At 40.6% G+C, this 57,671-nt stretch carries 43 protein-coding genes and 1 pseudogene (1 of these 44 cut by a window edge); 22 read left to right on the top strand and 22 right to left on the bottom strand.

Annotated elements, in window-relative coordinates:
* Nucleotides 1-48: 48 nt before the first annotated feature.
* A complete protein-coding gene (locus R7O13_RS04215; protein WP_005376060.1) occupies nt 49-1,380 on the bottom strand; it encodes an anaerobic C4-dicarboxylate transporter in 1,332 nt (443 codons plus the stop codon).
* A 419-nt stretch (nt 1,381-1,799) separates the two neighbouring features.
* Between R7O13_RS04215 and R7O13_RS04210 the strand changes: the two genes are divergently transcribed.
* A complete protein-coding gene (locus R7O13_RS04210; protein ID WP_042520969.1) occupies nt 1,800-2,537 on the top strand; it encodes a siderophore ferric iron reductase in 738 nt (245 codons plus the stop codon).
* 89 nt (nt 2,538-2,626) lie between these two features.
* Nucleotides 2,627-4,798, top strand: a complete 2,172-nt coding sequence (locus R7O13_RS04205; protein WP_239932445.1) for a TonB-dependent receptor — start codon at nt 2,627-2,629, stop codon at nt 4,796-4,798.
* A gap of 49 nt (nt 4,799-4,847) precedes the next feature.
* On the opposite strand, the gene R7O13_RS04200 is transcribed toward R7O13_RS04205, so the two are convergent.
* Entirely contained in the window at nt 4,848-5,039 is a 192-nt protein-coding gene (locus R7O13_RS04200) for a DUF2986 domain-containing protein (protein ID WP_005376066.1), read from the bottom strand.
* 136 nt (nt 5,040-5,175) lie between these two features.
* Here R7O13_RS04200 and R7O13_RS04195 point away from each other — a divergent pair, with 136 nt between their 5' ends.
* Complete coding sequence (locus tag R7O13_RS04195) at nt 5,176-5,685, top strand: GNAT family N-acetyltransferase (RefSeq protein ID WP_054865303.1); 510 nt, start codon at nt 5,176-5,178, stop codon at nt 5,683-5,685.
* 14 nt (nt 5,686-5,699) lie between these two features.
* Complete coding sequence (locus R7O13_RS04190; RefSeq protein ID WP_005387988.1) at nt 5,700-6,089, top strand: nitrous oxide-stimulated promoter family protein; 390 nt, start codon at nt 5,700-5,702, stop codon at nt 6,087-6,089.
* A gap of 49 nt (nt 6,090-6,138) precedes the next feature.
* Here R7O13_RS04190 and R7O13_RS04185 read toward each other — a convergent pair whose 3' ends face one another.
* Nucleotides 6,139-7,299, bottom strand: coding sequence for an MFS transporter (locus R7O13_RS04185; protein WP_239932446.1), 1,161 nt, complete (start codon nt 7,297-7,299; stop codon nt 6,139-6,141).
* 176 nt (nt 7,300-7,475) lie between these two features.
* Nucleotides 7,476-7,910: a thioredoxin TrxC gene (gene trxC, locus R7O13_RS04180; RefSeq protein ID WP_005376074.1), complete on the bottom strand. Its 435-nt coding sequence runs from the start codon at nt 7,908-7,910 to the stop codon at nt 7,476-7,478.
* Between the two features lie 162 nt (nt 7,911-8,072).
* On the opposite strand from trxC, the gene R7O13_RS04175 reads away from it, so the two are divergent.
* The gene (locus tag R7O13_RS04175) at nt 8,073-9,167 is read left to right on the top strand and encodes a ketoacyl-ACP synthase III (RefSeq protein WP_005387993.1); all 1,095 of its coding nucleotides are present in this window, start codon (nt 8,073-8,075) and stop codon (nt 9,165-9,167) included.
* Nucleotides 9,168-9,252: 85 nt separating this feature from the next.
* Here the strand turns inward: R7O13_RS04175 and R7O13_RS04170 are convergent, their stop codons facing one another.
* From R7O13_RS04170 to R7O13_RS04145, 6 genes are all read right to left on the bottom strand, one after another.
* Nucleotides 9,253-10,578, bottom strand: coding sequence for a DUF1501 domain-containing protein (locus R7O13_RS04170; RefSeq protein ID WP_206949017.1), 1,326 nt, complete (start codon nt 10,576-10,578; stop codon nt 9,253-9,255).
* A 9-nt stretch (nt 10,579-10,587) separates the two neighbouring features.
* Nucleotides 10,588-12,156: a DUF1800 domain-containing protein gene (locus R7O13_RS04165; protein WP_206949016.1), complete on the bottom strand. Its 1,569-nt coding sequence runs from the start codon at nt 12,154-12,156 to the stop codon at nt 10,588-10,590.
* A 407-nt stretch (nt 12,157-12,563) separates the two neighbouring features.
* A complete protein-coding gene (locus tag R7O13_RS04160; RefSeq protein WP_318303072.1) occupies nt 12,564-13,826 on the bottom strand; it encodes a hydroxymethylglutaryl-CoA reductase in 1,263 nt (420 codons plus the stop codon).
* A gap of 352 nt (nt 13,827-14,178) precedes the next feature.
* The gene (uhpT, locus tag R7O13_RS04155; RefSeq protein WP_318303071.1) at nt 14,179-15,774 is read right to left on the bottom strand and encodes a hexose-6-phosphate:phosphate antiporter; all 1,596 of its coding nucleotides are present in this window, start codon (nt 15,772-15,774) and stop codon (nt 14,179-14,181) included.
* A 405-nt stretch (nt 15,775-16,179) separates the two neighbouring features.
* Nucleotides 16,180-17,010, bottom strand: a complete 831-nt coding sequence (gene fdhD / locus R7O13_RS04150) for a formate dehydrogenase accessory sulfurtransferase FdhD (RefSeq protein WP_017447522.1) — start codon at nt 17,008-17,010, stop codon at nt 16,180-16,182.
* A gap of 53 nt (nt 17,011-17,063) precedes the next feature.
* Nucleotides 17,064-17,948, bottom strand: a complete 885-nt coding sequence (locus R7O13_RS04145) for a LysR family transcriptional regulator (protein ID WP_005460961.1) — start codon at nt 17,946-17,948, stop codon at nt 17,064-17,066.
* A 665-nt stretch (nt 17,949-18,613) separates the two neighbouring features.
* Between R7O13_RS04145 and R7O13_RS04140 the strand changes: the two genes are divergently transcribed.
* Entirely contained in the window at nt 18,614-20,938 is a 2,325-nt protein-coding gene (locus R7O13_RS04140) for an FdhF/YdeP family oxidoreductase (RefSeq protein WP_318303070.1), read from the top strand.
* Nucleotides 20,939-21,133: 195 nt separating this feature from the next.
* The gene (locus tag R7O13_RS04135; RefSeq protein ID WP_005376099.1) at nt 21,134-21,610 is read left to right on the top strand and encodes a DM13 domain-containing protein; all 477 of its coding nucleotides are present in this window, start codon (nt 21,134-21,136) and stop codon (nt 21,608-21,610) included.
* 198 nt (nt 21,611-21,808) lie between these two features.
* Here R7O13_RS04135 and R7O13_RS04130 read toward each other — a convergent pair whose 3' ends face one another.
* On the bottom strand, nt 21,809-22,258 hold the full coding sequence (locus R7O13_RS04130) for a YkgB family protein (protein WP_205461022.1): 450 nt from the start codon (nt 22,256-22,258) through the stop codon (nt 21,809-21,811).
* Between the two features lie 147 nt (nt 22,259-22,405).
* On the opposite strand from R7O13_RS04130, the gene R7O13_RS04125 reads away from it, so the two are divergent.
* Both R7O13_RS04125 and R7O13_RS04120 read left to right on the top strand, forming a co-directional pair.
* The gene (locus R7O13_RS04125) at nt 22,406-23,206 is read left to right on the top strand and encodes a PhzF family phenazine biosynthesis isomerase (protein WP_318303069.1); all 801 of its coding nucleotides are present in this window, start codon (nt 22,406-22,408) and stop codon (nt 23,204-23,206) included.
* 136 nt (nt 23,207-23,342) lie between these two features.
* A complete protein-coding gene (locus tag R7O13_RS04120) occupies nt 23,343-24,041 on the top strand; it encodes an aspartate/glutamate racemase family protein (protein WP_262665011.1) in 699 nt (232 codons plus the stop codon).
* 67 nt (nt 24,042-24,108) lie between these two features.
* On the opposite strand, the pseudogene R7O13_RS04115 reads toward R7O13_RS04120, so the two are convergent.
* A pseudogene (locus tag R7O13_RS04115) lies at nt 24,109-25,701 on the bottom strand (FAD-dependent oxidoreductase); the annotation flags it as partial.
* A 48-nt stretch (nt 25,702-25,749) separates the two neighbouring features.
* Between R7O13_RS04115 and R7O13_RS04110 the strand changes: the two are divergent.
* The 6 genes from R7O13_RS04110 to R7O13_RS04085 all read left to right on the top strand — a co-directional run bounded on the left by R7O13_RS04110 (nt 25,750) and on the right by R7O13_RS04085 (nt 32,113).
* Nucleotides 25,750-27,387 carry a recombinase family protein gene (locus tag R7O13_RS04110; RefSeq protein WP_318303066.1) on the top strand — a complete coding sequence of 546 codons (1,638 nt, stop codon included), beginning with the start codon at nt 25,750-25,752 and terminating at the stop codon, nt 27,385-27,387.
* Nucleotides 27,388-28,250: 863 nt separating this feature from the next.
* Entirely contained in the window at nt 28,251-28,796 is a 546-nt protein-coding gene (locus tag R7O13_RS04105; RefSeq protein ID WP_193281402.1) for a chromosome partitioning protein ParA, read from the top strand.
* Nucleotides 28,786-30,189 carry a relaxase/mobilization nuclease domain-containing protein gene (locus R7O13_RS04100; protein ID WP_193281401.1) on the top strand — a complete coding sequence of 468 codons (1,404 nt, stop codon included), beginning with the start codon at nt 28,786-28,788 and terminating at the stop codon, nt 30,187-30,189. Before R7O13_RS04105 ends, R7O13_RS04100 begins: the two co-directional genes overlap by 11 nt.
* A gap of 294 nt (nt 30,190-30,483) precedes the next feature.
* Nucleotides 30,484-31,242 (top strand): hypothetical protein, encoded by a 759-nt coding sequence (locus R7O13_RS04095; protein ID WP_193281400.1) that lies wholly within the window; start codon nt 30,484-30,486, stop codon nt 31,240-31,242.
* A 174-nt stretch (nt 31,243-31,416) separates the two neighbouring features.
* The gene (locus tag R7O13_RS04090; protein ID WP_025607111.1) at nt 31,417-31,611 is read left to right on the top strand and encodes a hypothetical protein; all 195 of its coding nucleotides are present in this window, start codon (nt 31,417-31,419) and stop codon (nt 31,609-31,611) included.
* Nucleotides 31,612-31,741: 130 nt separating this feature from the next.
* Nucleotides 31,742-32,113: a transcriptional regulator gene (locus tag R7O13_RS04085; protein ID WP_169614530.1), complete on the top strand. Its 372-nt coding sequence runs from the start codon at nt 31,742-31,744 to the stop codon at nt 32,111-32,113.
* A 1,467-nt stretch (nt 32,114-33,580) separates the two neighbouring features.
* On the opposite strand, the gene R7O13_RS04080 is transcribed toward R7O13_RS04085, so the two are convergent.
* From R7O13_RS04080 to R7O13_RS04045, 8 genes are all read right to left on the bottom strand, one after another.
* Nucleotides 33,581-34,459 (bottom strand): alpha/beta hydrolase, encoded by an 879-nt coding sequence (locus R7O13_RS04080; protein ID WP_318303063.1) that lies wholly within the window; start codon nt 34,457-34,459, stop codon nt 33,581-33,583.
* A 32-nt stretch (nt 34,460-34,491) separates the two neighbouring features.
* Entirely contained in the window at nt 34,492-36,435 is a 1,944-nt protein-coding gene (locus R7O13_RS04075) for a TonB-dependent receptor domain-containing protein (RefSeq protein ID WP_140360243.1), read from the bottom strand.
* Between the two features lie 151 nt (nt 36,436-36,586).
* Complete coding sequence (locus R7O13_RS04070; RefSeq protein ID WP_218955748.1) at nt 36,587-37,540, bottom strand: LysR family transcriptional regulator; 954 nt, start codon at nt 37,538-37,540, stop codon at nt 36,587-36,589.
* A 290-nt stretch (nt 37,541-37,830) separates the two neighbouring features.
* Nucleotides 37,831-39,534, bottom strand: coding sequence for a hypothetical protein (locus R7O13_RS04065; protein ID WP_140360244.1), 1,704 nt, complete (start codon nt 39,532-39,534; stop codon nt 37,831-37,833).
* Entirely contained in the window at nt 39,518-41,251 is a 1,734-nt protein-coding gene (locus R7O13_RS04060) for a hypothetical protein (RefSeq protein WP_005376130.1), read from the bottom strand. The genes R7O13_RS04065 and R7O13_RS04060 overlap by 17 nt, the downstream gene beginning before the upstream one ends.
* 225 nt (nt 41,252-41,476) lie before the next feature.
* Entirely contained in the window at nt 41,477-41,989 is a 513-nt protein-coding gene (locus R7O13_RS04055) for a hypothetical protein (protein WP_025605171.1), read from the bottom strand.
* On the bottom strand, nt 41,989-42,813 hold the full coding sequence (locus R7O13_RS04050; protein WP_005376134.1) for a hypothetical protein: 825 nt from the start codon (nt 42,811-42,813) through the stop codon (nt 41,989-41,991). The genes R7O13_RS04055 and R7O13_RS04050 overlap by 1 nt, the downstream gene beginning before the upstream one ends.
* 351 nt (nt 42,814-43,164) lie before the next feature.
* On the bottom strand, nt 43,165-43,797 hold the full coding sequence (locus tag R7O13_RS04045; protein WP_140360245.1) for a GGDEF domain-containing protein: 633 nt from the start codon (nt 43,795-43,797) through the stop codon (nt 43,165-43,167).
* Between the two features lie 335 nt (nt 43,798-44,132).
* Here R7O13_RS04045 and R7O13_RS04040 point away from each other — a divergent pair, with 335 nt between their 5' ends.
* The 6 genes from R7O13_RS04040 to R7O13_RS04015 all read left to right on the top strand — a co-directional run bounded on the left by R7O13_RS04040 (nt 44,133) and on the right by R7O13_RS04015 (nt 55,053).
* Nucleotides 44,133-45,098, top strand: a complete 966-nt coding sequence (locus R7O13_RS04040) for a helix-turn-helix transcriptional regulator (RefSeq protein WP_140360246.1) — start codon at nt 44,133-44,135, stop codon at nt 45,096-45,098.
* Between the two features lie 5 nt (nt 45,099-45,103).
* Nucleotides 45,104-46,726 carry a dynamin family protein gene (locus R7O13_RS04035; RefSeq protein ID WP_140360247.1) on the top strand — a complete coding sequence of 541 codons (1,623 nt, stop codon included), beginning with the start codon at nt 45,104-45,106 and terminating at the stop codon, nt 46,724-46,726.
* Nucleotides 46,727-46,737: 11 nt separating this feature from the next.
* Complete coding sequence (locus R7O13_RS04030; protein ID WP_140360248.1) at nt 46,738-50,361, top strand: patatin-like phospholipase family protein; 3,624 nt, start codon at nt 46,738-46,740, stop codon at nt 50,359-50,361.
* Between the two features lie 13 nt (nt 50,362-50,374).
* Nucleotides 50,375-51,610: a TerB family tellurite resistance protein gene (locus tag R7O13_RS04025; protein WP_318303058.1), complete on the top strand. Its 1,236-nt coding sequence runs from the start codon at nt 50,375-50,377 to the stop codon at nt 51,608-51,610.
* A 79-nt stretch (nt 51,611-51,689) separates the two neighbouring features.
* The gene (locus tag R7O13_RS04020; RefSeq protein WP_180208761.1) at nt 51,690-52,832 is read left to right on the top strand and encodes a TerB family tellurite resistance protein; all 1,143 of its coding nucleotides are present in this window, start codon (nt 51,690-51,692) and stop codon (nt 52,830-52,832) included.
* Between the two features lie 4 nt (nt 52,833-52,836).
* Nucleotides 52,837-55,053: a dynamin family protein gene (locus R7O13_RS04015; RefSeq protein ID WP_140360275.1), complete on the top strand. Its 2,217-nt coding sequence runs from the start codon at nt 52,837-52,839 to the stop codon at nt 55,051-55,053.
* Between the two features lie 85 nt (nt 55,054-55,138).
* Here R7O13_RS04015 and R7O13_RS04010 read toward each other — a convergent pair whose 3' ends face one another.
* A complete protein-coding gene (locus R7O13_RS04010; protein ID WP_140360276.1) occupies nt 55,139-55,792 on the bottom strand; it encodes a HEPN domain-containing protein in 654 nt (217 codons plus the stop codon).
* 392 nt (nt 55,793-56,184) lie between these two features.
* Nucleotides 56,185-56,760 carry a DUF2913 family protein gene (locus R7O13_RS04005; protein ID WP_140360277.1) on the bottom strand — a complete coding sequence of 192 codons (576 nt, stop codon included), beginning with the start codon at nt 56,758-56,760 and terminating at the stop codon, nt 56,185-56,187.
* Nucleotides 56,761-57,330: 570 nt separating this feature from the next.
* Between R7O13_RS04005 and R7O13_RS04000 the strand changes: the two genes are divergently transcribed.
* Nucleotides 57,331-57,671: the 5' portion of an ATP-binding protein gene (locus R7O13_RS04000; protein ID WP_140360278.1), read on the top strand. 82 nt of this gene lie beyond the right edge of the window; the window shows 341 of its 423 coding nt (coding positions 1-341); the start codon lies at nt 57,331-57,333; the stop codon falls past the right edge of the window.

Below are 57,671 nucleotides of genomic sequence, written 5' to 3'. Positions count from 1 at the left end.
TACGAAACGTACAATGACTCGCCTCTAATTTATCGTTGATTTGGCTAATTACGAAGGAATGATCATTTGCCCTAGCAAGTAACCCAAGCAACACGCACCAATCACGCCGATTAAGCCCACAGACATGAATGAGTGGTTGAAGTACCACTTACCAATCTTAGTTGTGCCCGAGGTATCGAAGTTCACAGTCGCGATATCTGAAGGGTAGTTTGGAATAAAGAAGTAGCCGTATACCGCTGGCATCAAGCCGATAAGCAGCGCAGGTTCCAAACCTAAGCCGAGACCAACAGGCAGCATCATGCGAGCCGTTGCAGCTTGAGAGTTCACCACAACCGACACAATGAATAACGCAAGCGCGAATGTCCAAGGATAGTTGGTTACCATCTCAACGATGCCAGATTTAAATTGAGGCATAGCGTACTGGAAGTAGGTATCTGACATCCATGCAATACCGAAGATAGCAATCGCCGCCACCATACCAGATTTAAATACCACCCCATTTGGTACGTCACGCGGGTCAGTTTTGGTCGCAAGCAAAATGATACCGCCGAAGCAGAGCATCATCATTTGAATCACAACTGCCATGCTGATTGGCTTCGAGCCATCTACGATGGTACGAATGTCTGGCCACATCGCGATAACGACGATAACCAAGATAGAAGCAATGAACAGCAATACAGAGTTACGAGCACTTGTTGGTAGTACTTCATCAAGAGACGTTGCAGTTGTGTTGAGGATTTTTTCTCTCCACACAGGATCTTTCAAACGCTCTTGGTATTCTTCATCGTCGTCTAGCTCTTTACCACGCTTTAGGCTGTAAAGTGACATCAACAACGTACCGAATAGCGTTGCAGGTACGGTAACGAGCAGAATTGAGAGCAGAGTGATCTCGTGTTGAATGTCGGAGAGTTGCGCCAAGTAGTAAACCACTGCTGCTGAAATTGGCGAGGCTGTGATTGCGATTTGAGAGGCGACAGAAGCGGCAGCCATAGGACGCTCTGGACGAATGCCATTTTTAAGCGCAACGTCGCCAATGATTGGCATGATAGAGTAAACCGCGTGACCTGTACCAAGTAGGAAGGTCATAAAGTAAGTCACGAACGGAGCAATAAGGGTGACGCGTTTTGGGTTCTTACGAAGCACACGCTCGGCAACTTGCAGCATGTATTTCAAACCGCCAGCGGCTTCAAGAATGGAAGCACATGTTACCACCGCTAAAATGATCAGCATAACGGTGACAGGAGGAGAGGTTGGCGGCATCTTAAAGATGAAGACTTCAATCACCAAGCCAATTCCGGATACGACCCCAAGGCCTATACCACCATAACGTGAGCCGATATACAGCATCACGAGCAAAAATAGAAACTCAAGATACAACATGTGGATTTCCTTATTCAAAACAGAGGGCTACATAGCCAAATTACCTCTTTGTATTGTCTCGATATTCAGAAAGAAAATACTTCATGTTGTTCACAATCCGCTGGATAAGAAACAGCAATATTCAATTATTGGCAATAACTCACGCTACACAGGGAAACTGTTAACACAGTTTTATCAGGGTGTTTTTATGCTGTGTATTTTTGCGATCATGTGAGCGTTAAATGCGAAGAGGTTTAAGAGTTTGTTGCTATTCATCGCATACGTAACCAGACCTTACAGCTTCACAGAACTCGGAAATACATTCATAACTAACCCTAAGAGTGCTTCTTTGTTATGAAAACACAAAGGATAATAGTTTGCATTGCGATTGGTGCTTGGGTATAAAGGTGTCAGAATGACTACACCAACAATAAGCCATCATGTCTGAGCAATTTTTCCCGCAACTGTTTCAAACTTCGAGTGAGATTACACCTTACCTACACGGTGATATCGGCGAGATAGGGCAAGAAGCTATCCATATCGAGAATGATATCAACCCGATCATCCAAGGCCTTTACCAGCAAATCTCGGAGGCTCATCCGGAAGCGGGAAAAGCATATTGGTTGACAAGAACGTGGGATTTACTTTGTTGGCAGCCAGTTTATGTCGCATTCATCTCTATTTACGGTTACCACACGTTGCCAAACATTCGCGAGATAGCGCAGCACCTCAAACCTTGTTTTGTTTCTGGGTACCGATTCGCCGACGAAGCGCATATACATGGCGAGCCAGAAGCGTTGATAAAAGAGGCGGGGCGTCAAATCCGAGAACTGTTCGACTTCTATCAACAAGAGATGAGTCAATGGACACGCATTCGTCCTGGCTTCACCCATCAATTGATGTCGGACGGAATCATGGCTTGTTTAATTCGTCTCCAACAGCGCTTTCCGCAAATGACTAACTCGACACTTCAGGAGCATGCGGTCTTGTGGCTAAGCGCAATGGGTTTGGATGTTGATAATAGCCGCTCACTTCATGAGACGGAATCTGATCAGCCGCTAAAGTTAGTAAGAAAAAGTTGTTGTTTAGTCTATAAGTGTGAAGGCAGAAAGCTTTGTGCAGATTGTCCTCGTTTAGAGGAAAATCGACAGCTTATGAGCAAGAAGGTTCTTAATTAACATTTATTTAACTTGTGTAACAGTGCTCGATTTGAGAGTGAGAATAAGTATCATTGCATGCTCTTGTTGACAACAAAAAGATAAATACAATGATGAAAAGGACGTTTTCTTTCAATCTCATCGTACTTGCGATGAGCAGTGGATACGCAGTTAGCTCAATAGCAGCAGAAGATCTTCAACAAACATCGACTCCGAGCGATGAGCAATTGGTTGTTGTAGGCAGTGTGATGCCGAAATCGATCTCCGATATTCCAGGAACGGTTTGGTTTGTTGGCCAAGAAGAGATTGCTCAGCAATATCGTGCGGGCAAGACACTGGGTGATATTCTTTCTGCAACCATCCCTTCTTTAGACGTCGGCACCGGTGGTCGAACTAACTATGGTCAGAACCTTCGCGGTAGAGCAATGTTGGTAATGATTGATGGTGTCTCGTTACAATCTTCTCGCCCGATTAGTCGTCAGTTAGACGCAATAGACCCATTCAACATCGAGCGAATTGAAGTACTATCTGGTGCAACCTCCATTTATGGTGCAGGCGCTACTGGTGGTGTTATTAACATTATCACCAAGAAAGCGTACTCGGATGACTTGTCGTTTGAATCCTACGTGAGTGGCACTACAGGCTTTAATAGCAGCGATGACTTTGATTACAAACTCGCTCAGTCTATCTCGGGTGGTAATGAGCGAATTACCGCTAGAGGTTCGGTTGTGTACACCGAGACACAAGGTGTATTTGACGCAAATGGCGACATTGTCACCCCAGACATTTCACAGGGCTCTTTGCAGTATAATTCAACGCTCGATGTTATGGGATCGACCGAGATTCAAATCTCCGATGCCAGCAAGTTAAACCTTGTCGCACAATACTATGACAGCCAGCAAGATTCGCCATACGGTTTGTACATTGTTAACAATAAATTTGTTGATGTACGAGAGGGGTTCGATTCCGACCGTGAACATGGTACAGAGCGAGTTCTCTTAAGTGCGAACTACGCTCACGACAGCGTATTCGGTCATCAACTGATAGGCGAGTTATCTTACCGTAGTGAAGACCAAACCTTTACTCCTTATTACCAAAGTGCCTCTCAACAAAAAACAGAAGTTTTTGCTGGGCGCTTAGCGTTAGCTAAAAGCTGGGAGTCATTCAAACTTGTTTATGGTGTCGATGCGTACTTAGACCGTTTTGAAAGTAACCAGGCTCTGTTCGATCCAACCATTGCGAACAGCTCTGGGAACTTAATTAATCGAACCTATGCCGAAGTGGGGCGTTACCCAGATGTTGATGTGGCGTCTTACGCAATGTTTGTCCAAGGGGATTACCAAATCAATCAAGATTGGTCAGTACAAGCAGGCTACCGCTACCAATACATGGACAATAAGATTGATGATTTTGTTGCCTATAGTATACAAAAGAAGATCGCATCGGGTAATGGTGTATCAGCGGATGCGGTACCAGGTGGCAGCACTGACTACTCTGTGAGCTTATTTAATTTGGGCACCATTTATCAGCTTAACGATGAATCTCAGCTTTGGGCGAACTTCTCTCAAGGTTTCGAACTCGCTGATCCTGCAAAGTACTACGGCCAAGGTAGCTACGATGCCGCGGATGCAAATGGTCACTACGCGTTGAACAATAGCATTAATGTATCTGACTCAAAAATGTCGGGCATCAAAACGGACAGCTATGAAATTGGTTACCGATTAGATACGGATACTGTCGCACTGCAAGCGGCGGGTTACTACTCGGTTTCGGATAACTCAATCAAGTATGACAAGAAGACGCTCCTAATCACCAATGTTGATGACGAGCAACGTGTATACGGTGCCGAAGCAAACATTAACTACTGGGTAAACCGTGATATTTTGTTAGGTGCATCAGGTCACTATGTGGTTTCTGAGCTGAAAACCAACGGTAAGTGGGAAGATCTAAGTGCGGGTAAAGCAAGTACATCAAAAGCGAACGCGTGGGCGGCTTACTATCAGGATGGCTATTCAGTACGTTTACAAAGCCAGACGATGTTTGATTACGAAGATGACGCAAACAATAAACTAGATGGATACACTACGTTTGATCTTCTTGGTAACGTAACACTACCTATCGGGCAGTTAGGTTTTGGTATTCAAAACCTATTTGACGAAGACTACACAACCGCTTGGGGACAACGTGCGCAGATTCTTTATGCAGCACACTACGATGCTGCAGCGTACGACTACAAAGGAAGAGGTCGCACATTCACACTGAACTACAGTGTCGAATACTAAAGCTAACTACCTCCGAATATCAAAAAAGCCGCTTGAAGCGGCTTTTCTTTTAGGCTTGATCTGTCTGCGCTGTGTCTACAACGTTTTCCGTGTGTTCTGAAGCTTGGTTTTGTTCTTCAGCTTCCATTTTCGCGCGTTCAGCTTTGGAGATATAACGTGGCTTATTGCTCTTATGTAGCTTAGCGTTATGCTTCTTCTGCTTCGCTTTCAAGATCTGATTGATTTTCTTCTTGCGGTTCATGGTGGTGGTCCTTTAATTTAGCGAGGCAGGATAGTTACTTTTTTATCAAGTTACAACTAAATAAGCGCCGGTATCGGTCGCAAAATTCAAGTACGTTCCTATGTCCAATCATCTATCGCGTTTTAATGGAGCCCAAATGAAAACACTGTACACCGAACGTTTGATACTGCGTCTTGTGAGTGTAGATGATGCACCATTTATACTAGAACTTTATAACCACCCAGACTTCTACCGTTTTGTCGGAGACAAACAAATTCGTACCGAATATGAAGCGGCGCGTTACATAAAAGAAAACATGCTACGCATGCAACAAATTAAAGGCGTGAGTTTACTCGTTGTAGAGAAGAAAGAAGATGGGCAACCCATCGGGATTTGTGGGTTGGTTAAACGTGACACATTACAACACTATGATCTCGGATATGGATTTTTACCTTCCGCTTATGGCTTCGGCTACGGAACGGAGTCTGCAACCGCAGTGCTGGAATACGCTAGAGAGGAAATGAAACTCGATAATTTGGTTGCCATCACCAATAATGACAATATTCGTAGTATAAGTTTGCTCAAAAAACTGGGCTTTGAGTTTGAACGAGTTGAGCAGCAATATGATAATGGCCGCACGTTAGAACTTTACACAATGATGTTGTGATTTTTGGATAGCGCATGAGCGATATTTTACTTGGCAAACTCGCCACTGAATTTAAGACAGTAAAAGCCATGGTAGAGGTTTACTGTCATGACCATCATGGAACAAAACGTGACTTATGCTCAGAATGTCGTGAGCTGCTTGAATACGCAGAAGTGCGCCTCGACCGCTGTCCTTATGGAGAGAATAAACCGACGTGTAATAAATGTCCGATTCACTGCTACAAACCAGAGCCGAAAGAACAAATGCGTTTGGTCATGCGTTACTCTGGCCCCAGAATGTTACTGAAACATCCCATCTTGGCGGTTCGTCATTTGCTTCATGAAAAGCGCATGGTACCGGAAAAGCCTGCAGCGAACGCGTCAAACCGTCACAAGCGTTTATCTAAACAAAAATGCGAAGAATAAAAAAACGAGGGCGACATGCCCTCGTTTTCGTTGAGTAGAAGCGGCGTGATTAGAGGTCAGCGGCCATACGCTGCTTGGTTTTGCTCGCAGCAAGTAGCATGTATACGCCAGTCGCAACCAAAGCGGCAAACAAGTAGCCTAGTAAGCCGTGTTCTTGGCCCATAAATTTATCAGCGACAACTGGGCCAGCAACAGAGCCGATGCTGTAGCTAAACAGCATGACTTGTGTCGCAGAGACAATAAAGCGTTCATCAAGTCCTTCGCAACCTAAGTTGATTGCTATCGGGTACAAGGCAAAAGTAGCTGCACCTAAAAAGAATAATGCAGCAGCCAATACCACGGCTGACGAGGAAATAAAGGTCATACCGATCGAAAAAATACCCAAAATACAGAAAAACGCCATTAGCACTGTGCGGCTCATGTATTTGTTTAACGCGGTCACCATTGGTTGAACTAGCATGCCACCTAGAATCACTAGCGCCATCAATGTACCAATGTCTTGATGGCTAATTTTACGGTTAGTTAACTCAACTGGCATTAATCCGTAGATCGCACCTAAGGTCAAACCTGAAACAACACAACCAATAATTGCTGCATGGTTTAGTTTGGCAATTTGCTTAAATGATAAAGCGGTTGATTCATGGCTGTTTGGCTGCTCACACTCAATGAACATTAACACCAGCATAGCCATTAGGATCAACGTCGTGATCGCAATAAACGGAACGCCGCCACTTACGCCAAGCACGCCAATACCAAACTGACCTAATGCTGAACCACCATAAAGCGATAGCATGTACAAGCTCAAACGTTTCGCACGCGATGCTTCGTCTCCAGACATTAGCCAAGACTCAACAATGACAAAAACACCAGCAACCGCGATACCCGCAATAAAGCGAGCGGCAAGCCACATCAATCCGTTAGCAAACACGGGTAGTGTGACGATAGTTAGCGAAAATACGGCCAAGCAACCAATAAACGCGTTACGGTGACCAACTTGACGTACGATACGTTCAATAAAAATAGCACCGGTTAATAAGCCGCCATAAAACACACTCGCCAACCAACTCGCGTAATCTGCTGAGATGTTGTATTCACCGAGCATGAGAGGGATCAAGCTCATTAAATAGCCCGAAGCCACCGCATAAAGAGACAGTGCGACGACTGGAACTGTAACTCGTGGTGATGCTGCAGGAACGACTGTGTTTTCCACTGTTTTGCGCCTATAAGTTAAATGAAATCTAAGGGTTATTCGGCGCGAATATGAGGCTAATAGTTAGGCAAGTAAAATGATAAATTTAAGTCGTTTCGATAAATAATATTTGTTAACTAGATAGGTTGATAAGTTGCATAAAAACGCCAACCTACAAACAAGGTTGGCGTGGAAGATTATTTAGTAAGTGCTTGATTTAACCATTGATCGAATTGAGTTTTAGGTAACGCACCATTGATCATATCAACGCGTTGACCATTCTTGAAAACCATAATGGTAGGAATACTGCGAATACCAAATTGCGCCGCAAGTTGTTGTTGAGCTTCGGTATCAATCTTAACAAAACGAGCCGTTCCGGCTTGCTCATGAGCAACATCAGAGAAAACAGGAGCAAAACCAACGCACGGGTTGCACCATGGGGCCCAAAAATCTACTACAACAGGCATATCACTTTGTAATAGAGCAGAAAAGTTATCTTGTGTACCTTCGATAGGCGAGCCGTCTAAAAGTGCACTTTTACATTTACCGCAAGTTGCAGATTCGGCAACGCGCTCATTAGGGACACGATTTAGACCGCCGCACGAAGGGCAGCGAGTTTTAAACGATGACATGACTTCTTCCTTTATTACGTATTGATGAAAACATGACTTACCAGTCAGCCTCATTATTTGTATACTTATTTTTTAACCTGCCGAAATAACGCAGCGCAGGTTTGTATTTGAGCCTAAGGTTCTAAGAAATTTTATTAAAATACAACAATAAATAGGTCTGCGATGACAAATTACTACGCTGAAATTACAGGTTGGGGGAAATGTGTTCCGCCAGCCGTGCTCTCTAACGATGATCTTAGCACTTTCCTCGATACTTCCGATGAGTGGATTCGTACCCGCACTGGTATCGAAAACCGCCGTATTAGTCATGTAAACACGTCAGACATGGCGACCGTTGCTGCTAAACATGCATTAGCTCGAGCAGGCGTCGATGCAACAGACGTGGATTTAATCATTGTGGCGACTTGTTCACCAGATTCATTGATTCCAAATATCGCGTCTAAGGTACAGCAGAACCTAGGTATTCGTGCAGCCGCTGCCTTTGACTTAAATGCCGCATGTACGGGATTTGTCTATGGCCTAGAAACGGGCACACGTTTGATTCAATCAGGTAACTATCGTAACGCGATCATTATTGGTGCGGAAAGATTGTCTTTCTACATCGATTGGGCAATGCGAGATACCGCTGTTCTATTTGGTGATGGTGCGGGCGCCGTTGTGTTATCAAGAACGGAAAAAGAAACGGGTTTACTACAGTCTCAAATCGGTTGTGACGCAAAAGGCCGCGATATTCTGTCCGTACCAAAGTTTGGTACTTGTATGGATCGCTTTGCGGAAGACAACGGTTACTGGGATTTCAACTTTGTAGGACAAGAAATTTTCAAACGTGCAGTAAAAGGCATGGGGCTAGCTGCGAAAACCGTACTGAAAGCATCACAGTTAACGACGGAACAAATCGATGTTGTGATTCCGCATCAAGCGAATATTCGTATTATTCAAACCTTGTGTGACCTGTCTGGAATTCCACACGACAAAGCGTTTGTTAACATTCAAAACTATGGCAATACTTCAGCTGCGACGGTGCCAATTGCATTGTGTGAAGCGGTAGAGCAAGGTCGAGTTAACCCAGGTGATAATATGCTTCTTGCTGCATTTGGTGCAGGTTTGACATGGGGTGCGGCAGTATTGAAATGGGGTGACCGCGTAACGCCAATTGGTGAAAGTGATGCGGTTCTGCCTGAATGTGAGCAATCCGCGCTAGAATTACTTGAGCGTGCCATTAAGCTGTGTAACGAACGCCGTCGCGACGAGGTGTAACGGACACTTTGCAAACATAAGATGAGTAAGGGAGCGCGAGGCTCCCTTATTTGATGATGTGTTCTACAGCTACCTGTAAAATATCTTACGACATAAAACCCAGGTTTGAATGAGTAAAATTACGGATGTTCGGGAAGACGTATTCCAGTGCAGCGTTATCACTCACGCCCATCCACTGTGCTAGTGTTGAACCAACTTGATCAGCGGCAATTTTGGGTATGAGTCGGCCTTGAGAGTAATCATCGTTTCCGCCCAGTATTAGTTCCGGCCATGTACCGATAGGTTGTTTCCCATTTACCGCGCCTCCAATTAATAGTTGATGGCCACCCCAGCCATGATCGGTACCATTTCCGTTGCTCATCATCCGTCGACCGAAGTCAGACATAGTGAAAGAGGTGACTTGCTTGTTTAGCCCTAACCGTTCGACCGCACGATACATTGCTAAAAGGTTTGTCGCGAGATCCTCAAGTAACACTGGATGACGTGCCAATTGCGAATCGTGCAGGTCATACCCAGAGTGTTTAACGAAAAAGACTTGTCGTTGCTGCTTCAGGACATCTTGGCTTGCTATCAATTTGTACACGGTTTGCATCTGCTTGCCGAGCGTCGATGACGTAAACAACGGCTCGTCAGCAATGTGGTTGAGTTGCTCGCTCAGTACACTACTCATTACCATCGACTCATCAACCATCAAATTAAAATGACCATTAAATGGATTGTCAGTTTGATGAGAGAGAAGGCGATCATAGATCCCCTTGTATAGCGGGTTATCAATCGCGGTAAGCTGAACTGCGCGATCTTTTTTCAGGACGGTTTGGCGGTGTTTCATTGCCCGTAACCAAAGCGAGTTGCCATGCACACTGTATAGCGGTGTTATTTCTGATTCAGAGTTTAATACATCCAACATTCTGCCAGCCCAACCAAGATTTTTAGACTCGCTCATTCCACCAAGTAACCAAGCGTCTGTTTGAGAATTATGAGAAAACAGTTGCTCGGGAAGTGATGCTTCACCTTGCTCAATAGCTTGTTTGGTGACGGGATGGTTGAGAATGCCACTATTGAGCACGATGCTGGCATCGCCTTGTTCGAAAACGGAAGTTAACGCATTTAACTTTGGGTGTAAGCCGAGCTTCACTGGGTGATTTGAGCTATCGACAGCACTCAAATTGATAGGGAGTATGTCTTCTTTGGCGACAGAGAGTGGCCCTCTGACTTTGGAATATTGACGATAGTGCGCCTCCGATAATGGCAGTATGGTGTTGAATGCATCGTTTCCGCCTGCTAAATACACACATATTAATGCTCGAAAGTCATTGGATGGCGCTGCGAGAGAGTAACCTGGCAGACTAAGAGAGGCTAGTGCGCCCATCGATAGCGTGCTTTGTATAAAATGTCGTCGTGAAATATCCATAATTCACTCCTAATCCTGAATATAGAATTCGTCGCCAGAAATGGCGGTAAATATCACTAGAGCGAGTTTTGTTGTTGGCACATAGTCCCCACGATAATCATTCAGGGCGGTGAGCATGAGCTCTTTCAATTCAGCAGAAGCCGTTCCAGCAAAGAAACGCTCGTTAACCAATTCGACTAAGGCACGGTGATCGTCCAGAAGAAGATAAAACTCGTTAAGATCGAAGTGGTAGGAATCACCACCTCCTCTACGAGTGCTGGTTAACATATAGTTGACCAAATCGGTATAAACAGACCAATTGAGAAGTTCATACTCTGGAGAGTTAATACCAGACTCCGTAAACTCGTTAGACGGCTGATAGTCTGGAGAGTAAAAATTAAACACGGAAGGAGAACGAAGCGGCCCTTGATTAGCGATGTTCATCATCGTTGTTGCGTCTTCGTAACGTGATCCTTTAACCGTAAAACCTGATGCTCGATGAAAATTAGTCAGGACCAGTATCGGTTCTTTCACTTTTATAGGCGGTGTATCCGTCATCCCTAATGCTTCAGGATCGAGCAATATGGCTCGAACAACGGCGGTTAGATCGCCTTTTTCTCCTTCCCCATTGTTGTTAAATATCGTAGCAACACGCGCGACGTACTCTGGGCTTGGATTTGAACTGACCAAACGTTGGATAAGTAATTTTGAAACAAATGGAGCAACATTTGGGTGAGACATCAACATATCAATCACTTTTGAAAGCTCTTCTTGTGCGGTTAGACCCGATGGGATCACGTTCCCTAGAAATCGCTTCTCGCCGGTGTCGTGTCGCTGACTGATAACTCGCATCGGTTTCACGAATGCGATGTCGGAATTTTTCCATCCAGTTAATGCTCGCGCGAGCTCTTGAATATCAGTTTGATTGTACGTGGGGATAGGTTTGCCTGTTGCGTGGTTTAGTTTTTTACTGCCATCTAAATTGAGTTCATACAAACCGATAGTGAATAGCTGCATTAACTCTCGAGCAAAGTTCTCATCGGGAAGCGTTCCTGTCGCACTATTTTCTTTTGCACTACCGAGCATAGATAAATAGCTCCCCATGACTGGATGGATGGAAACGTCATACAACAGGTCTCGGTAGTTGCCAAACGCATGTTCAACCAACAGATCGTAGTAATTCACTAACCCTGTAGGTTTGCTGGAAAGAACGCCGCCATAACGAGAAACGACTACGATCTGACTCAATGCATAAGCCATTCGCTGTCTGAGCTGATCTTCAGCAGTAACAACAATTTGATACCAAGCATTTTCGCGGTTTGACTGTAGGCCTTTAGAAAAAGGCGTTTGATAAAGTGGTTGATGGTAGGTTGCTGGCAGGTTGATTTGTTCCTGTATCCAGTCCTCTAACCCGTTTTCCCTAACCTCATTAATTAACGCAGGAGTTGGTCCAAAAGAGGTTTGATAGAGAAAACGCGCAACGGTTTGATCGGATGGGGATTGCTGTATTTGTGCTGATACATTAGGCACATGGCTCAGCAATAAGATAGCCAATCCTAGTACCCAAGCAGAGATTTTATTTAGCTTCTGACGTCTCATAGTTAACTCGCTTACCCGAAGTAACGATTTAAGTCCATTTAACGGGAGTTATTAAGCTCTTTTGAGCTGTTTAGTAAATTTATGAAAATCAAGCAGCTGCATAGGCGAGTATAGTAGCTATAAGTGGTGAACAAAAAACTCAAACGGTGAATTTGGTACTATAGTGCTAGAAGTTTTTGATGCTATTTTTTCTAAGATACTGATATTAAATATGGCCAGTGAAGAGTAATAAGAAGAGATATCGCAATGGATATAGAAGGGGGACAGCTAAAGTACTGTTAACAAGAGATTGGTATGTTTGTTAAGGCTTAAGTTAGTTTCAAGAAATTATTGAGCCAATAAATAAAGTCCATTGGTTTGCACAAGAGAAAACCACACGGATGTTCTCTTGTACAAAGCAACAAAGGTTATTTTCGGGCAAGCTTATGGTGAGCACGAGAAAAGTGATCGGCACAAAATGCGCCAACAATCGAGAGTTCGCCAGCCAGACAAAGCGCAGCTGCGACTTCGGCTAACGCTTTCGCTTTGCCGTTGCCGTGCAAACCCAAAATATCCAAACATGCTTTTTGTGTTGGAAGGCCAGTACCACCACCAACCGTCCCCACCATGATGTTTGGCAAGGTCACGCACGCGTACAAGTTGCCTTGAGCGTCCACATCCATACGAGTGATTCCAATGGCAGACTCTGCAACGCAAGCGGCATCTTGACCACAAGCAATGTACAGCGCGGCAAGCGCGTTTGCGTAATGCGCGTTGACGCCAATTGTCCCGCTGAGTAAACCGCCCACTGTGGTCATTTTGCCAAATTGAACCATAGACTCCGGCGTCGTATGCAGATATTTTTCCACCAACTCAGCAGGAATGGTCACTTCGGCGGATACTTTCTTACCGCGTACCGAGCGCAGTGTGTGTGCGTTTGGTTTTTTGTCGCCTGATAAGTTGCCATCCAAGAATGCTTGAGTTGGTTTGATTGGGCTGGTCGCCAAAATATGATGGAACACTTCGTTTGTTGCGATGGTCACCATGTTTTGTCCGGAAGCGTCACCAGTCACGTATTCAAAGACCAAATAAACATGGTTTCCTTCGATATTTACATTGATGTCTTTGAGTTTGCCATGTGAGGTGGTGGATTCCGCTATTTGACGAAATGCGTCAAACTGGGTCACAACCCAACTGACGAACTGGCCAGCGTCGGCAAGGTTATTAAAGGCGAACACTGGCGTTCGGCTCACCCCTTCACTCAGCAACAATGCGCTCGCGCCACCAGCGGCGGTGATAAGATTTGCGCCACGGTTGTAGGAAGCGACTAACGCGGCTTCTGTCGTTGCGAGCGGAACCAAAAAGTCATCGTTCGCATACAAACCGTTGACGCGCAAAGGGCCTGCGATACCGACCGGCACATTGACAGTACCAATGAAGTGCTCGATGTTGTTGGAGTAAGCGTCGCAATGTGACTGTGTGAAAGGATCAAGAAGATGATCTTTATTGGTCACTTGTTCCAATACTTGCCAACGGCGCGCCAAATGCTTATCCGATAGGCCAGGGCTTAAGCAGAGACGTTTCTCTGGCTTGTGAAACTTCGGTTCTAATGCCGATTGAATCTTACTGCTGGTTTCGATATCGGAAAGGGCGGAGCTTTGAACAGGGTTATCTTGGTTTAACTTCGGCATACAAACGTTAACTGAAAAATCGAACCAGAGATTGTAGTGATTGAGGCTTTGATTACAACGTTGATTATACGTTTTGCAACAAATACCACTATGCAAGCGCCTTTATTATCCAAGTGATTTGATATTGGAGCGACGAATTTACCGGACATAAATGGGTTTTGACAATGAATGTTGCAGTAAATGGCAGATCCGGGAGGTTATGGCTTTTAGAGAAACTGGCCTGTAGGTGTTTGGATTCGGCAAGGTGTAAGCATGAGCGCCTTAAAAGCGGAATGGTTCAATCTATGAAAGGAATAAATTGTCTAACCCAGTCCCTTGGGTCAGACGTTAGTTTGAATCGGTTGTTCAAAAACTAGTTGAAGGCGCGAGCCACACGTCCCGCACTTTGAATACGGTAATGGCCAACGTAAGCAGGAACAAATACAGATTGTCCCTTCGCGGCGGTTAACGTCTCACCGTTATCACTGATGAGTGTGAGGTCGGCATCAATCGCCATCAAAATCTCTGCGCTATTGGCATCAACCACTTCATTGTTCGGTTGGTTAAGAATGCTGAAACTAAAGTCTGCCACTGGGACCGGATAAAGGCTTTGGCAACCATTGGCATTGGGTTTAAGAACAAGGCTGTTAAACGGCTTAGGCACAAAATCTGTGCATTTAACCAGTTCTTCAACATCCATATGTTTCGGCGTGAGTCCTGCACGCAAAACGTTATCTGAGTTCGCCATGATCTCTAATCCCGTACCTTTAATGTAAGCGTGTGGCGTTCTTGCGCTCAGGAACATCGCTTCGCCAGGTTGCAGCGTGATGACATTCAACAGTAATGGCGAAAACAAGCCGACATCGCCAGGGTATTGAGTGGATAGATCCAAGATGAGCTGGTAAACGTCGCTGTCAGTGCCTTGTTCCGATTGACGTGAAGCGTGGGCAAGAAGCTGTTTCAGTGCTCGCTCTTTTGTTTCTCCTTCCATGGTAAGAATGTGCACAAAGAAATCGCGTAAACCTTGTGAGTTGATTTCGCGTTTGAATGTGTCAAGAGGCGCGCGTAGCTCATCGATATCGCAAAGGCTAAATGCCTCAATATCTTGGTATGCGTATACCGTTGACCATTGGTCGATACCGATACGCACGATGTAAAGGAAGATGTTGGCAAAGCAAAGTAGCCAGATAACTTTGTTTTTAAGAACGTATTCAACAAAGATTTCTTTTTTGGTCATCTGGTTTTCTTCAGCGGCGGTGTCTTCTTCACTCACTGCTTCATCGAAAAGTTCTTCTACTTTACCTAGACCGTAAGCTTCTGGAGAGTCGCTACCAAAGCGCATACCGATAAAGCCGACGATGATCGCGATGATAGAAGGGAACACGAACATGCCGATTACGTGCCCGTCGAATAGGTAGTTGGCACCGAAAAGAGCAACACCCGCTGCGCCCGCACCACCAACGTTGTGTGACATGTTCCACAAGCCGAGGTAAGAGCCGCGTTTGTTACGAGGTGTCCATTTTGTAATGGTTGAGTAACTAGAAGGGCCACCAGTACTTTGGAAGAAACCACTTAGAGCGTAGAAAGCCACCATCAAGAACAGGCTTGCACTACCGCCGCCCATGCTGAAGCTGAAACCAAGCATTGCAAGACCAGAAAGGATCAGCATAAAAGGGAGGAATTGCTTGGTGTTCTTACCGTCAGCGTAGTAAGACACAACGGTTTTACCGATGCCGTATGTGATGGAGAAGCCAAGGCCAATAAGACCTAGGTCTGTCATGCTCAAACCGTAAGTTGAGATCATGTCGTTTTGCGCGACATTGAAGTTCTTACGAATCAAGTACATGGTTAGGTAGCCGATGAATACGACCAAGTAAGATTGGATGAACGGTTTAAACCACATCTTTCTTCTAACTTCGACGGGAAGATCGAGGGTCGGCTTCCGCACCTGTTCGAGGAATTTTAACATGATGAACTCTCTTGTAATTGTTTTAGAAACACAACGGAGACCGTTATGCGCTCTTGTTACCTTTGACTGAGCGGAATTCTAGAGAGTGGTTTTGTGAGGCACATGAGATGGTTGCCTAGATCGGCTAGGAAAAATTCCTAGAAATGCCTAGTAAGGCGGAAAAGCGTGAAAAGAGTCACACAAAATCCTTACTAATCTATGGGTCTTTGACAGGGTTCTATCGGATTGGAAAGCGTTCAAATGCAAGCAGGTTAATATACGCAAGCTTAGTGCTGACAAGGGGTGAGCACGTTTGGTTGGAGAGAATAGTGGCTTGTCGCTAAGTATCAATTGGGAACGAGAAGCAAACAACAGAAACCCGGAGGTCTCTGTTAGAAATATTAGGAATTTGGCTAGGTTGACGTGTTAAGGCGCAGGGCTGTATAGACGTGGCGAGCCGTGTTTTGGTAAGTGAATTAGGTTCAAATGGTTTCTTCTTGCCCATTCGACAGTTAACGCTGTAGGTGCAGATAAGCAAACCAGAGTGGGGATACGCGCGCGAACGGCTTTGTGGATCAACTCTAAGCTGCAACGGCTTGTCATGATAGCGAAGCCACTTTGAGGCTCGATGTGATTGTTGGCCAATGCGCCAATCAACTTATCTAGCGCGTTGTGACGGCCGATGTCCTCTCGGCACAACTTGATGTTGCCTTGTAAATCTGCAAATAAAGCGGCGTGTAACGCGCCAGATTCACGTGCGGCTTCTTGATGCAGTGCGACTTTGTCTCGCAGCCCTTCAAATACATCGGAGCGCGGAGGAAGAGACGGTGTTAGCGGTGCCAAATCAGGCAAAGCTTGTTCCAGAGCCTCTACACCACAAATGCCGCATCCGGTTGTGCCGGCAAGATTTCGGCGCTGTGTTTTTAACGCCCAGAAAGCGCGGTTGCTGATTTCCACTTCCGCATAGTGAGATTCGTGATCGCCACCAATTTCAATGTCTTTAATCTCTTTGAAATCGTGGACGATGCCTGTGCTTAGGCTAAATCCTTTCACGAAGTCTTCCAGATGGCCTGGCGTCACCATCATGACCGCTTGGCTAATGCCGTTATAGCTGATAGCTAAGGCGGATTCACTCGCCAGCGACATTTGTTGCACTGGGCGGCCATCAATCAATTCTCGGTAATTGAACGCACTTGGTTGAGGTGGTGCTTGATTGAAATCGGACAGTTCAAAATAAGATTGAGTAGTACATCTCATGAAATCACCTCATAAGCCGTTATGTATGCCAAAAATTGACGTGTGGATTCTTGTTATCGATTGAATATGTTTTTTGCTTCTGCGAAGCACTGATCGGTTAGCGCGGAGAAGGGTTCTTGTTTTCGCTTTAACAAACCTAGCGGGGCGTGAACGGCGGCTTCTTCGATAGGGATAATGCGAAGCGTATCGTTCAACTCTTCCAATCCACAATTCAGCGGCATAATGGCGCAACAAAGGCCACTGGTTACTGCTTGGATCAAGTGAAAGGTGGAGTTACTTTCAATGACGGTTTGCGGAACCAGCCCTTTACTCACAAAGCTAAGATCAATGGAGTGGCGATAGTGCATGCCCTTCGAAAGCAGCCCTAGCGGAATGTTATTGAGTGACTCCCATAACACTTCAGATTCGGCAAAATCAAAATGACGCTCATCGAATAAAACGCCAAGTTTGGTCGAGTCGAGCTCGATAACATCGAAGTAAGCGGTGTTAACTTGATCGACATAACACATCCCCAAATCAAGTTGATTTCGATTGAGTTGGTCTATGATCTGTTCGGTCGTCATGGAGAGTATTTGAAAGCGTAACTCAGGGAACTGTTGAGCTAATGGTTTGAGCAATTGCATAGGGTTTTGGCTGGCGAGTGGCACCATTCCAAGCCGAAGAGAGCCGACCAATTGACCACGGCAGTTGGCGGCTTCGGCTTGCAATCCATCATGAGCTGCTAAGACGGTTTTTGCCCAAGCCAAAATGCGTTCTCCGGCTTCTGTAAATCCTTCAAATCGTTGACTTCTTTGGATTAATTCGAGATCGAGTTCTTCCTCTAAGCTTCGGATCCTCATGGACAAGGTAGGCTGCGTAATGTGGCACAATGCGGCGGCTTGACCAAAGTGTTTGGTCTGTTCAAGTGCGATGAGATATTTAAGTTGTTTGATATCCATAATGGCTTGTTAACCTTGCGTTGTGAGTCACATGTACGGGGAACTCCCTAAAAAGGGCACAGCACTACCGTACTTTTTAAGCGCTGGAGCGTTTTAACTAGGGAATGGAAAACCAAAACCAAGTCAAGAATAAAACCACACTCAAAATTGATCTGAATCAAGGCTATTCCTGATATTAATTAGGGTCAAATTTAAAGTATCTATAGTGTGATAGATATTATCTATTATCAAGAGTGCCGATTTTATTGAGTTCGTTAATCGAACTAGGTGGAATCGAATGGGAAAACGATTAACCTCATAAATTGTATTGATTAAAAATGTGATGACCGTCAGTGGAAAAATTCGTCATAGATTTTGTTTATCACTCGGTCAGGATTATCAATTGGACGCATATTGAATATCGACTTAATCTTTGATTTAGATCAAGACGCAACAATGCAAATTGAATCTAACAGTCTTAGAAACAGTAGGCGGGTATCCGATATCAAGAATCTAGATAAGTAAACGCTCGGACAAGCGAGAGCATGTTGAGTGGTTACTTATTTGGATTAAAAAATACATGGATTAGAAACTAAGCCCTTCAATACTTCCGCATTATCTCAATAAATAACGCGCTTGTTTTCACGGGCACCCTGCTTGCTGGTATATCTGCGAGGAGTAAAGTCGTGAGCCAAAAAGAACAAATAAAAACATACAAAGGTCCAGCTGGTGGTTGGGGTGCACTGAAAGCCGTAACCAGAAGTTGGTGGGGCAGTGAAAATGCAGTTAAAAACATTCGCACTATGCTCAAAACCAACCAAAATGGCGGTTTCGACTGCCCGGGATGTGCATGGGGCGAGTCGCCAGATAGTGGTAAAGTCAATTTTTGTGAGAATGGCGCGAAAGCGGTAAACTGGGAGGCGACCAATCGTCTGGTTGATCCTGAGTTTTTTGCCAATCACAGCGTTTCTTCTCTCTCAACGCAAACCGATTACTGGTTGGAATACCAAGGCCGTATCACGCACCCAATGCGATACGATGCAGAATCCGATCACTATGTGCCAGTCTCTTGGGATGAGGCTTTTGCACTTGTCGCGAAGCATCTCAATCAATTGGATTCACCGCACCAAGCGGAGTTTTATACCTCTGGTCGTGCAAGCAACGAAGCGGCGTTTTTGTATCAGCTATTTGTGCGCGCATTCGGTACCAATAACTTTCCAGATTGTTCCAACATGTGTCACGAAGCCAGTGCAATAGGGATGAAAGACACCATTGGTGTTGGTAAAGGCACAGTGATCTTTGATGATTTTGAAGAAGCCGACGCGATTTTTGTGATTGGTCAAAACCCGGGCACGAATCACCCACGAATGCTTGAACCTCTGCGCGAAGCGGTAAAACGTGGTGCACAGGTTATCTGTCTAAACCCGCTCAAAGAGCGCGGATTAGAGCGTTTCCAAAACCCACAAATGCCGATTGAGATGTTGAGTAACGGCTCAGAGCCTACCAACACGGCGTACCTGCGTCCTGCTTTAGGTGGAGACATGGCAGTGTTTCGTGGCATCGCGAAATTCTTGTTGCAATGGGAGCGCGAGGCATTGCAAAACGGTGGCAAAGCGGTATTTGACCGCGAATTCATCAAACAACACACGATAGGTATTGATAAGTATTTGGCTGAAGTGGATGCAACGTCTTGGGAACACATCGCGGAACAATCGGGTCTTGATTTAAGTGAAATCGAGATGGTGGCGAGCATGTATCGACGTGCAGAACGTGTGATCATGTGTTGGGCGATGGGGTTGACTCAGCATCGTCACTCTGTGCCAACCATTAAAGAAGTCGCAAACGTGCAAATGTTACGAGGTAACGTTGGTAAGCCGGGAGCGGGGCTTTCACCAGTGCGTGGTCACAGTAACGTTCAGGGCGACCGTACGATGGGCATTGATGAAAAACCTTCAGATCTGTTGTTGGATCGCATTGAAAGTCGATTTAACTTTGACGTCCCGCGTGGTGAAGGCCACAACACTGTGCAAGCCATTAAAGCGATGGAAGAAGGGCAAGCGAAAGTATTTATCGGTTTGGGCGGTAACTTTGCACAAGCAACGCCAGACACAGAACGTACGCACAACGCGATGCGAAACTGTAATTTAACCGTACACATTTCGACGAAGTTAAATCGTTCTCACCTTGTCACAGGTAAAGATGCGCTTATTCTTCCATGCTTAGGCCGTACTGAGATTGATCAGCAAGCGACTGGCCCACAAGGCGTGACGGTTGAAGATACCTTCAGCATGGTACATATCTCATTTGGTCAGCTAAAACCGCGTTCGGAGCATTTGCGTTCAGAACCAGCGATTATTGCCGGTATTGCCAATGCGACACTCGGGGCAAAACCAATTGATTGGTTGTGGGCGATTGAAGATTACGACCGTATTCGCGATTTGATTGCCGACACGATTCCGGGCTTTACCGACTTTAACCATAAGCTTAAACACCCGGGTGGATTCCACTTGGTAAACCCAGCTGCCGAGCGTCGATGGAATACACCAAGCGGCAAAGCACAGTTCAGCTCTAGCGAGTTGCCGAAGCAGTTGATCAGCGAAGCGATACTCGAAAAAGGCCAAAAGCCAGATTTGATCTTGCAAACCATGCGCTCACACGACCAATACAATACGACACTTTACGGCTTGAATGACCGTTATCGTGGAGTATTTGGTATGCGCGAAGTGCTGTTTATCAATGAAGAGGATATTCGTAAACTCGGTTTTGAACCGGGAGACAAAGTGGACATGGTGTCATTGTGGGAAGATGGCGTTGAGCGCCGTGTGAGCGGATTTACGCTTGTTGCCTATGATGTACCAGCAGGTCAGGCGGCGGCTTACTATCCAGAAACAAACCCATTAGTTCCTTTGGACAGTTATGGGGATAGAACGTTTACGCCAACCTCTAAGTTTATTGCGATAAAATTGGAAAAATCGATATCCGATAAGATCGCTTTGGTGGAAGCGGAATAGTGACCAAACCGGCACAACGACATTTCCGATAAGCAAACGGCTGATATTAATTATCAGCCGTTTTTAATTGCGCTCAGTCTGCATTTAGTGCGCATAGCTTGTGTATAATGTTAATGACATTATGCTGCTCGATAATAGACAGATAAGGCCGATTTGAATCTAAATTCAAGTAGTAAAACTAATAAGAAGATGCTTATGACCTTGAAAAATATAATTAAATTAACAATCAGTCACTTAGTGGCAGTTTCTATTGGCATTGCGATAGGTATCTATACTTTACCGATCCTTATTGCACCACCTGCGCCGACCGATGAGCAAGTTGCTAAGAGTAAGCAAGGTGCAGAATACAGCGCAGTGTTTAAGAGGGAACTCAAAGGTAGCGATGCTTTTCATTGGGGAGAGGGAGAGATTCATTTGAGTTCTGAAGTCATTACGTTGGTAGGAAAACTCGCTCCCGGACCAGACTATAAACTCTATCTATCTCCTAAGTTTGTCGAAACGGAACAAGAGTTTAATGACCTTAAATCTGAGATGAGCTTAATTGGTGATGTCAAAACGTTCGATAACTTCGTTGTTGAGGTTCCTCAAAGCACTTCAATTTCTGAATACAATACGGTTGTTGTATGGTGCGAGACATTCGGTGAGTTCATTACTTCGGCAAAGTATCAATAAACCTTAGCAGTAGAGTGAAAGGCTTTTCTTTTCACTTTACGCTAGGATGTTGTTTCGCATAATTAAGAGGCAAAGACTCTTAAACATTCTAAATTTAAGAGCCTTTATTTAGAGTTATTGACAGAACCATTCGACTTGTAAGTCGTTTGCACCTTTCAGGCTACGTTCTGGAAAAACAAGATTTCGAACTATTTAGAGTTATTCTCTGTTTGGCTTGTTTCGTTCGATGACGCTAATCGCAATGGCTAAAAATAGAATATCTTTTACTAAAAAGAAGTTTGTCACCAAAACCCCATCAGACACTTTCCATGTATTCGGTGTCGTAATTAGAAAGCTGAGTGTCGCAAGAAAAATAATTGCGGCGGCTATGCCAGAAAAATAAGCGACTCGTGTGCTTTTAAGGCCAACGATTAATCCAATAGCGACAATGATTTCTGTTGCGCCAATGATGTTTGATACGGCTTGAACTGACATCACATCATACAACCAACTCATCAGAAAATGATTTTCAACGAGCGGTTGTATAAGCTTGGCCTCTGTAGGTGTGAATTTATAAATACCAATCCATATTAGAACTAAAGAAACGCCGAAAACTCCGATAAGATATCCAATTGAGTCACATTGATGATGGCTTTTTACGTTTTGCATAATTAACTACATTCTCCTGTTTGTTAGCGCTTCCAACAAGACCTATAAGGTTGGTAGAAAATTTCATAGGTTTTTTTCGCTCAAACAACAGATATTAAAAATCACGTGATACAGAATTACGTGTTTGATAGAACTTAAGGATATTTCGTGGAAGTTAAAATTTTTCAGGTTGACTCGTTTACATCAGAGGTTTTCAAAGGTAATCCCGCGGGTGTTTGTATCACAGAGTCAAGCCTTGATGAGGAAACGATGTTGGCCATCGCGGCCGAGATGTCGTTATCTGAAACGGCATTTCTGTCACTCAATACAATGCAACTTCGTTGGTTTACACCGAGGACGGAAGTTGCTTTGTGTGGACACGGCACACTTGCAACGGCGCACGTTCTGAAAGATCAGGGGTTATATAATACTGGAGATACGATTGAGTTCGTTACGCTATCTGGGGTTTTAACTGCACAACTCGATCATGAAGAAATTCATTTGGTGTTTCCTGCTCCAACTTTAGATATGAGAGCGAGTATTAACAAAGACTTACTTCATGGCTTGGGGCTAGATGCCGCCAATGTAGTCGCCTACGGTCAGTTTGATAATAAGCAGTTGATCGTCATTAATGATGAATTTGTGCTTGAACAGCTCGACCCTGATTTTGGTGCGCTGCTTAAACAAAAAGGCCGTGGCGTCGTCATCACTGCTCAATCAAGCACTGACGCCGATTTTGTCTCTCGATACTTCGCGCCTTGGGTGGGTGTTAACGAGGACCCAGTTACAGGCTCTGCACATTGCGCTTTATGTGTTTACTGGGCTAAAGAGCTCAACAAAAAGCAACTGAAAGGCTTCCAAGCCTCCAAGAGAAGTGGGGTCGTCCATACAGAGTTGTTAAGCACTGAGCACGTTAAGCTTTCTGGAAATGCGGTAACGATATTGCGAGGATATATGAGAATCGCGTAGCGGTCCTTGTGGGAATGATTTTATTTTCGTGTTACCCAATGCTCAATAGTGAAAACGCTTGAATGCTTCTTATTTAAGTGGTTAATTTTGTTTGTAACCCCCCTGACACGGTGGTGTATAACGATTGGAGAGTTATATGAAAACTATCGGCCTTCTAGGTGGTATGAGCTGGGAGTCGACGCTTAGCTATTACAAATTGATCAACGAAGGAGTCAAAGAGGCGTTAGGCGGCCTAAATTCTGCAAAAATTTGTATGTATAGCGTGAATTTTTTAGAGATAGAGAAGCTTCAACATCAAGGTAAATGGGAAGAAACGGCAAGCATTCTATCTGATGCTGCATCTTCAATAGAAAAAGGGGGCGCTGACTTCATTCTTATTTGTACTAACACAATGCACAAAGTTGCGCCTCAAATTGAAGCCAGTACTAATATCCCTATACTACATATCGCAGACGCGACTGCTGAGTTACTTCGTGAGAAAGGGGTTCAAAAGGTCGGACTCCTTGGTACTCAATTCACAATGGAGCAAGACTTTTATAAAGGAAGGCTTTCCGACCGTTATGGGCTTGATGTCGTCATTCCCGATCAAGACGACCGCTCTAAAGTACATAACATTATTTATAAAGAGTTATGCCAAGGTGAAATCAAAGAGGAGTCAAGGACGATATACTTGCAAATTATTGAAAAACTAAAATCGCAGGGAGCTGAAGCTGTGATTCTCGGGTGCACTGAAATTGCCTTACTTGTAAACCAAAGTCACACCGATGTTACACTACTCGATACCACTTCTATCCATGCTCAAGCAGCAGTCCGTTTGGCGATTGAAGGTGAATGATCTACGCTTTCTTTCCTGCAAAAAAAGAGAAAACCAAGCACGTGGTTTTCTCTTTTTTATTATCAAGTTATAAGCGAGCAAATTTGAGTGTTCTGTATCCACCAATCAAGTTGCGGGCTTTGTAACCATTGTTGACCAGCTGACGGTATGCTACGTTACCGCGTAACCCAACTTGACAGTAAATCACGATCTCTTTGTCTTTCGGCAGTTCATTCATACGTTGGCGAAGTTGGTCGACAGGAATATTGATTGTGCCATCAATGAAGCCGACAGATTCCAATTCCCCCGGATTACGAACATCGAGCAGAACTTGGTCCTCTGAGAGGTTGTCGATTTCATCAAAATGAATCGCTGTTGCGTCACCTTTAATGATGTTATTCGCAACGAAAGCCGCTTGGTTAATCACATCTTTCGCTGAACCATACGGTGGCGCGTAAGTGAGTTCAAGGTGTTGTAGTTGTTCTACTGTCATACCAGCACGCTGAGCGACTGCCATTACGTCGATACGTTTATCAACGCCATCTTTACCTACTGCTTGCGCACCTAAAATCTTTCCAGTTGCTGGATCAAACAGCATTTTGAACGACACAGTTTCTGCGCCAGGGTAGTAACTCGCGTGGCTGGCTGTGTGGACATACACTTTTTCATAAGTGATGTTGTCACGTTTTAGCTGTTTCTCGTTTTTACCAGTAGAAGCGACGGCTAAATCAAAGATCTTGCAGATCGCCGTGCCTTGCGTACCTTGGTAAGTTTCTTGGCGACCAAGCATGTTGTCTGCAGCCATACGACCTTGACGGTTTGCCGGACCTGCCAACGGAACAAGGGTTTGTTCGCCAGTGACAAAGTCTTTCTCTTCAACCGCATCACCAACGGCATAGATAGAAGGATCGCTGGTCTGCATGTACTCGTTGGTGTAAATACCGCCTAGTGCACCAATTTGAAGACCGGCTTCTTGCGCGAGTTTTGTTTCAGGGCGTACACCAATTGCCATGATCAGGATATCGGTATCAAGCTGGTCACCATTGTTTAGAGACAGCGTCAGTTTTCCTTGAAGGTGTTGGTGTGTGTCATCTTCACCCGCTTCTATGTTAGCGACAGATTGGTTCGCCACAAATTCAACAGAAGATAGAGCAACGCCTAAGCGCAGGTCGACGCCTTTCTCTCGGATTTCTGCATGAGCAAAGCCAGCCATTTCTCGGTCAACGGGCGTCATCACTTGATCCGCCATTTCAACCAATGTGGTTTTTACGCCAAGCTGGTGGAAGGCTTCCATCATTTCCAAACCGATGAAACCACCACCAACGACCGTAGCGTGTTCCACTTTGTTGGTTTCGATCGTCTTAATGATACGATCCATATCTGGGATATTACGCAGCGAATGCGTCAATGGGTTATCAATACCCGGAATAGGCGGCACAACTGGACCTGCACCAGGGCTAAGTAGAAGGAAGTCGTAGCTCTCTTGGTATTCAGAGCCATCAAGTAGGTTCTTAACCGTAACCGTTTTATCTTGGCGGTTAATTGAAACCACTTCGTTCATCACACGAACATCAACATTGAAACGCGCTAAAAAGCTTTCAGGCGTTTGAAGAAGCAGTTTGCTTCGTTCTTGGATATCGCCACCAATGTGGTAAGGCAAGCCACAGTTTGCAAAAGACAACTACATGTTATACTACATTTTATAACTCCTAGGAATGTGTAAGAAAAAGTGAATAAGTATCATCTATATCAACGTGTTAGTAAGCAAATTCAGGCTGAGGAAGGACAGGGTATACAAAGGCAGGAACAGGCTTGTGAGCATTGGATTTCTGATTACAACAAGCGCCTTTTAAGTGAAGGGAAATCGGCATACTCAAAGGGATTAATTTATGAAGATCGTGGTAAGAGCGCTTACACAGCCGCGAACTTTAAAAGAGGTGAACTGGGGGCTTTGATTAATGATATTGAAAATGGAAAGATCGAGAAAGGCGACCTTATTGTTATAGAGCTAATAGATAGATTTAGTCGAGCTAATGTTGACTTTGTCAGAAGTCAATTTCAACGGATTATCGATGCTGGTGTTAAAATTGCTATCACGAAATGGAATCTTGTTTTTGAAGAAAATATGGAATCTGTATCTAGTGTAACAGGAAGAATACTACTTGAAATTGGAATGTACTTAGCATATCAAGAATCTAGTCAAAAAAGTTCAAGAATAAAAGCCAGTAGAAAATTGCTTGAAGATTCAGGAAGGAAATCTATAGCGAAACCACCTTTCTGGTTAGCTAGAAACTCAGATTTAAAATCTTATACAATAATTGAAGAGAATGCGGAAATTATTAGGAAAATATTTGATTTAAAACTTAACTTCAATTACGGGCCTCAAAAAATTATTAAGAGTCTCGGTGACTTGGATATCTACAGATACAGTTTTGATGAAAATGGAAATCTAATAAAAACAAAAAAAAATAGTCCTCTTAGTGAATCATCTATTAATGCATACATCAGAAATACGAATGTAATTGGAAAGTTAGATGGTAAGGATTATTATCCTAGAATTATTGATGATAGAACATTCTATGCAGTTCAAAAAAGAACTCGGGAAAATACAGGTGGAGTTGGTGAAATTTTCCGTAATGTGTTTGTTGGTGTTGGTAAATGTGGTTGCTTAATACGGAAGGAAAATGAGAACGGTTGTGGTAGTTTAGCTAAATGTGGTTATATAATGGCATTCTCTAGTAGGAAAGTTAAGAATCCAACTAAAGGTATGTATTTAAAGTGTAACAGAAAAAGAAAAAGTACTAAATGCGACTCTGTAAATATAAATTATTACTTGGCTCAAAATAAAATTTATAATGTGCTTAAGTCTTTAAAATTTGACATTGACCAAAGTGTAGACATTTCTCACTTAGAGGAGAAAATCAATACGATCGATAAGAGCATGTCAAAGATACGTGAATATATGACACAATATTCTGATGATGAAGAATGGGAGAATCAATATAAAATTAAAAGAATGGAAAGAGAAAAAATTGAAAATGAAATTAAAGCTAGTAAATCACGTATTACAGGAAAATTGTCTAACCTTGATATTGATTTTTCGAAAGAAAAGGATAGAGTTTTATTCAATCAGTTTTTGAAAGATAATCGTATAACAGTATATTTCACAAAGGAGAGAATGGAAATAATTATAGGTTCTTTAAACAACTTTTCGATAAAGTGTGGATATGATGATAGTAACCGTGACATAGATCATATCATTGAATCTTATTCAAAAAATGGTTTAGTTGGAATAGAAGAAAAATCTGGTAAATCAGAAGGTAAGGGATTACTTAGATTTAACCTACCCACTGTACCAGGATCGTAGGAACATTCGAATATGTACAAGATACAAGACTGTTATACGATTGAACCAGCCGTATCATTGTTTTACTCATAATAAATGAGCAGTATTTCTTCTGCTCTAATTTTATATAGATTTATAACCGCTAGAGCAGAAATCTCACTTAACGTTTGGGATAGATGAGCACTCCTCAACGCCTTGAACGGAAGGTGTTGAGTTAAGTTAGAGTTCTACATAGGACGTTCGATTTCGCTCTAAAGATAACTTCAAGTATACAAATCTTAGATATATATGCATAATTTGGTAATAAAATTAATAGTAAACATAAATATTACTATTAATTATATTACAATGAAGAATAGAGCTATACCTATTCAATTCTTAATGAGATATTCATTTTTAGTAAGTAAAGTCTATTTTATTTTTAATTAGTCTTGATGTCATACTACTTACGCAACAAAAATAAATTACACTAAGATTACTTAATATTTAAGTAATTATCTATTAAATCTACTTACATGATAAGAAAATAAAAAAATTTAATTAAGATATTATTTTATAATGTTGAATTTTATGAGGTTATTTATTGATTGTATTTCCTATAAGTTTATTTTAAATGTGAACTGTGCTTTTGTTTGTGTAAAAATAAATATTGAAAATCTTATCATTTAAATTAATAATATAATTATCTAGTTTTGAAGCAAGCTGTGTCTGCGCGTTTATTTGTCCCAAATAAAATCTCCGACAAATACTCCGCCCATTCTGGTTGGTTGCACTAACCCCCTTCGGTGTTAGCGCTAGTTTATCATATGCTGTTAGTCTTAGATCTTAATAGCTATATCTAATTATTTGAGAGGTGAGTATAGATACAATAAAAGGTAATAATTATGAACAACGATGTGTTAGACATTCTAAGAAATGTAGGTGCAAAAGATTTTAGAGCTATTGAAACTGCCGTTAAGACAGTAAAAAAAGAGAAATACAAAGCTCGTAAAGAACCTGCTGATTTACAGATTAAATCAGTAAAGACAAATCTCACTGAAAAAGAATATCAAGAGCTAGTTAAAAAGCAATGTGTGGCTGGTTATTCAAAGCTTTCAGCATTTACTCGTGACATCATCAATAATGCTGTAAAAGTCAAACCTATCATTCTAGAGGCATCTAAAGAGTTCTTCTCAGAAACTTCAGAACTCAGAGATCAAATTAAAACAATTGCCACCGATATTGAGAATAGTAAAGCTCTCACAAGAGAAGAAATAGAAAGTACTCTTGTAGTACTAGCGGGACTATTAAGAGAGTTTCAGGCCACTCGTCACTTGCTAGTGAATAGCTTTACTCAAGAAGCGGCTTATGAAATAGCAAAACAGCATTTAAGTGAAGACAAGCTTGTTCAGGCACTGAAAGAATTAAGAGGCTCAAGTCATGATCTATAAGGAACCTGCACAAAAAGGCGGTAAGCATACTAAGCTAACCGCAGATGCTCTCATAAAGTATGTTGCTGGTGACGATGAACGAGTGGCTAAATATTTAGTAAATTATGGTGCAGGAGCGACTAAAAGCGCTGATGCAGTAACAGAATTTATTTATGCAAATAATATTATACATATCCCTGTAAATGCTAAAAACGCACCAGGGGAGATGTTAGATATGGCGCTTGCGATAAGGGAGATGCAAGAGTCTATAAGGCTTAATCCAACCGCCAAACAGCAATTTAAGCACATGATTGTAAGCTTAGATACTAATGAGAGTTTAACTAATTTCCAATGGTGCAAAACAGCTAAAAAGTTGATGAATCATTTGGGTTACGCAAATTGCCGATATATTGCTTTTAAACATAATGATACCGATGAACAACATATACATGTAGTCACATCAACTATCGATATAGTAACAAGAAAACGCATCAAAGACTCTTATAGCAAGATACGAGCACAAGAAGTAATGAGGGAGCTAGAGATAGAGTTTGGTCTGCGACAATTAGTAAGTAGTAATAAGATTGGTTACGATTCCTATGCTGATATTAATGACGCTAAAATATTTAACAAAAAGGCTCAAATAGCTCGTCTGGTAAAAACTGGTATCAATAAGTTAAAGCCACGCTCTAATCTTGCAGAGTTTGTCACTGCTGTTGAATCAACACATTCAAGCCTCAAAGTTGAGCTACAAACAAAGAAGGGGGTTGCGGTGGGGATCGTATTTAATCTCGACGGAGTTCGAATGTCTGCCTCCCAGTTAGGTGGAAATCGAAAATATACACTCGGAAAGCTTATTGGAAACGGTATTCTACATGACGCCTGTAAGGACCTGAGTAACTATGAAGAAGAACTAGAAAGAGCGGCTGCGCACGCTCAAGAACAATCAGATAATGCGCTTAGAGTTTATGAAAGTAAGCAAGATCAAGATATGAGGACTTATCTTGTGATGCTTTCTGTGAATGTTAGATATCGCAAAGAAGTGGAACAATTCATAGATGACATGAAATGGAATCTGAGAGCACGTAAAAGATTAAAAGGCGCTTCTGATGTCGTGTATGTCGTTGAGATGATTTCTATGCTTAAAGATGTCGAAATGGGTTTTGAAACAGTTATTGAAGCGCTATTTTTGGATACTCTTGATAAAGCATTTAGCTGTATCACTAAGCGAAAAACAATGGAAAATGTATTTGAAAATTTAAGCACAAAACAGATTTCTGAGAGTGACTATAAGACTTTTATTGATACTGATCATGTTGATATCTTACACAAGAATGATAAACCACAACGAAGTTCGGTGAATAAACTATTAGAAAGTATCATTAGCCAGGATCACAAAGGTATAAATAAGTAGCCTAATATTTATAGCTGTCATTAAATGTAATTATATTACTTTCTATATATAATTAACTAGTCATTGCTTTTTAATGCCTCACTAATTATTAAAAATCAATGATTCGTCATAGTTAATAAATATTTTATTAACTTTATCTGTCAATAATAATTAAAATTAGTTTATTCGTAATAGATAAAGTTTATGAATCAACCTGTTAAAATTATATTTTTTGTAAATTCCAGTTTGTTTACTTATATAAAGTTAACTGATATCTTGTATTAAAAGATAAGAATAAATTGTAAGGTTTAAGTTATGGCTAATTATGCGGATGCAATGAATGTCGCGATTGATAAGAAAAGAAATAATATACTTGATGATGGTAAGAACTACACCCCGTATCGACATAGGAAAGGAATGACTGTTTACCTTCGACTAAATATTAAAAGATGTGATGAAGAAGTAAGAAATGGCTGTCCTAAGAATAAGGTGGTCATTGTTGCCAAAAAACGTATTGATGACATTCCAAAATATACATTTGAAGAGTTTCTAGAAAACGATGTAACTGAATGTGTAAAGTCAGGCGAGTATAATGTTACTAAAGGGGCTTACGACAAGTTTATAGCTAAGCACAAATCTTATTATAGATTATATTATGAAGCAAAAACAAATGAATGTCGAGGGTACTTCGATATTGATAGAGCAGGGATTAAGAAACAAGCGGCAAAGGTTTCAAAGCCTGTACATGAGGTCGCGGACATTGTTACAAAATTGGCTTTAGAAGGTTTGTTAACTGTAGTTGAAGCACAGGATTTGTATCAGGCAATGTATAGAATTAAACAAGTGTTAGATGCTTATGTTATGCCTGACGTACTTTTTCATAATATGTTGTTTTCTGATAGAGCACTGGTCGAAAGAATAAAAAATATTAATCATTTATCAAGTGTTAAAATTTCAAGCAAGCTTAATGCTACACGATTTTTAAAGCATAAGGATAAAATAGATTGCTTTGATCAAGGCGATAAGCCTAAAAAAATGAATAGTCAAAGAAAGTCGATAGAGTGCTTCTTTTAATAACTATGGTTCAAAGATAACTTTGACAACTACCAGCTCAAAGAGCTGGTTTTTATTATATAACCTTTTTACTATACTTAAAAACCAAGTGGTTAACTAAACATTCTTGTTTAACTATAAATAAAGGGTTAATATCATTGAGATATGTTATAGAGTAGTATAGGAAGATTCCATATGGATGACATACATGAACAACTTGGCGTCAATAAGTCATTTCTTAACGAAACATTTGCAATGATCCGTATATCAAAAAATGGTGAAGTTTGGGTTCAATACCAAGATAAGATGGATATACCATCAGGCTCTAAAGCAATTAATATTACAGCTGATGTTCTTAAAATTATTGCGCTTTATAAAAGTAGTGAGTAATAATAGTGCGGTTTAATGAAATTAGATTTAGATAATAAGGTTTGAGAAATCGACTGTAATTTATCATTATTATCACTGTTTTCTCTTTCCATTAAAGGGAAGTATTATATTTTATAGATATGGATAGACTATGAAAGCTCGAATTGGAATAGCCGATGAAGAACTAGTTCGTAAGTATATGTTGGATGTTTCAGCTGGTAAATTAAACCATGTAGAAAATTTTCCTCATTTGTGGTTTACATCATTAACGGAGCTGGCCCAGGTTTTAACTAACGAAAATATTAAGCTTTTGTATATGATTTCTCGTGATAGAGCAAATAATGTAAGGAAGTTATCTGAGATAACAGGTCGCAGTGTCGAAGAACTTTCGATTTCTATTGACGACCTTGCATCTAAAGGTTTTGTTCGTATTGATAAGTGTGGAAACGAAGAGTGTCTTACAGCAATCTATACATCTTTTGTGATACTAGTGGGCAAAGAACTGGAAGAGCTGCTTCAATAGCTACTTTGATACTAAAATCAAGCGCACTGATACTTCTTTTGTTGTTCCCAAGGCATAGAACAGAAATGGGGCATGCGAAGAGAAATGGCTAACTCCGCAATATACGACTAACTGGCGAGATATTATACTTAAAGTAACGTGCTAAGAGCTTAATTCGGGACATAGGTATTTTTATCATGCACATAACACCGACGTGATTACGAGTTGCTAAGCTAGCTAAAACGAATGGCGATATTTCTGAGCCAAAAAAAGCTATTTACGATGTGGAAGAAAACTATTATCAAACTTGTTTTCTCAGTAAGGCTCAGTTTTAGTCCTAATTATCACGAAGCGAATCGATTCACGATGGCTTTACCGACACCACTGGTAAGGGGGGCCGTGTAAACAGTTCCATCCATAATAACATGTTCCTGCTAAGGTTTAAATTTAGAATAACGAGCCGAACCTCGCACTAAAGGCTCCTCTAATATGAAGGGAATATCTTTGATTTATGCCAAAATCGATCTCTTCTTCACGAGTGAAGTCTGCCATAGATTCAAATGTAAGTAACGTAGCATCAAAAAATAGAGCGTTAAGAACAATAGGGAAGTTCTAGGGGCAGGATTTGCTTTTTCAGCAATTAGATAATCTAATCGAATTAAGAAACTGTACAAATAAAAGAGATGCTAATGAGCTTCTAAAGTCGGTACATGAAAAACTACAAGATCGTGTTCCTAGTGAAAGTGAATTTATTCCCAAGTTTGTGCAGAACTTGTCATTTACAAATCAAAAAACGACAAACAGGTGAGTTAACTGCACACTTGTATACACTAGAGCATATTGCTCCTCAAAAGCTAGGTCACGAATAGATTGGAATGGTGGGTAACATATTGCCTCTATGTGCTGAGATCAATGGTGATATAGCTGACAAAGATCCTAAAGAAAAACCTAAGCTACTACAGTAAGTCTGAGCTTATTTTAGTTAAAGAGTTTGTTGATGAAGTGAATAGCGATGATTTTGATCTGGACAATTGGAATGAAGAGCAGATTAAGACAAGAACAGAATCGATCGCTAAATTAGCTTATGAACTAGTCTAAGACACTTTAAGCTATAGTCCGCATACTACGAAGTTACGTTGAATTTACCCCGTGATACAACACGGGGATTCACGACTAACAGTGTCAGAAGAATGGATAACTTCTAGTCGGGCAACACCCCATGAACCAGATGCGAGTGAGTAAAAGGTCTAAGCAACTTTGGGGCAATTTCGTGTTTCATGCACTATCAGCAAACCACTGGACATAAGTTCGTTAGAATACATACCCCAAAGTAGCCATAGATTTATTCAACCCTGCCTGAAAATGAGCAGCCGCTCCTGTTAATCAGAATGATAAATGCCCAATAGAGATACATGAAAAAGCCAACTGTAATCACAGTTGGCTCAGTATTCCCCCTTGAACTTTTAAGCCTTATATTGACTAGAGCTGTTAGTTCGGAAAGTGTTTATTTAAGAAGTCCAAAACATGAGTAACGTACTTCTCGGTATCAAAGACAGGTGCACTGTGTCCTACACCTTCTTCAATGAAAAGTTGGTTAGTGACTCCATGCTCATCAAGCTTAGCCTTAAGTATCTCACTTTGAGATAGAGGCACTCGCTTATCCAAGGTGCCGTGTAACTGAATATATGGTGGAGTATTTTCATTCACATAACTCGTCGTTGATGCTTTCTTGGCAAGCTTTGGAATATTGTTTGGAACATCTCCTAAGAAACGAGATACAGACGATTTTTTGCTGGTTTTCTTGCCACCTTTATTACTTAACTCAAGTAAATCGGTAGGGCCAAAAAAGCTCACTACGGCAGAGACCTTGTACTTTGGTGGCTCATAGAAATCTACTTGGTCGTATGCCGAGTTAGTCGCACCAATAAAGCCAGCGAGATACCCACCAGCAGAGCGTCCCATTATCACAAGATTGTCCGCTTTAATACCGAGCTTTTCAGCATTGTCGTACAAATAGTTCAGTGCATCAGTGATGTCTTGTACTGGTTGAGGAAAGATCGCTTCTCCACTTAAACGATAATCAACTGAAGCTAGCGCATAACCTTCATTCAACACAGACTGAAGTAATAATGGGTTCTTTTCTGGGATGGCGTCTTTGCTTCCACGTTTCCATGCACCACCATGTACCCAAACTAATAGCGGGTACTGAGTATTTGATTCAACCGAAGGAGTATAAAGATCGAGTTTAATCTCTCTTTCACCTACAGTTTTGAACAAGATATCCTTCTCTACATTGAACTCCCCAGCCAAACAGACAAAGGGCATAAGTAGCAGAGAAGTCATCGCAGACTTAATTTTCGTATTCATTGTTTTATTATTCGCTTAAAAAAGTGAGTAGATTAGAAAGTCGCTTCAGCCGCTAACCAGTAGCGTCGGCCATCTTCAATGTAGCCAAACTCTTCCTCTGTGGTTTGCTCATCGAACAAGTTATAAACCGCTGCCATTAACTTCACATTCTTAGTTACACGCCAGTTCACACCGAGATCCACGTAAGTAATAGAAGGTGCCAACGTTCTTGTGCTATCACTAGTAATGTTGTTTTTCTCTTTGCCTTGATAGTTCATACGGGCCCATGAAGCAACATCATCACGCACTGCCCAATCACCATTAAGTGAGAAGATATGTTCAGGTGCTTGTACAAGAGGCAAGCCATCATCATCGTCATTAGTGCTCTTTTCACTACGAGTATACGAGTAGGTCGCACTTAGTGTAATTGACTCTGTAATACCCTTAGATACGGAACTTTCTGCACCATAGCTGATCGCATCATCAATGTTGACGTAAGTGCGGTCGCAACTTCTACTATCAGTACAAGTCGGATCGACAAACTCACTTTCGATCTTGTCTTTGAAGTCGCTGTAAAACAAAGTAATGTTTGCAGAAAGGTCTCGCTCATTAACGTAATACAGTCCCATCTCTGTATTGATGGAGGTTTCTGCTGTTAAGTCTGGATTACCGTAAATAGAACAACGTCCTCTACAGCTCTCTTGAACCCACTCTTCGTCCATTTGTGTCAAACTAGGTGCTCGATAACCCGTAGACACACCACCTTTTAGCGTCCAACTAGGGTCAATAGACCAGACCCCGTAAGCTCTTGGGCTAAATTGCCCGTCAAAGATCTCATTGTCGTCGTAACGTAAACCAAGGGTGAGAGCGAATGTATCCGTGAGATACCACTCGTCCTCAGCAAATACTGCCCATTGCTTGTTTTTAGAGGTCAATGACAGTTTATTATCAGTCAGATCCTTTTGCTCGAAAGATGCGCCCAGTGTTAAGTAGTGAGCATTAAGAGGCAGACCCCATTGCGTATTAATTTGACTATTCTCGACTTCTTTATCTGCACCGATATTTTTTACTGTTTCATTACTGATAAATGAAGAACTTGTACCCCAAGAGTAGTTTCCGTCGTGGCTAAAACCAATAGATTGGCGTTCATATTCTCGTACTGCAACTTGAGACTCTCGCTCCACTGATTTACCTAGAGTGGTCTCTCGCTCTTGGTTATGATTGGTGAACTCAAGAGTAAAAGTGTCATCCAAGGTAGGTGTGAGATACAAAGAAGCTCGATAGTTGTCGAGTGTCTTACCTGCATAACCACCTTCAATTTCATCTTCTTTTCTTTCCTGATACAGTCCAGTCAAAGAAGTACTCAACAGACCATCAATGACAGGGCCAGCAAGGTAAAGTTGCCCTTGATAGCTATTGCCAGATTTTGAATTTTCTTGAAGCGTCGTTTCTGCACGCAAGCTTCCGTGCCACTCTTGATAATTTTTACGCGTAATAATATTAATAACCCCCCCCAAAGCATCAGACCCATAAAGGGTTGACATAGGGCCACGTACAACTTCAATACGTTCAATTGCACTCAACGGGGGAAGCCAGTCTTGTTCAGTAAACGTACTACCATTAGTTTGAGTTTCTCGACCAGACTGCTTCCTGCCATCAACAAGAATGGCCGTATATTGAGCAGGCATACCTCGAATTGAGATATCTTGGCCATCACCACCTCCTGTAACGGTTACACCAGGTATATCACTTAAAGCATCAGTCAAATCTTTATATGAGCGATTTTCAAGTTGCTCTCGGGTGAGAACACTTATTGTTGCTGGCGCTTCTGTGACATTCTGTTCGTAACCAGAGGCTGTAACCACTACGGTTTCCATTGCTGTTGTATTGATACCAGTCTCAGGTAACTGGTCATTTGCAACAACGACCATAGGTACAGTAATACAAGCAGAAATAACTGATGTAGAAAATAGAGAGTATGTGAAAAGAGGCTTCATATTGAATAGGCTTAAAATGTAATTGCATTTAATAATTATTATCAATTAAACCTGATTATCATAATCACTGACAAGTTAATCACTATCGAGAAAAGAGAATGTCACTATCCAATATACGAATAGTTAACCACGAATTACCCGATATAAGCATTTAAGCTAAAGTATCGGTTCCAACATAGAGCTGTTTAAAGATCTCTCGTACCCATTCACACATAGGATCATCGTTAAAGCGTTTGTGCCAATATAGGAAGACTTCTTGAAAGTCCAACTGTAGCTCGGCAGGTACTTCTCGAACGATCAAGCGAGGGTCTTGACAAGCTGCCTCTGCAAAAGGTGTTGGTAGATGAAATATAATCTCAGTCTCGGCTGCGATACTTGGAGCAGAACTAAAGTTATTCAGTTGCACTGGTGCTGATAAACGCTTTTTTTTGTTCGCTAACCCTAGCTCTTGGTATTTATGCTCAAACGACAATCGCTTCTCACCCTGCAAAGAGACTTGTCCAAAGTCAAATTCGGCCAAACGCTCTGGAGTTAGCTCTAAATCGGCCAGTGGATGATAGCGGTTCATAAGCAAACGGAAAGTGCGCTTAGCAACAACCATTCGATAGATATTTTGCTCAGAGCTTGGCGGTTGATGAGAGGAAAGTGCGAAATGAACATCTCCAGCCACCAACGCATCAAAATGACGTTTTGGTGCTGAGTCCAAACTGACCTTAAGGTTTGGAGCCTCTTGCCGAATCTTAGCGATAACCTTAGGCATTAAGGTATTAATCTGAGGAAGAAGGCCGTAAACCTTAACGGTGCTTGATACAGTGCTCGGATCAAACGAGTCTCTATGGGCAAGTTTTTCTAAACTGGTAATCACATTATTGATGTCTTGCCTTACTGACTCTGCTTTTGGAGTCAGTTCATAGCCGTATTTCTTGCGCACCAATAATTCGTCATTAAAGAAAACTCTCATTTTTTGCAGTGCTCGACTTACCGCTGACTGGCTCATATTTAAAGCCATAGCGGTGTTAGATACATGCTTTTCTTCGAGCAAGTGCTTTAAAACAAAGAGCAAATTCAGATCAATTTGAGATAAGTTCACGTCAATACCACCCATCAAGCTTCCAGTAGGTGGTATAGTACATAAATCTCTAGAGTTTGAGGTAAGTATTTTCGATACAACAAGGCACTATTGAAACACAATTCTGGTAACAGGACTGCCTCCGTGCTAACACGAAAAGGGGCACTTCTGTGCTACGAAGTACCAACTGTGAAGGTTCTGGACACAAACGTGTTATATATTTCACTAAATTAGCCAAACTTGAATTAATTGAGATAAAGCTATCTCAATTAATTATGGCATTTCAGTTTCCATAAAAAGGATCTGAAAATCTCAAACTTTGCTATTCACTCAGATGCAGTGAACCAGTCCTCAAGATAATGGAAAGGAACTGGATATCGGTAGCAGCGGCAAGCTGTTAGTACTAACGGAGCCTTTCCTTCAGTTACAGCTGACATTTTCTTGAATGAATCTGCCTCGCTACATTCTTGTTTTATATGCTCTAGTGCTGAACTACTATTCATAGGAAAGTCAGTTGATGCAGAGCCATGCGTATCAGAGTTAGAGTACATAGCGTCCTCACTATGTTGGTTTGGATACCAATATTGTAACGTGCTATGTGCCAGTTTTTCTGTGGCAAACTTTTCCAAATCTTGGCTTACTGAATCTAGTTTATACAGAGAGCAAAAAACCGTTAACAGCGGGTACAAAACACTAGCCTCCGTAACTTTATTTTTATAGTTAGTGTCGGCTTTATCTTTATTTCGATGTTCAAGCAGCTTTTCGTAAGAGTTGTGAACGATTGGATACATGCCATTACTTTCAAAACAGAATATGCACCTATTGACCATTTCCGAGAGCCAACTTCGTACAAAATCATCAAGTTCTGAATTATTTGAAAGCAAAGTTAAAGCGAGACCAAGATCAATTGCTTGTGAGTCTTTGTAAGGCGATAGCAACATTGGATTATTAACGACCAATAGGTTAATTGACCTCGTTATTTCTCTGAGGCGAAGCCGTAATTTTTCCTGTTCTTCGCTTTCTCCAGCTATAGGTGGAGTTTCCACGTAATTCTTGGACAGTGAGTCTAAAATCCAGTGCCCTTTAACCGCTAAACGTCCTAAAACATCAAATAGCTTAATATTTACATCAATAGAACTTGGCGAATGAACAGCATGAGAGAGAGCGTATTTAAATTCAACATATGGAATTAAACATCGATCTACATAACAATCAGTAATCTGTTGATATGTATCTAAAATGCTATCAAACGATTTCGAGGACTTGTTCCTTCCTGTGTAGTGATCTTTGACCTTATTCCAAGCCAACAGCAATGCTAGCTCCGACGAAAGATATGCTGATTCTAGATTCCCTCCATCACGACACCATGAGTACAGAACCCATAAACAAACGTTTACCCGCGTTATGGCCGATGCAACAGAATCGGAATCAGTGGCATTTGACAGAACTTCATCAACTAATTGTGAAAAATGCTTATTTGAACTCTCGGGTTCTTCGAGTAAAGCCAAGGATTTTCTTAACAAAGCCTGACAGGAGCTAGGCAACAACTTCTCCTTCAGCAAGTACTTTTGAATGAACTCTGAGAGTTTATCTCCATTCCACTCCTCAAAAGAAATATTGTCTCGTGTATTCCGTTTCTCATACCCAGAGACTTCCTGCCTAATACCAGAGTTAACATCCCCGCCAAAACATAAACAGATGACTATTTTTTTATCCCGATGTTCAGGAGGCAGGCGACTAGGGATAAATGAGTCTTGAATCTCATCTAACGAGGGCCTAAGAGCTTGATCTGTATTCCCATTCCAAGTATCACGAGTAAGGTTTCCAGACTTAACAGAGAACAAATAAACTTTTTCTTCCTCCGCCTTAACATGTCCAACTGCTGCTATATCAACGCCGTATTCTTTAACCCCACGAGTCGGTGAAATGAACACATTCATTCCCATGCTACTCAATAAATCGGGTAACACAGCATCTAATTCCTTACGCTCTTTCAGAGAAGCTAAGTATTGCTTAAGAATTAATTTCATTTTTCATTCTCTCACAACGGTAAAGTCGTAACATATAATCTAGTGACTCTGGATCCAGGACGTCTAAACTTGGCATTTCAGTAGAATGAGAAAAAGACTGCATTTGCATCTCTTGCCGAATTGTCTCTCCGTCCCCCTTATGTACATAGTAAATTGAGCTATTACCATACAATAAAATCTGCTTTGTTGAGCACAGATGGTCAATAAGCGATCCTCTAGATGCTTTTTCGTAGGCTGTCTGCATATGCCTGTTGGATTCTTTCCAGTAAACATTTATATTTTCGCTGGGTGCCATTAGCTCCTTTAATTCAGATACTTTCTCAATATCAGAGTGGTAAGACTGTAGTCTACTGAGAAGATGTTCACATAGATGTGCTTGAAATCCTTTATCAATGCATGATTGGAAGAATCGCTTAAGCTGTCCAGGATAACTCAAAAGCAAGGGATAGTATAAAATCTGTTCAAAATCTTTACTTATAGCTGTCGAAGCAGTTTCGCAAATAGATAGAATGAAGCTTGCTGCTGATATAGGGCGCATAAAGAGCCAACCTACAGCCTTGTGACTCACAAATATCTGCTTCACTTCATCATCTAGCAATGCCATATCAGCCTTTAGTTCAATGTCCTTGCCCGTTACATCATGAAGTAAATCCAGAGCACCATGACAAAGTGATACTTCTCCAGATAGGAACCACCTTGTAATAATGTGGTTAAGTAAATCTCGATGTTTACGCAGTAACTCATTAGATAAATAGCCTAAATCCGTGATTTCCACACCTACAGCTAAGATTGATTCCAATAATTCGACTGCAACTGAAGTTGAACCGCTCTTAACCAATTTAACTAACACATAATTAATATTGCTGACGGTGCTATTATGCTCAGGTGAAACATTGAAAAGTTGTTTTACCAGAAGCTCAAGAACACTCTGCGGTAGGGCGACTCTTTGAAAGGCGACAATATCTGATATCTCATAGATAACCTCTGGAGAAGCTCCCTCAACAAACGTCAGTAGAATATCTTCAATCGGCTGCCAATAAGATGGGAATGTTTGTCCAAAACAAAGCATTGATTTCAGTATCGAAGCACAACAATCGCTGTCGCACTCATTTCTAGCACTGTTGTTAAGTATTCTCCAAATGACATTAGCCTGAGTTTCACCTACATCCAGCCTCCCCAAAGTAAAATATGCTTGTCTCCTGATCAGCTCATGTCTATCAGCAATCAAATTTTCTATCGTCTGGATAGCTTCGGTTACATGATTTGAGTCGTATGCGAGAATTGAACTGGATAGAAAAGGGGCATATGTACTAAGCTCACTTTGTGCCAAGATAAATCCAACACTATATCTAGGACGAGAGGCTTGCGCTCGACAGAAACGTTCAAAGGCCCCATATACGCCACTACTACCACCCTGCTGCGTAAGATGAACTAAGCAACGTAGAACATCGTCAACACTTGCATTTAGTAAAGGTAACGCGCTTTCAAAGGCATGCAAAGTTGTGAAAAAATCGTATCCGTTGGAGCTTTTATCAACTCCTCTTACTATCTCGACAAGATCAATCTCTCCTGAGTTATGTAGCTCAGACAGTGCCTCCTTTAAGATTTTCTCTTCAGTTCGTATTTCTTGGATATACAAATCATTAATCTGTGCCAGCAAACCATCTGCTGTTTCGCTTGCAGCTAGCAAACTAGCTTTTGTTTCTTCTAATGACATTTCATGCCCCTAACTAGACAGCCACTAAACACTTTGTTGGATAAAGAAAATTAGGTCAAATAAAGGTGTTATAATTGAGATTTAGAAGGTGCCTAAAACGTTTTGGGGCACTTCTGTGCTACGAAGCAACAATGAATACTGCAAACAATGAATACCAACATTTACGGACTACGCAAGGATTTAACTAGCTGAACGACACCTGACACCTTTGAAACGACAATACCGTTAGATAGCCTTCATTTTTGCGAGGAGGTTGAGGAGTAAAGCGTCTACTTCTTCCGATTGAGGGGGTAAACGTGTCTCTGACGGTAAAGAGCTGTAACCGTAGGTACTTTCACACCACTCATTTGAAGCTAAGGCCGCACAAAGGCCGCTATCATGTGTAAAGCCAATAGTCTCAAACACAACCATCGCTCCAATGAGTACCAATGAGAGTAAGCTAGTAAAAAACTGAAGGCGTATCTTCCAAAATAAGGATTTCTTAGCCTTATCAGTCAATGGCGCTTTATTTTTCTGTTTTTCATTATTGTATGATTCTTGTTTTATCTTAGAATCGATTACAACTTCAAATGCTTTGTAGCAAAAGAATGCACTGATCATGACAAATATTATAGCCAAGATAAGCAGGACACTTGTAAAAAAAAGCTTTGCATTTGCCCCTATTGCGGCAGTAAAGGCGAGTATGGCAATAAGAGTTAAAAGTAAGTGTTTTGAGAAATCGAGAATGCTATCTACCACTATGCTACCTCATTGAGATCGCTTTGATTCAATTTCAGAGCAAGATCCACTACTACCTTTTTCATTGTTCTTGCGTCTTTACTGTTTTTTATAAGAAGCAAGAGTCCTCCTAGGCGAAAACTATCCTCAATACTCGCTTCCGCAAGTACTTCGAATATTTTATTGAATTTACTAAAACCGCGCTTCTTAAATCGCTCCAGATCTCCTTCATCTGTATGCTGAAGGACAAGTTCACCCACTTTGTTAAGATTGACACCTTTATCAACGGTATGAGCTTTTAGCATCCCCTTAAATGGCGTAGTCATATGACCATATATTCTAGTGAAATCAAAAACATTAGCGTAAAACCTAACGGTTTTTCTTCTCATTTCCTTTGGGCTTACTTTGCTTTGAATACCATCTGATGTTAAGAGTGCTTCCTCATTCATTACATCGATAGAATTGATGATGAACGCTCTTACAATTTCACGGCCAAGAGAGGAGTGCTTGTTCTCATCGTACCAAAGTAACCAGAGAGCAATCACATAGTAATACTTGTTGCTTGCCTTAAGAACTACATCTACGTAAGAGGTGCCCTTGTAGTGGATATAGCATGTTTCAGTAATAGGAAAGGGAGCAACAGAGATTTTAAAATCATCTTCGTCTGAACACGGGAAGTAAGCTGAACGATTTGGGTCTATCCTACCAACTACTCGAAGTCGTTCTAACACTTGAGGAGTCAGCTTATGGAAGTGGAACTGAATGAACTCAGCGTGTTCTGGGTTAATGTTTTTGAAAAGTCTTAGCTGAAGTTCTTCGTATAATTTACTGTATAAAACTGCCATTGTGATGTTTGTGCTCCACTCTGAACAAGTTGATTATAAAACCGTATGTCTTATCTTATGCGGTCATATGCAACCAAGTCCAAGGTGATTGCTAGAAACTGTTACCAATGGCTCGAAACAGCAATACATTCCTCTCTTTTTCTAAAAACTTCAATTGGTGGTTAACCCATTAGCTAACCTTATCTCATTGGAGACAGGCTCTAAAACGGTTTGGGCATAAATTTGTCAAGGTTTTGCTGACACATCCTTGAAGTTTTTAAGTAACAAAGTACGTATTGTGATGAAGCGATCAATATTCGTATGTCTTAACTCTTAACTTACCCAGGTAGTTCCTAGTTTTTGGATGGTTCGTTAACGAATGCGACCACCTTTCTTTTGATACATATCGAGGTCAACCAAACTGATTAATTGGTTCGATGTTAATCTCTCATCGCCTTTCATGTTGTAAACATAACTTCCAGTAGTGACGGTGATGGAAAGTGATGAACGAGCAAGTGGTAGTCGTTGTTTTGCGAGTGTTTCGTGCAGTTGTTTACACCAAACATTGATTTCTTGATGTGTTGCATTGGGTAGCACCGCAAGGAATTCGTCGCCGCCATAACGTGAGATAGATTCGTAAGGCTTCTGAATATTCTTGAGTGTACTACCCACATAAGACAAAACTTCATCCCCGACCACATGTCCTTCTGTATCGTTGATTATTTTAAGATGATCGACATCTATAAAGACTAGCCCTAGTGAGTTCAATTGTTCATTTTTTAAAGACATTTCTAAGTATGTCATCCCGTACTCACGAGTTTCAACTTTAGTTAAGCAGTCCGTTCGAATCTGATTTTCTAAAGAGCACACCTTATCCTTGAGCTTCTTATTTTCTACTTCTAAGAAACGTATCTGATTGATTAGATCCTGCCATGTCGCTTTACTAATTGTGCTGATATCAAGGGGTTCAGCAGAGACATTCTTATCACACGTATTAACAGACATTATGCACTCCAATGTTAAAAGTGTCCTTAATAGAAGTGATCTTAAATTCAAGTACGACATTATGTGTCACATAGAGCAAGGGATTTTCTGTGCGTTAGAAATGGCTCTATCACTCAAAGTGATTGTTTTTTAAGCGGTTTGGTGCGACACAATTTGACATATAACACGTTATAGTCAATTTGTTAGGTATATGGCTGCTTGTTTCTTAACTAAAGGTTGCATATTGAGGTATAAGGAGTTCATTAAAAGGTATGACATTACAATATGAAATATCATTTCTTTTCAGTTGTATCAAATAAAGACATCAGTTTTTGAAAAATTAGGTAAGACTAAGTATGGCCAAACGAACGAGCACTCACGAGTCTCTTGTTGTAGCGTTTGAGTTGCTAAAGCGGATACCAAAATCACATCAAGTTACGGCACGAGAGCTTCACCAGCAACTAGAGCATATCGGTATAGAGAGGGAACTCCGTACAATTCAGCGGAATTTAGAACTGCTTTGTGAACACTTTGACATCATTCGTGATGAAAGAAGTAAACCATATGGATATCGCTGGAACAAAGAAGCTGGGGGGGTGACGCTACCTAAGCTGTCAGCACAAGAGGCATTGCTTTTAAACCTAGCAGAAGAGTATTTGATTAAGCTCTTACCAGTTAACATAACAGCGTCACTTGATGGTTTTTTTCAAGAGGCAAAATACAAACTCAACCCAACGAGTGGAAACTCTAGAGAAAGAGAGTGGCTAAAAAAGGTGAGAGTAGTGAGTGAAACTCAACCACTATTGCCACCCAAAATTGCCACAAATGTATTTTCCGCAATTAGCGAAGCTCTATATCACGATCGTTTGCTCAATATTGATTATTACAATACTAAACAAGTTCAAAAGTCTGCATTGGTGATGCCGTTAGGTTTGGCTCAGCAAGGCCAACGAATGTACTTAGTTTGTCGATTTGATGGCTATGACAACGAACGGAGCATCGCAGTTCATCGGGTAAGTAAAGCCTCTGTTTCATCTTTCGGTTTTGAACGCCCAAAAGAGTTTAAGCTAAGCCAGTATGATGCTGATGGAAGGTTTGGTTTTGGCGAAGGACAGAAGATCTCCCTCGAACTTGAAGTTAAAAATGAGTTAGCGTTGCTTCTTTCGGAAACACCAATCTCGACAGACCAAAACATTACCCAACAGGGGGATATATACAAAATTTCAGCAACTGTAGTTGACTCAAAGCTATTAGCTCAATGGCTCTCTGGCTTTGGTGACTTAGTTATAACACAACGCATAACTGAGTATTTGAAAGGTTAAATGAGATGGATATAGATAGCTTGATGAATGGTCATTTAGCATCACTAGAAGAAAAGAAAGAAACAACGCCTTTGGTATCATCAGGTAAATATAATCGTTATCTTGAAGATTCAGATCTTGGGTTGGAACTATTTGCCAGCTTAGTCGCAAAACCAGAGGTAAGAACTCCGAGTGATCAAATTTTAGAAGATATAGATAAGCTAATTAATCAAAAGTTTTTATCGCACACAGAAAAGAGTGAAAATACTAGCGGTGCAAGTGCTTATGTTCGACTTCTTGAGTGGTTTGATTTACTTAAAGAAGCGGTGTCATTTCCTCAGTTACAACAGAGTCATACTGTGGCAGTTGGAGGCTCTTTTAGTGCAGGTAAAACACGTTTTCTCAATACTGTTTTAGGTTGTCCTTCACTTCTTCCTGTAGACACGACTCCAACTACGTCCATACCCACTTTCTTATTCAAAGGGGCTTCGAACAGCATTGATGCACTGAATTTCTTTGGAAAGAAGACCGAAATTGACGAACACGCAGTCAAAGCGATTTGCCATGCATTCAACAAAAAGTATCGAGTGACCTTTAGTCATATATTGCAAATGATTGCTGTTGAGAGAGAGGTTTTTCATTATGGCAATCTGATCTTTTTGGATACTCCAGGATATAGCAAATCTGATAACCAAAAGAAGATTGATGAAAATATTGCTCGCACTCATTTAAGAGCGGCAGATTATCTAATTTGGTTAGTAGATAGTCAAAGCGGTACCGTTCCCCAACAAGATATCAACTTTCTTCAAGGCCTGGAGCTAGAGCAGCCAGTCTTGGTAGTAATGAGTAAGACTGATAAGAAATTGGAATCAGAAGTCAAAAGCATTATCGAAGTAGCCAAAGTTGATCTTGAACATGCCGAGATAAGTTTTGTAGATGTGATTGGGTACTCTTCGGTAGAAAATATGGAGATCTCAGCGCACGGTGATCGACTAAAAGAGTTTTTGGCTCAAGTAAACCAGGGGAGTGACGGCTCAACATTGAAATGGCAGCTTTCAAAAATCTTTGAAGAATATCACCGAGAATACTTGGCTACTCAACAAACACTGAAACTAACGATTGGTACGTTAAATGAGCTTATTTTTGATGAAAATTTAGTTGGGGACAAGAAAAAGCACTTAGCTGATTTTCACAGAAAGGTTAAGTCTCAGCTAGATATTCTTCATCACCAAAAACGTGACTCAGAAAAAATTTATGCCCACATCGAAGGTTTACTGATTGAGGTGTGTAGGTTAAAAGAAATTGCATTGGCCAGTAGTCCAAGTGTGATGCAATTAAACTCGATGAAAATAAAAACAGATCGGATACAGAGAGACATAGTGACTTTTGACGCGCTTCTTCAAGGTGACCTAAAGGTTCTTTCTGGAATGGCGAATCTTAACTCCCTGCAAGGCAGAGTGGTCAAGATCAGTCCGATTGGCGTGTCTATTCAATTGGATGATGCTCCTGAAATAGAGATTATGGTGTTAATGATAGTTATAGCCAAGACTGCACCCGCTATAAAATCGGAGCAGTTCTACATATCACAAGAAGTCCAAGTTCAAATTATTAGTGATAAAAAATCATTAGTATCAGTCAGTTTCGATTAATAAGGTAAATAATGAGTAAATTAGGTATTGTCTTCTCGGGTGGAGGTGGCAAAGGCGCATATGAAGTTGGCGCTTGGAAAGCACTTAGAGAGTTTGGTCTAGATAAAAACGTTGAAGCTGTGGCTGGTACTTCTGTTGGTGGCTTAAATGGTGCGTTATTTGTTAAGGGTGATGTGGAAGCAGCCGAAAAATTATGGCGTGGAATATCTAAAGATCAAATCATGTCTTTAAATAAAGACAACCTTGCAAGAAAAGCAGCATCTTTTGCTAGTACATTGTTTACCCCTTCATTGGCTGCTAGAGCTGCACTGGCGATAACAGGGCTGAGCCAATCACAAGGTTTGTTTAATCAAAGTGGCTTAAAGCACTTGATTGAACAAAGCGGTGCTTGTGATGGTGTCTGCCAAAGTGATATTCCATTCCATGTTTGTGCGCTGAACTCTAGTACCAGAAAGCTTGAATACCCTGATTTAACGGATAAACCCCCGACAAGTATAGTTCAATGGTTACTCGCGTCAGCAGCGATTCCTATTGTCTTTGATGGCATTGATATTGATGGAACAACTTACTTCGATGGTGGGGTGTTGCCTGGTGAATATAGTGATAACACACCTTACAAGGTGTTGATTGAAAAGCATAACTGTACTCATATTATCAATTTATATCTAGAGAGAGACCCACAGTTAGCTCAAACGGTAAAGCAGTACCCTAATGTTCGTTTTTGGAACATCGTGCCCACGAGAGAGTTTGATGGATTAATTGCACCGCTTAACTTCACTCCAGAAAATGCAGGGAAATTGATAGACGAAGGCTATGAGGACGTGAAGCGTATCTTAGAGCAGTTTAAAGATTTCCAGGATACTGAAGAGAGATTTGTTGCTGTGGTCGATAAGTTGGCTGATGCCTCAAAAGATTTTGATCAAAGTGTCGAGCTAAATAAGCAGTTAAGAAGTGGGCACTTTGAAACCTATGACAGCCTTCAACAAGTCACACAGCAAGTTGCAATGGAAATTGAAGCTCAAGAGCAGACCTTTATTGATAATAGTATCGATACGTTGATTGAAGAGATGAAAGGTAATTCAACCGAGTTACTTAACGAAGCCTTTTCATCAATTACTGCACTTGCGTCAACCGAAGGGACAGTAAACTCTCAATTAGAGCAAAGTCGGTTCGGTCGAATCATTGGCAATCTTACGGGTAGTAATAGTGTACGACAGTCTGAAGTGAATCATGGGCTAAGCAGAGCAATCTATGCTAATCAAAGACTGATACAAAAGCTGAATCATAAGAATATGCTCACAATGGAGGTAGTCGCGTCCCTATCGAATAAAACCAGTTATCTGATGAAGCATGTTGATGTTTTATATGGAAGTATTCAGATGACTGAGCATAGACTTAACCGCTCATTGACCCTTATGAAACATGGTTTCGAAGTGCTAGAGTCTGAACTGTCTCAAAAAATAGTCAATGTTTCACAAAGAGTTGACGCATTGGAAAGAAATCAAATTATTAATGATTGGTTTCATACAGCTACAGCACAAGGCCTAGCATCCAACCCATACCAAACACTTCTTAATTTGACGAGCAGTTTCTATGTGACATCTGGACGTACGTGGGAGACTAACGAACTTGCTCGCTATATAAATGCGTTAAAGTTATTAAAGCTTGATGAAGAAGAGTTAGTTCCAGCGACTCTAATTTTACAGTCACAAGAATGCAACCTTATTGATAATGTTGAAGGTGAGTACATTCTTCCAATCGCTAGCAGTAAACAAAATGATTACCCTCTTTTGAGAGGTATTCAAATGGCTAACGAGATTCAGAGTGAGCGAGATATTATCGGTGAACTTGAGTTAGATCTAAGTTTGAACTTATTTACTCCTCGCCCAGCTAAAGAACTTGGTTTGGAGCTGCTACACGCATTACGCCAAAATGATCGTAGGGCAACCACGATCCACTCGAGTTGCAAGGATACGCTATTACTTGAGCATGGTGTCGTTGCCTCAGAGCTACAGTATCAATGGTTATCTGTTGTCGAGCAGTTGGAAGATATCAATAGTCAGCACTTGAATGATGATAGTGTGAAGGAACAATTACAGTTTGTACGTTCTCGAATTAGCAACTTCAAAGTTGTCATACCAATTATTGGGAAGTTTTCAGCAGGTAAAAGTAGTCTATTAAACAGTTACCTTGGGTATGACTATCTTAAGGTAAATATAGCAGCAGAAACAGCTGTTGCAACTGAGCTGACGTACGGAATGACAGAGCAGTTCACCGTTCACTATGTTGATGACACCCCTGTATCCGTCTATCCACTTGACACCTTACATAGTTTTCAACCAAGCGACCATGTTGCCCACATCACAGTTGAGTTAAATAACCAACGTCTAAAGAACAGAAGGGGGGCTATATTAGTTGATATGCCAGGGTTTGATGCTCGTAATGTAGCGCACCAGAAAGCAATAGCGACGTATCTAGAGCGTGGTGATTACTTCGTAACGTTGTTTCCCGCAGATATACCGTTTGATAATAGCGTGATGGAGCGCCTTGAAGAGATCTACTATGACTACAGTAGAGATATAGGGTGCTTAATTTCTAAATCTGCTCGTAAATCGGAATTTGAACTAGTGAAGAGCGTGGAGCAGCTCAAACTAACGTTAAGTGAAAGATTGCAAGATAGTTTTGATGTCATGAGTATCGAAACACAAGATAAACAGCTCTACTCAATTAAGGGGTTTGAGGTGATGATTGATAACGCTGTAAGTCAGTTCGACCACTTGTTAAAGCACCGCTACCAGTCTGCAATATTAGCTTTGATAACGAGCATCGAAGAAGCACTGAAAACAAAAAATTCATACATGTCAAATAGTGCTGTTGAAATTGAAGAGAAGATCAACGCATTGGAAAGAAGCTTTAATGAAGAAAAGCAAAGTCTTCAACTTATGCTAAATGAGCTTGAGTATAACCTGTGCAGTGTTGGTAAAGAACAAATAACGTCAAAGGTTAGCTCTGAGTTATCTAACAATACGCTTAACCTAGTAAGTGCCGCAAAAAGTAATACACTGTCCGACTCTATTGTAAGTATTGTTCGACCTGTGGTGCAACTAGAGATAGATGAACTAATCCGAATAGAGCTAGAGCGTTTTAAACGTAAACTAGAAAGTAACGTTACCGTCTCTTTAGAAGGAATTGGTGTTCATTTAGACATCCCTCCCCAAGAAAAAGAAAAGTTCTCGCTAATAGCAGGCACAATCGCTGGTGGAATTAGTATTGCAATGTTAAATCCAATTGTGGGAATTTTTGTTGGAGTTTTTGGTGGATTACTTGGCAAGAAAAGAAGTAATGAAACAGAACGAGACCACCAGATCGAGCAAGAGATTCGTGGTCAGATTATCCCAGAGGCGACAAGCCAAATCATTGATATGGTCGCTGAGCATCTGAACCGAGTAATGAAGAACTTCAGTGAACAACTCAATATTACTCTTGAGCAGAAGCTGCGAGCACATAATGAACAACTTATGTCATTGAACAAGCAACACAAAAAACAATCAGACATATTGGAAGAAACAAAGCAAAAACTGACGGAAGCTTTAGTTTATGTGTCTACCTTAAAACAACGTATCGATAAAGATTAATTGCGAGTCTGTTATGCTAGATATTTTAGACATCATCAATGAAGCGACGAAAGAAGCTAATTCCTTTGAAAACCATCCAGCAAAAGATCTTAGTCTAGAAGAGCGCTTACTTTATTTACAAGGTATAGCGCTTGTAATGAATGCTGATGGTATGATCCACCCTGAAGAGAAAGAATTTATCCGTATTCTAATCAAATCATTTGAGATGGATGAATCGATTCTTGAAAGCGTTGTCGAGTTTGCGCAGTGTCCTGACAAAGATACTGTTCAAGCATTTTTCCGTACATTTAGACGAAGACCGATTTCTCAATTGTTCTTATTTGATGCATTAGTGATGACACGAAGAGATGAAAATGTTGATGAGCGTGAAAATGCAGTAGTTGATAAGATTGCAGAGCAATTAGAAGTCTTAAAAGGGACATATCAAGATATCTTCGACTTATTCTGCCATATTAAGAATAAAGACTGGGAAGAAAGTTCTTTATATTTTTCGAGTCACTTGTTAAATCCAGAATATTTTAGGCATTTGTTAGATTATTATGAGGTCGATTTTGAGGGTTTATTAGAGCGTACTAAAAATATTAGAAATAAAAGAGTTTTAGAAATCTTCAAAAGCCGTGTAAATTCTTTATCAGAAAGCAATGAGATGAAGATAACACTTAATAATGATGTTGTATTACCGATAATTCAATCTGGAATCGATAGAGGTGAAGTGAAAGTATTCATGGGAAAAATCATATTTCCAGAGGAAAAAGAATGTGAACTTTCTACAGTAGGTTTTGGTTACCATCAAGAAAGCAAGAGCTTATATTTGGTTAATGATGAGAATATTTCAGATAGAATAATAATTTCATTTGTATCAAATTATTTGAATATTAGTAATATTGAAATGTTTGAGTTTTTATTTGATAGTAATAATATAATTCATGGAGAAATTGATAAAGTATCTAATCGAAAGTTGAAATTATCTACAAACTTTGAAAATGGCAAGTTTATAGCTATTGCTAATAAACTTTTTCAATATATCAATAATGGAAAATATGACATTTTCGGGAATGATGAAATTTACTCATCAAAAATAGGAGTTGATTTTTATGAGTATATTTACCAGGAAAAGAAAAATGAAAAGGGGACTATGGCTAGTCTAATCTCGTCCTCTTTCTTTAGTAGAGATGGAGATATTTTTCTTGATTATGGACTCGATGATCAAGATTCTAAAGGCTCATTAAAAGAAGTGGATTTGTTATAGTTTTTGTCGAATTGTAGATAACTATAGTTCTCAGTAAAATATATAGTACGAGTTTCATGGTTAGGTTAGAGTTAAGAGAATGATAGATATTTTATCAACAATAAAAGAGGCTGCTAAAGAAAGTAGTGCATTTGAAAGTCATGCAGCTAAGGAGCTATCCCTCGAAGAGAGGTTGCTCTATTTACAAGGGTTAGCATTAATAATGAATGCTAACGGTGATATGCATGAAGAAAAGAAAAACTATTTATTAACTTTAATTATATCTCTTGAGGTGGACGAGTCTATTCTTGATAGTTGTATAGATTTTGCTAACAAGCCAGACACAAACATAGTTCAAAGTATTTTGAAATATTTTAAACGTAAACCAATCGCGCAACTTTTTTTATTCGATGCTTTTATGATTAGTGTTCGTGATGGAGCTATTTCAGTATCAGAAAAAAATATTATAGATGAGTTGGCATTGCAATTTGAAGTTTCTAAAGGTCTCTATAGCGATATTTTTGATTTTTTCTGTCACGTCAGAAATAAAAATTGGCAAGATAGCGAATTATACTTCAATACTCATTTATTACAACCTAAATTCTTTAGCCACATTCTTAAATACTATGAAGTTAATTTCAATGAGTTGACACAGAGAAGTAAAAAAATCTCTAAGAGAAAAATATTAGCTAATACTAAAGATAAAATTAAATATGGATTTAATAATGAAGTCTTACTGCCATTGTTACAATCAAAAATTAGTAGAAGGGAGGCGACTGTTCAGAACGGAATTTTTATTTCAACTGATATGAATGATGTTAATTTAAGAACAATCAAACTAGGTTATGATCAGTTAAATGAAAGTTTGTATATAGAACTACCGCATTTAATTAACGATAATGATTTAATAGAATATTATTATAATAGCCTTGGGATCACTGAGGTAGAACGCTATATGTTAGAAGATGGTTCTAAAACTGTTATATCCTCTAATGTTGATAAAAATAAAAGAATTCTAAACTTAGAAAAAAAATATACTGAGGGTAGTCTAATTGATATCAATGGTATTCTTTTTGGATATAAAAAATATAAAGGAAGACCAGATATTGTCGGGTTGAGTTCTATTTATAGTACCACAATGAAAAACTTTGATCATATAAAAAAATATAAAGAATTAATGTTACATAGTTCTTTGACGGATAAAACTATCCAAGGGACATTATATAGGGTTTTTAATAAGTAAGTCTATGAAAGATAAAATAAGTGAAGTCTATTCACGATATGAACATCATAATACAGTGATCGATTCTAAGATTCTTGAAGATGTAAACCAGTTGCGCACCACATTCGAAGCTGACCTCTTGAATGCTCAACAAGAAAATCGCATTTTGAGGATTGGTATTGTAGGTCAGATTAAGCGAGGAAAGTCTTCTTTCCTGAACAGCCTCCTATTTGATGGTGAGTCAGTTTTACCAAAAGCCGCGACACCTATGACCGCTGCGCTCACTAGAATTAGCTATGCACAAGAGCCAAGTGCCAAAATTGAGTTTTACAGCAAAAATGAATGGAACAAAGTTCTAGAACAAGCACTACGAGTTGAACAAGAAGAGAAGCATTATCAAGATTTGATAGCAGATTTCCAAGCCTCCCAAAGCTCAAGTATAAGCCGAAGAGGTGTTCGGCCACCACAGAAGCCGAATCATCCAGAAGAGTCTAAGGCATGCTTTGAGCTTTATCAGATGGTAAAACGTTCAGGGTTGAATGTTGATAATTATCTTGATCAGGTGCAGGTTATTGATGAAGTTAGCTCAAACGAAGTTCTAATTTCTGACTTAACACCTTATGTGGGAGCTGACGGAAAGTTTACTCCTATTGTGAAAAGCTCTTCATTAGCGCTGAACTTACCTGGTCTTAAAGATATTGAAGTAGTTGATACCCCAGGGTTGAATGACCCAATTGTGTCTCGTGGTAGACGTACACAAGAATTTTTGGGGCAATGTGATGTTATATTTTTATTGAGCTACTGTGGTCAATTCCTAGACAGCCAAGACATGGCACTGCTAGCACAAAATATCCCGAATAAAGGTATTGAAGAGATCATCTTAATTGGTTCTCTATTCGACAGTGCGTTGCTTGATGAGTACAGCAATTATGAGTCAATTCAGCAGGCTTTGCCTGCATTGACGCAAAGTTTAAATGACCAAGCACAGTCCGAAGTTAGTGCAGTCTGCCGCCAAGATGAGTTGAATAATTGTGGTCAATCACACTTGATGCAAACACTGAAGAATGCATTACCTCCTATTTTTGTATCTTCTCGTTGCTATGATTTAGCGAGAAAGGGGAGCGATTTGAGTGAAGAAGAGCAGCATACACTCAGTCGTTTGAACCAAATGTTTGACGATTTTACTTTTACTCCTGAAATCCTCGCAGCGGTTGCAAATTTCAATAAAGTTCACTCTAAATTGGAGCTTGTCCGAGAAAATAAAAATGCAATTATGTCCGAGCGACTCGATAACTTAATGAAAGGTGCCGAGAGAGAGTTATTGCAAAAGCTAACAGCTATTTATGATGATATTACTCATAAGAAAAACAACCTTTTACAAGGTGATTTAGCCGTAATTGAAAAGAAGCAGAAAGAATTAGCCGAGCGAATCAATGCTGGGAAAACAAAGGTGAGTATGGTTTTCGACAAGTACCGAGTACATATCGAAAAAACACTGCGAAAAGTGGAACATGGAATAGGGCAAGACTCAGTTTCAGTACAGCGTATTAACTCTCAAACGGGCAGCCGAGAAGAGTCTTATACCACCTATAATAAGGTCTATGATCCAGAGTTATTCAGTCCGTCTACTTGGTTTTCAAGGAAAACTGTGGCTAGTACAAAGTATAGAACTGTCAAATATACCTACGCAAATGTTCAAGATGCTGTACAAAAGCTAGAAGATTTTGTTATTGAGACAAGTGATAGGCTTTACCAGGTAAGCTCACAAGCAATTAACATCAATCAGTTCCGTGAAGATATTAAGCATGCAGTAAAAGGTTTATTTGACTTTTCAGACCCAGATTTCGACCCTGAAATGATACTATTGCCTCTGAGTAATTCTGTTGATCGAATTACGATTTCTGCAATTAGTTTAGACCTAGATCATCACATCAACTCGATCAGGCAACAGTTTTCTATAAATGAAGTCGAAGGTGAAGAGATCCAAAAACTGAGACAAGAGCAGGCTAGGGTGGTTGGTTTGTTGCTAACGGAAATCAATGAGGAAGTTGCAAAGTGCAGCTCTGAAATGCTCGGAAAAATCTCAAAAGAAGAACAAAAGTTTCTTCCCACGCTTATTAGAGATTTAGAGTCTAATGTTGAGCAGCTGAGAGCAGACTTAGAGAATAAAGAACAAGCTCTGAAAGAGTACAGCGATATTCTTCAGATGGTTGAAGAGGATAAGCTTAAACTTTGCGTATGACACCTGTTTATCAAACTTGACAAAAAGAATAAAGTAGTAAAGTGACTGAGGGCACATATAAATGCCCTCAAGCTCAACTCAACTTTTAATCTTGTATTAACGGATAGACAGGGTCTCCCCATAATTCATTGCTAGAATCCATCATAACTTTAATTATAGTTGGTAATAGCTTTTCCAACAGATTAGTACAATCTCGGAGTTGTTTACGGTTCGCTGAGCTACCGTAAGTTGCTCCACCATGAATAATTTGGTTACGTAGTGTATATAGACGGGCAAATACGATTGAAAGAACTGAAGCGGTATTGTCCTGTCCAAGAGCTGCGTTAGCCGCAATCTTGGATCTACTTCGGGCTGCCTTCCATTCACCTTCGGTGATCCTCCCTGCATGATAACTCCAATAACTTTCTAGAATAAATTCATTGTCCAATAAAGATCTTATAGCCCCAGAGTAATTATGCCAGACGATGTGTGATAATAAATTTTCAGTATCCAATTCAACAAGTCGTGTCAAAAACTCTTGATAAAGTCCTCGTTCCCCATAATTAACTTTTTGTTCAAACTCTTGTGCGTATGCAGCATTGAAAGCAATCCAAAGGAAAATAAATTTTGAGTCTTCGTCATCACATGACTTAGCTTTCTTAAGCCAGCTCAGTGAGCGATGTACTCTAGTTGAAAGAGCCTCAGAGTAGTATTCCCTCTCATTGCGGTGACGTTTTTTTAAAGTATCGAAAGTAAGCATTTGTTCCTCGTTTACTATGATTATGGGAGTGTATTTTTTATGACCAGCCATCACTGTGACTAGACATGGACTAAAAGATTTTTAAATATGTTTTTTATATTTGATATTCTCCCTGATTGCGATTTCATAGCAAAGAGCGAATAATCGTCTGTAGTATCTAAATATTGAAAAAGGTCAAGCTTAAATACACATATGAAAAACTTTACGATTTTATTGCTAAAGTTTTATCTCAGTATCAGGTTAATCGCAGTCGTCTGATTGTTGTGTAAGCTTGATTTTTTAATACAACTACACTCATTTGTCTGATCACAAAGAATAAAAATCTGAAAGTCTCTAATATCGCCGTCATTATAAACACTTTTCTACTTTGGAAACCTTCGCTTGTCTGAGATTTATGATGTAGGATGTAAGCGATAGTGATAGTTCTTCAATGATTCATTAAATTGAAAAAATTCATATTTAAAATGGATTTGTTCATCAAGACATTGAGTAAACTTGTCTAGTTGTTCTGTATGAATGAGTAAAGAAATTGGTGCGATTTGGTGATTATCGATCTCATCGAAACAATGGTTAATGTGTGCTCTATCTAAATAAACAACATCTTGATTCTGTGTTGGAGTTTCTTCAATCAGCTTTGTTTCAAATCCTGCCTTCTCGAACTGCTCAAGCAAGTCATAGAGTTTGTCTACATCATTCATGCTCTTGATTAAACTATATTGTTGAACAATCCCATTTAAGTGTTTCTCGATTGATCCAAATTTGTTTTTCATTAAGCAGACGGTTTTTAGCTTTTTTTTGATAAGTGAATAGCGTTGATCTCTCAATTTTGGTTTTAAGAAGTCAATGAGGATTTTGTTGCGCTGTACTTCTTTGACAAAGCTTTGAGACGCACTGACCTTAAAGTAGAGATGAAGCAGTGCATTTTCAAAAGTAGATTTTAAAAGCTTGTGATATGACTGTTCTGACATTGTAAGCGTTGATTATTTACTGGTGTTGTTATTCTAACATACAAAAAGAAATGCAAACGAACACAGCAATTGGATTACTGTCATTTTTATAAGGGGGGGCCCGATTATCTGAGCGGATGTCCACTAAAAGGTGGTGTGGATCAGTCTAGTAGTAAGTGTAATGGAACTAACTAAGTCAGTTCTGCCCTTTCCATATTAAATGTTTGCCCAATGTGGTACTAAGCGTTTTCGTTCAGCACTGCTTTCGCAGTGCATTAATCGATGTTTGATTCATAGTCAATAAACCATCTTTACCCCTTATAGAGGGTAGTCTGTCGTTTACCCCCGATAAGGGGTAAAACCGATTCTTTGTTTTTATTAGATATAAATAGCCTTAAAAGTAAAGAATATGTCTTTGTTTTTATTGAAATAAATTGTTGACGAAAAGGTTTTCATACGTTTTAATAAGCTTGAACACTCTCTATCTCAATTTGTATAAAGATTGAGTTAAATAAATTAAACAATATCAAAGAATTCATCACCTTATCGGTGAGAGGAGGGAATTATTTTTTAATAAAAGGAAACGCCAAAATGGCCAAGCAAACACTTACTCTTGTGCGTGGATTACCAGGCTCTGGAAAGTCTACATACGCAAAAACTCTCGATGCTGTCTTAGTTGAAGCTGACCAATTTTTTATCGATAAAAACGATACCTATCAATACGACCCCGCTCTAATCAAAAATGCTCATGCCTGGTGTCAACTCGAAACGAAGCGCTTACTTCGTGCAGGATTTGACGTCGTGGTTGCAAACACATTTGTAAAAAACTGGGAAATGTCATTTTACAAATCACTTGCGGATGAGATGAATGTATTATTCAAAGTCATTGAGATAAATGGGAAATACCAAAATATTCATGGTGTACCTGATGC

Source organism: Vibrio sp. Y176, from assembly GCF_033438945.1.
The sequence above is the reverse complement of the archived record's forward strand: the minus strand, read 5'-3'. Positions and strand labels throughout refer to the sequence as shown.

What these genes read in the sequence shown, in the direction of transcription:
- R7O13_RS04215 (WP_005376060.1), bottom strand. Translation starts at nt 1,380, where the DNA reads ATGTTGTATCTTGAGTTTCTATTTTTGCTCGTGATGCTGTATATCGGC.
- R7O13_RS04210 (WP_042520969.1), top strand. Translation starts at nt 1,800, where the DNA reads ATGTCTGAGCAATTTTTCCCGCAACTGTTTCAAACTTCGAGTGAGATT.
- R7O13_RS04205 (WP_239932445.1), top strand. Translation starts at nt 2,627, where the DNA reads ATGATGAAAAGGACGTTTTCTTTCAATCTCATCGTACTTGCGATGAGC.
- R7O13_RS04200 (WP_005376066.1), bottom strand. Translation starts at nt 5,039, where the DNA reads ATGAACCGCAAGAAGAAAATCAATCAGATCTTGAAAGCGAAGCAGAAG.
- R7O13_RS04195 (WP_054865303.1), top strand. Translation starts at nt 5,176, where the DNA reads ATGAAAACACTGTACACCGAACGTTTGATACTGCGTCTTGTGAGTGTA.
- R7O13_RS04190 (WP_005387988.1), top strand. Translation starts at nt 5,700, where the DNA reads ATGAGCGATATTTTACTTGGCAAACTCGCCACTGAATTTAAGACAGTA.
- trxC (WP_005376074.1), bottom strand. Translation starts at nt 7,910, where the DNA reads ATGTCATCGTTTAAAACTCGCTGCCCTTCGTGCGGCGGTCTAAATCGT.
- R7O13_RS04175 (WP_005387993.1), top strand. Translation starts at nt 8,073, where the DNA reads ATGACAAATTACTACGCTGAAATTACAGGTTGGGGGAAATGTGTTCCG.
- R7O13_RS04170 (WP_206949017.1), bottom strand. Translation starts at nt 10,578, where the DNA reads ATGGATATTTCACGACGACATTTTATACAAAGCACGCTATCGATGGGC.
- R7O13_RS04165 (WP_206949016.1), bottom strand. Translation starts at nt 12,156, where the DNA reads ATGAGACGTCAGAAGCTAAATAAAATCTCTGCTTGGGTACTAGGATTG.
- R7O13_RS04160 (WP_318303072.1), bottom strand. Translation starts at nt 13,826, where the DNA reads ATGCCGAAGTTAAACCAAGATAACCCTGTTCAAAGCTCCGCCCTTTCC.
- uhpT (WP_318303071.1), bottom strand. Translation starts at nt 15,774, where the DNA reads ATGTTAAAATTCCTCGAACAGGTGCGGAAGCCGACCCTCGATCTTCCC.
- fdhD (WP_017447522.1), bottom strand. Translation starts at nt 17,010, where the DNA reads ATGAGATGTACTACTCAATCTTATTTTGAACTGTCCGATTTCAATCAA.
- R7O13_RS04145 (WP_005460961.1), bottom strand. Translation starts at nt 17,948, where the DNA reads ATGGATATCAAACAACTTAAATATCTCATCGCACTTGAACAGACCAAA.
- R7O13_RS04135 (WP_005376099.1), top strand. Translation starts at nt 21,134, where the DNA reads ATGACCTTGAAAAATATAATTAAATTAACAATCAGTCACTTAGTGGCA.
- R7O13_RS04130 (WP_205461022.1), bottom strand. Translation starts at nt 22,258, where the DNA reads ATGCAAAACGTAAAAAGCCATCATCAATGTGACTCAATTGGATATCTT.
- R7O13_RS04120 (WP_262665011.1), top strand. Translation starts at nt 23,343, where the DNA reads ATGAAAACTATCGGCCTTCTAGGTGGTATGAGCTGGGAGTCGACGCTT.
- R7O13_RS04105 (WP_193281402.1), top strand. Translation starts at nt 28,251, where the DNA reads ATGAACAACGATGTGTTAGACATTCTAAGAAATGTAGGTGCAAAAGAT.
- R7O13_RS04100 (WP_193281401.1), top strand. Translation starts at nt 28,786, where the DNA reads ATGATCTATAAGGAACCTGCACAAAAAGGCGGTAAGCATACTAAGCTA.
- R7O13_RS04095 (WP_193281400.1), top strand. Translation starts at nt 30,484, where the DNA reads ATGGCTAATTATGCGGATGCAATGAATGTCGCGATTGATAAGAAAAGA.
- R7O13_RS04090 (WP_025607111.1), top strand. Translation starts at nt 31,417, where the DNA reads ATGGATGACATACATGAACAACTTGGCGTCAATAAGTCATTTCTTAAC.
- R7O13_RS04085 (WP_169614530.1), top strand. Translation starts at nt 31,742, where the DNA reads ATGAAAGCTCGAATTGGAATAGCCGATGAAGAACTAGTTCGTAAGTAT.
- R7O13_RS04080 (WP_318303063.1), bottom strand. Translation starts at nt 34,459, where the DNA reads ATGAATACGAAAATTAAGTCTGCGATGACTTCTCTGCTACTTATGCCC.
- R7O13_RS04075 (WP_140360243.1), bottom strand. Translation starts at nt 36,435, where the DNA reads ATGAAGCCTCTTTTCACATACTCTCTATTTTCTACATCAGTTATTTCT.
- R7O13_RS04070 (WP_218955748.1), bottom strand. Translation starts at nt 37,540, where the DNA reads ATGGGTGGTATTGACGTGAACTTATCTCAAATTGATCTGAATTTGCTC.
- R7O13_RS04065 (WP_140360244.1), bottom strand. Translation starts at nt 39,534, where the DNA reads ATGAAATTAATTCTTAAGCAATACTTAGCTTCTCTGAAAGAGCGTAAG.
- R7O13_RS04060 (WP_005376130.1), bottom strand. Translation starts at nt 41,251, where the DNA reads ATGTCATTAGAAGAAACAAAAGCTAGTTTGCTAGCTGCAAGCGAAACA.
- R7O13_RS04050 (WP_005376134.1), bottom strand. Translation starts at nt 42,813, where the DNA reads ATGGCAGTTTTATACAGTAAATTATACGAAGAACTTCAGCTAAGACTT.
- R7O13_RS04045 (WP_140360245.1), bottom strand. Translation starts at nt 43,797, where the DNA reads ATGTCTGTTAATACGTGTGATAAGAATGTCTCTGCTGAACCCCTTGAT.
- R7O13_RS04040 (WP_140360246.1), top strand. Translation starts at nt 44,133, where the DNA reads ATGGCCAAACGAACGAGCACTCACGAGTCTCTTGTTGTAGCGTTTGAG.
- R7O13_RS04035 (WP_140360247.1), top strand. Translation starts at nt 45,104, where the DNA reads ATGGATATAGATAGCTTGATGAATGGTCATTTAGCATCACTAGAAGAA.
- R7O13_RS04030 (WP_140360248.1), top strand. Translation starts at nt 46,738, where the DNA reads ATGAGTAAATTAGGTATTGTCTTCTCGGGTGGAGGTGGCAAAGGCGCA.
- R7O13_RS04025 (WP_318303058.1), top strand. Translation starts at nt 50,375, where the DNA reads ATGCTAGATATTTTAGACATCATCAATGAAGCGACGAAAGAAGCTAAT.
- R7O13_RS04020 (WP_180208761.1), top strand. Translation starts at nt 51,690, where the DNA reads ATGATAGATATTTTATCAACAATAAAAGAGGCTGCTAAAGAAAGTAGT.
- R7O13_RS04015 (WP_140360275.1), top strand. Translation starts at nt 52,837, where the DNA reads ATGAAAGATAAAATAAGTGAAGTCTATTCACGATATGAACATCATAAT.
- R7O13_RS04010 (WP_140360276.1), bottom strand. Translation starts at nt 55,792, where the DNA reads ATGCTTACTTTCGATACTTTAAAAAAACGTCACCGCAATGAGAGGGAA.
- R7O13_RS04005 (WP_140360277.1), bottom strand. Translation starts at nt 56,760, where the DNA reads ATGTCAGAACAGTCATATCACAAGCTTTTAAAATCTACTTTTGAAAAT.